The sequence below is a fragment of the Lentzea atacamensis genome, from assembly GCF_003269295.1.
Lineage (GTDB): Bacteria > Actinomycetota > Actinomycetes > Mycobacteriales > Pseudonocardiaceae > Lentzea > Lentzea atacamensis.
On the sequence record NZ_QLTT01000007.1, the window covers coordinates 333161 to 389893 of the forward strand.

57 protein-coding genes (2 of these 57 only partly in view) are annotated in these 56733 nt (G+C 68.0%); 33 read left to right on the plus strand and 24 right to left on the minus strand.

Translation table 11 applies throughout. The features are described from left to right. Positions 1–570: the 3' portion of a GbsR/MarR family transcriptional regulator gene (locus tag C8D87_RS30460; RefSeq protein WP_170166637.1), read on the plus strand. Its footprint begins 192 nt before the window's first position; only the last 570 of its 762 coding nucleotides appear in the window; its start codon lies beyond the left edge, outside the window; it ends in the stop codon at positions 568–570. On the opposite strand, the gene lexA is transcribed toward C8D87_RS30460, so the two are convergent. Further along, positions 545–1222 (minus strand): transcriptional repressor LexA, encoded by a 678-nt coding sequence (lexA, locus tag C8D87_RS30465; RefSeq protein WP_211337647.1) that lies wholly within the window; start codon positions 1220–1222, stop codon positions 545–547. The two genes, C8D87_RS30460 and lexA, sit on opposite strands and share 26 nt — an antisense overlap. 235 nt (positions 1223–1457) lie before the next feature. On the opposite strand from lexA, the gene C8D87_RS30470 reads away from it, so the two are divergent. From C8D87_RS30470 to C8D87_RS30480, 3 genes are all read left to right on the plus strand, one after another. After that, a complete protein-coding gene (locus C8D87_RS30470; protein ID WP_146771912.1) occupies positions 1458–1730 on the plus strand; it encodes a hypothetical protein in 273 nt (90 codons plus the stop codon). Positions 1731–2072: 342 nt separating this feature from the next. Further along, positions 2073–2270 (plus strand): hypothetical protein, encoded by a 198-nt coding sequence (locus tag C8D87_RS30475; RefSeq protein ID WP_146771913.1) that lies wholly within the window; start codon positions 2073–2075, stop codon positions 2268–2270. Between the two features lie 22 nt (positions 2271–2292). Beyond that, positions 2293–2700 carry a hypothetical protein gene (locus C8D87_RS30480; protein WP_112229255.1) on the plus strand — a complete coding sequence of 136 codons (408 nt, stop codon included), beginning with the start codon at positions 2293–2295 and terminating at the stop codon, positions 2698–2700. A gap of 34 nt (positions 2701–2734) precedes the next feature. On the opposite strand, the gene C8D87_RS30485 is transcribed toward C8D87_RS30480, so the two are convergent. Both C8D87_RS30485 and C8D87_RS30490 read right to left on the minus strand, forming a co-directional pair. Then, positions 2735–5779 (minus strand): AfsR/SARP family transcriptional regulator, encoded by a 3045-nt coding sequence (locus tag C8D87_RS30485; RefSeq protein ID WP_233442364.1) that lies wholly within the window; start codon positions 5777–5779, stop codon positions 2735–2737. After that, the gene (locus C8D87_RS30490; RefSeq protein ID WP_215732531.1) at positions 5752–6171 is read right to left on the minus strand and encodes a hypothetical protein; all 420 of its coding nucleotides are present in this window, start codon (positions 6169–6171) and stop codon (positions 5752–5754) included. The genes C8D87_RS30485 and C8D87_RS30490 overlap by 28 nt, the downstream gene beginning before the upstream one ends. Positions 6172–6477: 306 nt before the next feature. Here C8D87_RS30490 and nrdR point away from each other — a divergent pair, with 306 nt between their 5' ends. The 7 genes from nrdR to C8D87_RS30525 all read left to right on the plus strand — a co-directional run bounded on the left by nrdR (position 6478) and on the right by C8D87_RS30525 (position 15182). Beyond that, complete coding sequence (nrdR, locus tag C8D87_RS30495; protein WP_109640480.1) at positions 6478–6942, plus strand: transcriptional regulator NrdR; 465 nt, start codon at positions 6478–6480, stop codon at positions 6940–6942. A 62-nt stretch (positions 6943–7004) separates the two neighbouring features. After that, on the plus strand, positions 7005–9824 hold the full coding sequence (locus tag C8D87_RS30500) for a vitamin B12-dependent ribonucleotide reductase (protein WP_109640479.1): 2820 nt from the start codon (positions 7005–7007) through the stop codon (positions 9822–9824). A 63-nt stretch (positions 9825–9887) separates the two neighbouring features. Next, positions 9888–10418 (plus strand): hypothetical protein, encoded by a 531-nt coding sequence (locus C8D87_RS30505; RefSeq protein WP_112229257.1) that lies wholly within the window; start codon positions 9888–9890, stop codon positions 10416–10418. 13 nt (positions 10419–10431) lie between these two features. Next, positions 10432–10983, plus strand: coding sequence for a hypothetical protein (locus C8D87_RS30510; protein WP_112229258.1), 552 nt, complete (start codon positions 10432–10434; stop codon positions 10981–10983). A gap of 221 nt (positions 10984–11204) precedes the next feature. After that, positions 11205–11912, plus strand: coding sequence for an ADP-ribosylglycohydrolase family protein (locus C8D87_RS30515; RefSeq protein ID WP_233442365.1), 708 nt, complete (start codon positions 11205–11207; stop codon positions 11910–11912). A 77-nt stretch (positions 11913–11989) separates the two neighbouring features. Then, positions 11990–14497: a PEP/pyruvate-binding domain-containing protein gene (locus tag C8D87_RS30520; RefSeq protein ID WP_112229259.1), complete on the plus strand. Its 2508-nt coding sequence runs from the start codon at positions 11990–11992 to the stop codon at positions 14495–14497. Between the two features lie 28 nt (positions 14498–14525). After that, positions 14526–15182, plus strand: coding sequence for an EcsC family protein (locus C8D87_RS30525; protein WP_109640474.1), 657 nt, complete (start codon positions 14526–14528; stop codon positions 15180–15182). Here the strand turns inward: C8D87_RS30525 and C8D87_RS30530 are convergent. After that, entirely contained in the window at positions 15179–15937 is a 759-nt protein-coding gene (locus C8D87_RS30530; RefSeq protein ID WP_112229260.1) for a bestrophin-like domain, read from the minus strand. The two genes, C8D87_RS30525 and C8D87_RS30530, sit on opposite strands and share 4 nt — an antisense overlap. Positions 15938–16252: 315 nt before the next feature. On the opposite strand from C8D87_RS30530, the gene C8D87_RS30535 reads away from it, so the two are divergent. The 3 genes from C8D87_RS30535 to C8D87_RS30540 all read left to right on the plus strand — a co-directional run bounded on the left by C8D87_RS30535 (position 16253) and on the right by C8D87_RS30540 (position 18142). Beyond that, entirely contained in the window at positions 16253–17224 is a 972-nt protein-coding gene (locus tag C8D87_RS30535) for a DUF6923 family protein (protein WP_146771915.1), read from the plus strand. A 184-nt stretch (positions 17225–17408) separates the two neighbouring features. Beyond that, positions 17409–17570 carry a hypothetical protein gene (locus C8D87_RS46250; protein ID WP_170155226.1) on the plus strand — a complete coding sequence of 54 codons (162 nt, stop codon included), beginning with the start codon at positions 17409–17411 and terminating at the stop codon, positions 17568–17570. Positions 17571–17713: 143 nt separating this feature from the next. Further along, positions 17714–18142 carry a CBS domain-containing protein gene (locus tag C8D87_RS30540; protein WP_112229262.1) on the plus strand — a complete coding sequence of 143 codons (429 nt, stop codon included), beginning with the start codon at positions 17714–17716 and terminating at the stop codon, positions 18140–18142. A 501-nt stretch (positions 18143–18643) separates the two neighbouring features. On the opposite strand, the gene C8D87_RS30545 is transcribed toward C8D87_RS30540, so the two are convergent. After that, the gene (locus C8D87_RS30545) at positions 18644–19201 is read right to left on the minus strand and encodes an SRPBCC domain-containing protein (protein ID WP_112229263.1); all 558 of its coding nucleotides are present in this window, start codon (positions 19199–19201) and stop codon (positions 18644–18646) included. After that, positions 19185–19526 carry an ArsR/SmtB family transcription factor gene (locus C8D87_RS30550; protein WP_211337635.1) on the minus strand — a complete coding sequence of 114 codons (342 nt, stop codon included), beginning with the start codon at positions 19524–19526 and terminating at the stop codon, positions 19185–19187. The genes C8D87_RS30545 and C8D87_RS30550 overlap by 17 nt, the downstream gene beginning before the upstream one ends. A gap of 68 nt (positions 19527–19594) precedes the next feature. Between C8D87_RS30550 and C8D87_RS30555 the strand changes: the two genes are divergently transcribed. The 4 genes from C8D87_RS30555 (at position 19595) to C8D87_RS30570 (ending at position 22472) form a co-directional block, all read left to right on the plus strand. After that, on the plus strand, positions 19595–20023 hold the full coding sequence (locus tag C8D87_RS30555; protein ID WP_112229264.1) for a hypothetical protein: 429 nt from the start codon (positions 19595–19597) through the stop codon (positions 20021–20023). A 76-nt stretch (positions 20024–20099) separates the two neighbouring features. Continuing rightward, positions 20100–20870, plus strand: a complete 771-nt coding sequence (locus C8D87_RS30560; protein WP_112229265.1) for a Tat pathway signal sequence domain protein — start codon at positions 20100–20102, stop codon at positions 20868–20870. Continuing rightward, positions 20870–21835 carry a DUF3500 domain-containing protein gene (locus tag C8D87_RS30565; RefSeq protein ID WP_112229266.1) on the plus strand — a complete coding sequence of 322 codons (966 nt, stop codon included), beginning with the start codon at positions 20870–20872 and terminating at the stop codon, positions 21833–21835. The genes C8D87_RS30560 and C8D87_RS30565 overlap by 1 nt, the downstream gene beginning before the upstream one ends. Then, positions 21765–22472: an endonuclease V gene (locus tag C8D87_RS30570; protein ID WP_112229267.1), complete on the plus strand. Its 708-nt coding sequence runs from the start codon at positions 21765–21767 to the stop codon at positions 22470–22472. Before C8D87_RS30565 ends, C8D87_RS30570 begins: the two co-directional genes overlap by 71 nt. Here the strand turns inward: C8D87_RS30570 and lspA are convergent. The 4 genes from lspA to C8D87_RS30590 all read right to left on the minus strand — a co-directional run bounded on the left by lspA (position 22438) and on the right by C8D87_RS30590 (position 25604). Next, entirely contained in the window at positions 22438–22923 is a 486-nt protein-coding gene (gene lspA, locus C8D87_RS30575; protein WP_109640464.1) for a signal peptidase II, read from the minus strand. The two genes, C8D87_RS30570 and lspA, sit on opposite strands and share 35 nt — an antisense overlap. Before the next feature lie 321 nt (positions 22924–23244). Beyond that, positions 23245–23499, minus strand: coding sequence for a hypothetical protein (locus C8D87_RS30580; RefSeq protein WP_112229268.1), 255 nt, complete (start codon positions 23497–23499; stop codon positions 23245–23247). 60 nt (positions 23500–23559) lie between these two features. After that, on the minus strand, positions 23560–24855 hold the full coding sequence (locus C8D87_RS30585) for a 6-phospho-beta-glucosidase (protein WP_112229269.1): 1296 nt from the start codon (positions 24853–24855) through the stop codon (positions 23560–23562). Next, positions 24852–25604: a DeoR/GlpR family DNA-binding transcription regulator gene (locus C8D87_RS30590; RefSeq protein ID WP_112229349.1), complete on the minus strand. Its 753-nt coding sequence runs from the start codon at positions 25602–25604 to the stop codon at positions 24852–24854. The genes C8D87_RS30585 and C8D87_RS30590 overlap by 4 nt, the downstream gene beginning before the upstream one ends. Positions 25605–25783: 179 nt before the next feature. On the opposite strand from C8D87_RS30590, the gene C8D87_RS30595 reads away from it, so the two are divergent. Together C8D87_RS30595 and C8D87_RS30600 are read left to right on the plus strand one after the other, a co-directional pair. Continuing rightward, on the plus strand, positions 25784–26206 hold the full coding sequence (locus C8D87_RS30595; protein WP_215732532.1) for an ABC transporter permease subunit: 423 nt from the start codon (positions 25784–25786) through the stop codon (positions 26204–26206). A gap of 131 nt (positions 26207–26337) precedes the next feature. After that, a complete protein-coding gene (locus C8D87_RS30600) occupies positions 26338–28272 on the plus strand; it encodes an ATP-binding domain-containing protein (RefSeq protein ID WP_325049733.1) in 1935 nt (644 codons plus the stop codon). Here the strand turns inward: C8D87_RS30600 and cutA are convergent. Both cutA and add read right to left on the minus strand, forming a co-directional pair. Beyond that, positions 28255–28569 (minus strand): divalent-cation tolerance protein CutA, encoded by a 315-nt coding sequence (cutA, locus tag C8D87_RS30605; RefSeq protein WP_112229271.1) that lies wholly within the window; start codon positions 28567–28569, stop codon positions 28255–28257. The genes C8D87_RS30600 and cutA overlap by 18 nt on opposite strands. Further along, positions 28566–29567 carry an adenosine deaminase gene (gene add / locus C8D87_RS30610; protein ID WP_325049734.1) on the minus strand — a complete coding sequence of 334 codons (1002 nt, stop codon included), beginning with the start codon at positions 29565–29567 and terminating at the stop codon, positions 28566–28568. The genes cutA and add overlap by 4 nt, the downstream gene beginning before the upstream one ends. Before the next feature lie 107 nt (positions 29568–29674). Here add and C8D87_RS30615 point away from each other — a divergent pair, with 107 nt between their 5' ends. Together C8D87_RS30615 and C8D87_RS30620 are read left to right on the plus strand one after the other, a co-directional pair. Further along, positions 29675–31474 carry a Xaa-Pro dipeptidyl-peptidase gene (locus tag C8D87_RS30615; RefSeq protein WP_112229272.1) on the plus strand — a complete coding sequence of 600 codons (1800 nt, stop codon included), beginning with the start codon at positions 29675–29677 and terminating at the stop codon, positions 31472–31474. A 179-nt stretch (positions 31475–31653) separates the two neighbouring features. Next, entirely contained in the window at positions 31654–32697 is a 1044-nt protein-coding gene (locus C8D87_RS30620; RefSeq protein WP_112229273.1) for a DUF4192 domain-containing protein, read from the plus strand. Here C8D87_RS30620 and C8D87_RS30625 read toward each other — a convergent pair. The 4 genes from C8D87_RS30625 to C8D87_RS30640 are packed head-to-tail and all read right to left on the minus strand — an operon-like array spanning position 32667 to position 37540. Continuing rightward, entirely contained in the window at positions 32667–34670 is a 2004-nt protein-coding gene (locus tag C8D87_RS30625) for a S9 family peptidase (protein WP_112229274.1), read from the minus strand. The two genes, C8D87_RS30620 and C8D87_RS30625, sit on opposite strands and share 31 nt — an antisense overlap. 6 nt (positions 34671–34676) lie before the next feature. Next, positions 34677–35636, minus strand: a complete 960-nt coding sequence (gene galE / locus C8D87_RS30630) for a UDP-glucose 4-epimerase GalE (RefSeq protein ID WP_211337633.1) — start codon at positions 35634–35636, stop codon at positions 34677–34679. Between the two features lie 36 nt (positions 35637–35672). Next, positions 35673–36848: a galactokinase gene (galK, locus tag C8D87_RS30635; protein ID WP_112229275.1), complete on the minus strand. Its 1176-nt coding sequence runs from the start codon at positions 36846–36848 to the stop codon at positions 35673–35675. Further along, positions 36845–37540 carry a metal-dependent transcriptional regulator gene (locus C8D87_RS30640; RefSeq protein ID WP_109640455.1) on the minus strand — a complete coding sequence of 232 codons (696 nt, stop codon included), beginning with the start codon at positions 37538–37540 and terminating at the stop codon, positions 36845–36847. Before C8D87_RS30640 ends, galK begins: the two co-directional genes overlap by 4 nt. Before the next feature lie 78 nt (positions 37541–37618). Here C8D87_RS30640 and C8D87_RS30645 point away from each other — a divergent pair, with 78 nt between their 5' ends. Beyond that, a complete protein-coding gene (locus tag C8D87_RS30645) occupies positions 37619–38470 on the plus strand; it encodes a sulfurtransferase (RefSeq protein ID WP_112229276.1) in 852 nt (283 codons plus the stop codon). A gap of 37 nt (positions 38471–38507) precedes the next feature. Here C8D87_RS30645 and C8D87_RS45345 read toward each other — a convergent pair whose 3' ends face one another. Then, positions 38508–39107 carry a hypothetical protein gene (locus C8D87_RS45345; RefSeq protein WP_146771916.1) on the minus strand — a complete coding sequence of 200 codons (600 nt, stop codon included), beginning with the start codon at positions 39105–39107 and terminating at the stop codon, positions 38508–38510. Positions 39108–39251: 144 nt separating this feature from the next. Between C8D87_RS45345 and C8D87_RS30660 the strand changes: the two genes are divergently transcribed. The 8 genes from C8D87_RS30660 (at position 39252) to C8D87_RS30695 (ending at position 48942) form a co-directional block, all read left to right on the plus strand. Further along, the gene (locus C8D87_RS30660) at positions 39252–40424 is read left to right on the plus strand and encodes an acetoin utilization protein AcuC (protein ID WP_112229279.1); all 1173 of its coding nucleotides are present in this window, start codon (positions 39252–39254) and stop codon (positions 40422–40424) included. Between the two features lie 6 nt (positions 40425–40430). Continuing rightward, positions 40431–43055, plus strand: a complete 2625-nt coding sequence (locus C8D87_RS30665; RefSeq protein ID WP_112229280.1) for a bifunctional acetate--CoA ligase family protein/GNAT family N-acetyltransferase — start codon at positions 40431–40433, stop codon at positions 43053–43055. Positions 43056–43291: 236 nt separating this feature from the next. Then, entirely contained in the window at positions 43292–44035 is a 744-nt protein-coding gene (locus C8D87_RS30670) for a glutamate ABC transporter substrate-binding protein (RefSeq protein ID WP_233440099.1), read from the plus strand. Positions 44036–44066: 31 nt separating this feature from the next. Further along, entirely contained in the window at positions 44067–44834 is a 768-nt protein-coding gene (locus C8D87_RS30675) for a GntR family transcriptional regulator (protein ID WP_112229281.1), read from the plus strand. Between the two features lie 38 nt (positions 44835–44872). Further along, a complete protein-coding gene (locus C8D87_RS30680; RefSeq protein WP_112229282.1) occupies positions 44873–46576 on the plus strand; it encodes a P-loop NTPase family protein in 1704 nt (567 codons plus the stop codon). A 102-nt stretch (positions 46577–46678) separates the two neighbouring features. Then, positions 46679–47356, plus strand: a complete 678-nt coding sequence (locus C8D87_RS30685; RefSeq protein ID WP_112229283.1) for a hypothetical protein — start codon at positions 46679–46681, stop codon at positions 47354–47356. A gap of 51 nt (positions 47357–47407) precedes the next feature. Beyond that, positions 47408–48448 (plus strand): type 1 periplasmic-binding domain-containing protein, encoded by a 1041-nt coding sequence (locus C8D87_RS30690; RefSeq protein ID WP_146771917.1) that lies wholly within the window; start codon positions 47408–47410, stop codon positions 48446–48448. A 98-nt stretch (positions 48449–48546) separates the two neighbouring features. Beyond that, positions 48547–48942 carry a hypothetical protein gene (locus C8D87_RS30695; protein ID WP_233440098.1) on the plus strand — a complete coding sequence of 132 codons (396 nt, stop codon included), beginning with the start codon at positions 48547–48549 and terminating at the stop codon, positions 48940–48942. Positions 48943–49010: 68 nt separating this feature from the next. On the opposite strand, the gene C8D87_RS30700 is transcribed toward C8D87_RS30695, so the two are convergent. The 6 genes from C8D87_RS30700 to C8D87_RS30725 form a co-directional block, all read right to left on the minus strand. Continuing rightward, positions 49011–49511, minus strand: a complete 501-nt coding sequence (locus tag C8D87_RS30700) for a hypothetical protein (RefSeq protein WP_146771918.1) — start codon at positions 49509–49511, stop codon at positions 49011–49013. Beyond that, complete coding sequence (locus C8D87_RS30705; RefSeq protein ID WP_112229286.1) at positions 49504–50088, minus strand: hypothetical protein; 585 nt, start codon at positions 50086–50088, stop codon at positions 49504–49506. The genes C8D87_RS30700 and C8D87_RS30705 overlap by 8 nt, the downstream gene beginning before the upstream one ends. 65 nt (positions 50089–50153) lie before the next feature. Continuing rightward, positions 50154–51332: an RtcB family protein gene (locus tag C8D87_RS30710; RefSeq protein WP_112229287.1), complete on the minus strand. Its 1179-nt coding sequence runs from the start codon at positions 51330–51332 to the stop codon at positions 50154–50156. Between the two features lie 10 nt (positions 51333–51342). After that, positions 51343–52014 (minus strand): hypothetical protein, encoded by a 672-nt coding sequence (locus C8D87_RS30715; protein ID WP_215732533.1) that lies wholly within the window; start codon positions 52012–52014, stop codon positions 51343–51345. A gap of 49 nt (positions 52015–52063) precedes the next feature. Then, on the minus strand, positions 52064–52864 hold the full coding sequence (locus tag C8D87_RS30720; RefSeq protein WP_109640442.1) for an ABC transporter permease: 801 nt from the start codon (positions 52862–52864) through the stop codon (positions 52064–52066). After that, positions 52861–53817, minus strand: a complete 957-nt coding sequence (locus tag C8D87_RS30725; protein WP_112229289.1) for an ATP-binding cassette domain-containing protein — start codon at positions 53815–53817, stop codon at positions 52861–52863. Before C8D87_RS30725 ends, C8D87_RS30720 begins: the two co-directional genes overlap by 4 nt. 98 nt (positions 53818–53915) lie before the next feature. On the opposite strand from C8D87_RS30725, the gene C8D87_RS30730 reads away from it, so the two are divergent. Both C8D87_RS30730 and cpt read left to right on the plus strand, forming a co-directional pair. Then, a complete protein-coding gene (locus C8D87_RS30730) occupies positions 53916–55235 on the plus strand; it encodes an NAD(P)-binding domain-containing protein (protein ID WP_112229290.1) in 1320 nt (439 codons plus the stop codon). Positions 55236–55564: 329 nt separating this feature from the next. After that, positions 55565–56110, plus strand: coding sequence for a chloramphenicol phosphotransferase CPT (gene cpt, locus C8D87_RS30735; protein WP_233442367.1), 546 nt, complete (start codon positions 55565–55567; stop codon positions 56108–56110). Here cpt and C8D87_RS30740 read toward each other — a convergent pair. Next, positions 56107–56733: the 3' portion of a radical SAM/SPASM domain-containing protein gene (locus tag C8D87_RS30740; protein WP_325049735.1), read on the minus strand. The gene runs 63 nt beyond the window's last position; 627 of the gene's 690 nt are visible here — the last part of the coding sequence; its start codon lies off the right edge, out of view — the gene reads right to left on this strand; it ends in the stop codon at positions 56107–56109. The genes cpt and C8D87_RS30740 overlap by 4 nt on opposite strands.

Consider the following 56733-nt stretch of genomic DNA (forward strand, 5'->3'; position numbering starts at 1 on the left):
ATGCGTCGGATGCCCGCGGTGGACGATCTCGACGTCGACGACGAGGCGTACTCGTTCGGGCGCAGTCCCGGAGAGGTGCAGGAGTTCCACCTGAGGCTGGTCGCGTCGTTCGTACAGACGGGCATCCCGAAGACGGCGGCGCGGATCCTGGCCGAGATCTTCATGGTGGACAAGGGCAGCCTGTCGGCGACCGAGCTGGTGCTGCGGCTGTCGGTGAGTCCCGGCACGGTGTCGCGGTCGACGAGCTACCTGCAGGATCTCGGGCTGTTGCGCAGCGAGCGCGACGGCAAGCGCATGCGCTACTTCCTCGACGACGACATCTGGTACCGCGCGTGGCTGAGCAGCGCGGAACGCAACTCCGTGTGGGCGCACACCGCGCTGGAGGGTGCCGAGATCTTCGGTCTCGACACCCCCGTGGGCGCACGCCTCAAGGACATGGGGCAGTTCTTCTCGTTCGTCGTGGTGGACATGGAGTCCACCAGGAAAAAGTGGCTCGACTTCTTCGAGAAGAAGAAGCGAGCCCGCGAGAAGGCCCGGGACAGAGCTACGGGAGACGCCTCAGCACGGTGACGACCTTGCCGAGGATGGTGGCCTCGTCGCCGTTGATCGGCTGGTAGGCCGGGTTGTGCGGCATCAGCCACACGTGGCCGTCCTTGCGCTTGAACGTCTTCACGGTCGCCTCGCCGTCGATCATGGCGGCGACGATCTCGCCCTGGTCGGCGGTCGGCTGCTTGCGGATGACGACCCAGTCGCCGTCGGTGATGGCGGCGTCGATCATCGAGTCACCGACGACGCGCAGCAGGAACAGTTCGCCCTCGCCGACGATCTCGCGCGGCAGCGGGAACACGTCCTCGATCGACTCCTCCGCCAGGATCGGGCCACCGGCCGCGATCCGGCCGACCATCGGCACGTACGCGGGGGTCGGCTTGGACATCGGGTCGAGGCCCGGGTCGATCTCTGCGGGCAGCATCCCGACCGCGCGCGGGCGGTTCGGGTCGCGGCGCAGGAAGCCCTTCCGCTCCAGCGCGCGCAACTGGTACGCGACCGAGGAGGTCGACGTGAGGCCCACGGCCTCACCGATCTCCCGCACGCTCGGCGGGTAGCCGAAGCGGTCGACCCAGTCACGGATCACGTCGAGCACCTTGCGCTGACGCAGGGTCAGGCCGGCGTTTCCCGCGATCTCGCTCACCTCTGGCTCCACAAGAGCGGGGTCCGGGTCGATCGTCTTGCCTGCCACGGTCGCTGTCCTCCTCGCCGCCCCCAGTTCGAATGGGATTCCGGCATTCCGTCGATCTTCACGGTCGACGGTAGTCGTGTTTGCTGCACAGATCAAACACCTGTTCGAGGTATTTGGGCGCGTGTTGTGGCGTCCGGCGGGTCGGTCTGATAGAAATTCGCACGGACGTTCGATCGAACCCCTGTTCGATCATGGTGCTTGACCTGCGATGGAGGGCGTCATGGCGGTAATCGTCGAGAAGCGGTTGCGCGTTGTCGAGGACGCGGACGTCGTAGCGGGACGTCCACTCCGTTCGGGTCCTCGTGTCATGCCGCGGCGCCCGGCGACCAAACCGCGTCCGGTCGCGGTGCCCTCGTCACGTGACTCCAGCTCGTGCGACGTTCGGCCCAAGCGTGAGTCCGCGCTCGAACTCCTCGCCGTCGGCGTGCTGAGCGCGTTGACGATCATCGCCCTCGGCGTGCTCTACCTGCAGCAGGCCGGCGTCACCCCGTAAGACCGAAGCGAAACCGAAGCCTCTCGGAAGTGGCCCTGTCCACCATTCGGTGCGACAGACGAGACCATCCCCGGAGGCACCATGGCGAAGCACACCCACCACCGCGGTGACCGCCTGACGTTGCGGTGAGACCCGCGATCACCGGTGTGGTGAGCGCGAACAGCGCCGTTCCCGCGCAGGCCGCTCCCATCACCGGCGCTCAGCCCACGACCGGCATCGCGGTCGCCGTCATCACGCACGATCCACGTGAGGACGATGCGCCGCTGCCGGACTCCACGCGAGCCGCGCTCGCGATGGACCGCGTACTCGCCAATCCTGCCGAGTCGTCGGTGTCCTATGCGGGTGTGCGGCTGGAAGGTCATCTTCACGCACGTCACCGTCCGCTTGAGCGGCGAGTTGCTGCGCAACGCCACCGAAGGCCACCGCGACGGCGCGTGCACCGGCTCCAACACCAGCGGCAGCTGCTGGAACTACTTCGCCAACACCTCGCTCGTGGAGAAGGCGCACGCCGGAGTGCTCCGCGTGCTGGCTCCCCGATAGAAACACCGAGAGGGAAACAAGCATGAAGATGGGACGAGTCGTCGCGGCCGCGACGATCGCCGTCGGCACCCTGCTGTCGATGACACCGCCGGCCAGCGCCGCGAAGGACGTCGAGGTCTACAGCGACGACCCCGGCGCCAAGGGCGGCATGGCCTGGTTCCGAGCCTACGGTGAGCACTTCGCGGTGTGCGACCGGGACTACGACGACCTCGGCGTGCGCGGCCGCCTCACCTGGACGCACAACGGCGTCAAGCACGAGCGCAAGGTGTGGCACCACACGGGCCACCACCAGGACCCGCGGCTCAACTGCACCAAGTACCCGAACGACATCAACGTCCCCGAGGGCACCACGGTGTACCTGCAGGTGTGTCTGCAGAAGGAGAAGGGCGCTCCGCTCAAGTACTGCGACACCGACACGGGCGAGGCTTGAGAGCACGGTTGTGAGCGGGTGTCACCAACCCCGCTCACGACCGCGCGGTGAGGCCTTCCAGGGTGCGCGTCGCGCGTGCGACGCCGGTGACGTGCCCGGTGTCGCGCCAGATGTGCAGGGCCTCCCGCACCGCGTGTCCGGCCTGCGCGCCCCCACCGGAGGCGGACTCCACGGCGGCGACGGCGAGCAGCGCCTCCGCCTCCAGGAGCCGGAACCCGCCCGCTCGTGCCACGTCGAGGGCGGCGGTCGCGTGCGGCCGCGCCGCCGCCGGATCGGTTGCGGCCAGGACGTGGGCGAGCGCGGCGGACGCCTCCGCCTCCAGACCGCGCAGGCTGGACCGCGTCGCGATCTCCAATGCCCGCACCAGGTGTTCCCGCGCGGACGTCGCGCGGCCCAGCCCGATCAACGCCACCGCCTCGGCCTGCTGGTCGCCGTCCTGACGGGCGCACTCCAGCGCCTCGGCGGCGGTCCGGCGGGCCGTGTCGTGGTCGTCACGGGTGAGGTGGACGGCGCACAGCCCGCTGAGCGCGGTCGCCTCACCGAAGCGGGATCCCTGCTCGCGGAACGACTCCAGCGCGAGCAGCAGCGTGTGCTCGGCGTCGGCGACGTCGCCGAGCGCCAGCAGCACCGACCCGAGGTCCGCCAGGTTGGCGGCCTCCCAGAAAGCGAGAGAATCCTTGCGACACAACCGGACCGACTCGTCGAGGCACTCCCTGGCCTCGGCCAGCCTGCCGAGCTGCCGGTAGTGACAGCTCAATGAGTTCAGCGCGTGACTTTCCCCTGAAGAGTTCCCGAGTTCGCGGAACAGCTCGATCGCGCGGAGGCTGTGCTCGACCGCCTCGGCGAGCCTGCCCGTCCAGTCGAGCATCGACCCGAGGTTCGACACTGCCGTCGCCTCGCACTCGCGCCAGCCGCACGTGCGGCTGGCCCGCGCAGCCTCCTCGGTGTGCGCGACACCGTCGGTGTGCCGGCCCTCGCGGAAGGCGGCGCCGCCCATGGTCAGGCGCAGCAACGCTTCCGCGGCGTGCGCCCCGTGCCGCTGGGCCGCCGGCAACAGCACCGACGCGAGCTCCAGCCACTCGGCGCGCCTGCCGTGGTCGTGGAAGAACCGCCGCACCGCGTCGGCCAGGTACCAGACCTGCGGGCGCGGGCCGGTCACCGCGGCCCGCCGCAACGCGGCGACCAGGTTGGGCGCCTCGACGTCGAGCCACGCCACGGCTTCCGCACTGTTCGCGAACCGCACAGGGCTCTCGGCGGGTTCGTCGTCACGGGGGAGCGACACGACCCGCTTGCCCAGCTTCGTCACAGCCGCGTCGGCGGCGGCGAGGTAGCCGGCGAACAGCCTCTCCCACGCGGGCGTGGTCTCCTCGGTGTCCGAGCGCTCCTCGGCGTAGCGGCGGACCAGGTCGTGGAACCGGTAGCGGCCCGGCGCATGCGCCTCGACCAGGTTCGCGGCACTCAGGCCGCGCAGCAGCCGGGTCGCCACGCCGGCGTCGGTGCCGAGCAGCGCGGCCGCGTTGTGCGGTGTGAAGTCCGGTCCGGGTACGACCCCGAGCAACCGGAACAGCCGCTGCTGATCGGCCGGAAGTGCTTGGTAGGACACGGAGAACGCCGTGGCGACCGCGCTCTGCTCCGCGCCGTCGAAGGCGAGCAGAGGGTCGGCGCGCAGCTCCGCGACCGCTGACTCGATGCTCGTGCCGACGTTGGCCGCGGCGATGCGCAACGCGAGCGGGTGGTGCCCGCACACGTCGGCCAGTGCGGCCGCGGCAGCGGGTTCGGCGGCCACTCGGTCCGCGCCGAGCGCCGAGACGAGCAGCGCGTGCGAGTCGTGTTCCGGGAGCTGCGCCAGGGTGATCGTGCGAGCGCCGGTGCGGGCGACCAGGTCACCCAGCCGGTGTCTGCTGGTCACCAGCACGCGGCCGGACGACGGCAGGAGCGGCAGCACCTGAGCGGCGTCACGCGCGTTGTCCAGCACCACCAACGCTTTCCGATCCGCGAGCAACGAGCGGAACAGTCCACTTTGGTCGTCCGATTCGGACGGTGTGGCACCGAGCGCACGCAACAGCTGCGCCAAAGCGGCGGTCGGGCTGAGCGGTTCGTCGTCGGCGTCGAATCCGCGCAGGTTCACGTACAGCTGCCCGTCGGGGTAGCGGTCGCGAGCCGCGTGCGCCCACCGAACGGCGAGCGCGGTCTTCCCGACGCCGGCGGTGCCGGTGATCAGCCACACGCCGTCCTCGCCGTCCTCCAGCGCGGCAAGCTCCGCGGCACGGCCCGCGAAACCCCGTGTGGCCAGAGGGAGTTCGGCGGGCCGCACCTCGGTGAACGCCGGGACGGGCGCCTGTTCCTCGCCGCGCAGGACACGCAGCTGCGCGTCCCGCAACGCCTGTCCTGGTTCGATGCCGAGCTCGGACGTCAGCAGCTCGTGGCCCTGGGAGTACACCTCCAGCGCCTCGGCGGTCCGTCCGCACCGGTGCAGCGCGAGCATCAGCGCCGCGCGCAGCCGTTCGCGGTACGGGTGCTCGTCGACGAGCTTGCGCAGGCCGCCGGCCGCTTCCGCGTGGTGGCCCTCGGCGATCTGGAGCTCGTGCAGTTCCTCAACGATCGCGAGCCTTCGTTCGACCAGCGCCGGGCGTTCCAGCTCGGCCAGCTCGTCGCTCACGCCGTCGAGCGGCGTGCCCGTCCACAACGCGAGTGCCTCGCGCAGCCGTGCGATGGCGGCCTCACCGGTCAGCGTCCTGGCGTGGGCGACGGCGTCGTCGAACAGGTCGAGGTCGCGTTCGCCGGGCGCGACCTCGATCGAGTAGCCGGAAGCGCCGCGCGTGATCACGTCGGCGCCGAGCAGCTTGCGCAGGTCGGACACGTGCACCTGCAGGCGGCCGCGGGCGCTGCGCGGCGCCTGCTCACCCCAGGTCAGGTCGATCAGCCGGTCCTCCGGCACGACCCGGCCGGGGCTGAGCAGCAGTGCTGCCAGCACCGACGCCTGTTTCGGTCCGGCCGGGCGCACCGGCCCGGCCGGACCGAGGACCGTGACCGGTCCGAGCAGCAGATACCTCAGCGCAGGTCCTTCTCGGCCGTGCACTTCGCGCCGCTGCTGTCGGTGAACTTCACCTCGACCCAGGCACGCCCGGAGCGCGGCACCGACGAGCGGTTGACGGGCACCTCGGCGGCCTCGTCCGACTTCAGGCCGGTCCTCGACCGCGTGAGCACCGTGTTCTGCGTGGCGCCCACGCGGTGGTAGACCCGGACGTGCATCGCACCGGTGTCGGCGATGTACGGACCGGCCGCGCCCCGGCCCTTCCTCAGCCCGTACTCCGCGCCGAGGTCATACCAAAGCGTGAACCTGCCGCTGAAGTCTCCGTCCGTGCACCTGGCGGTCACCGACGCCGTGGCGGCGTGTGCCGCAGGTGTCGCTGCGCCGCTCGCGGCGAGCAACAGGGCCACCAGTGCTGCCCTCTTCACCCCAGCCCCCAAGATGATCTCCCTCTGATCGTTGCGCCACCCGAGTGACGCGCCACAGGAATATCACGCGAGCGCCGCCTCGGGGGTTGCGCGAGGGTCACGTGCCGACGCCGGTGCGTAGTAGCCGCAGTTCATCCCGGATTCCTCCATCCGAGTGTCGCCCGACACGCCGTGTCGAGTTGCAACCTCTTGCGTTGCGATCTAGGTTCTACCCCTACATCTAGTGGTTACACCGTTGTAAGTAGTCCACAGGTTGTGGGTAACTCCAACCTGTGCGGCTGCTGCGGCCGGTGCTGCGCCGGGGAGGGGTGAACAGGCGTGCGGTGTCCTTTTTGCCGTCATTCGGACTCGCGGGTGGTGGACTCCCGTGAGGTCGACGAGGGTCAGGTGATCCGTCGTCGTCGCTCCTGCAACAGCTGCAGCCGCAGGTTCACCACGGTCGAAGAAGCGGTTCTCGCCGTGGTCAAGCGCTCCGGGGTGACGGAGCCGTTCAGCCGCGACAAGGTTGTCGTCGGTGTGCGCAGGGCGTGCCAGGGCCGCCCGGTCGACGAGGACGCGTTCCAGCAGCTCGCCCAGCGAGTGGAAGAGTCGATCCGGTCGACGGGATGTGCGGAAATCCCGAGTCACGAGGTGGGCCTCGCCATTCTCGGCCCCCTGCGCGAGCTCGACGAAGTCGCTTATCTGCGCTTCGCGAGCGTCTACAGATCCTTCTCGTCCGTCGAGGACTTCGAGAAGGAAATTCTTGATCTTCGCACTGCACGCGCCGCCGAAGCCGGGCAGTGATCCGCGCGCAGCACAGCGCGCGCGTCCACAACTTCTAAGCACCAGCACGAGGGAGATCCACCGTGACCGAGACCGTCGGCGGCTCAGCCAAGAAGACAGCCGCACGGGCGGCTGCCAAGCCTGCCGCGCTGAAGGTCCAGCGCGTCTACACCACCGAAGGCCGCCACCCCTACGACGAGGTCACCTGGGAGCGCCGCGACGTCGTCATGACGAACTGGCGCGACGGCTCGGTGAACTTCGAGCAGCGCGGTGTCGAGTTCCCCGAGTTCTGGTCGGTGAACGCCACCAACATCGTCACCAGCAAGTACTTCCGCGGTGCCGTTGGTAGCGAGAAGCGCGAGCAGTCGCTGCGCCAGCTGATCGACCGCGTGGTGAAGACCTACGTGGGCGCGGGCAAGGAGCACGGCTACTTCGCCTCCGAGCAGGACGCGGAGATCTTCGAGCACGAGCTCACCTACATGCTTCTGCACCAGGTGTTCAGCTTCAACTCGCCGGTGTGGTTCAACGTCGGCACCAGCTCGCCGCAGCAGGTCAGCGCGTGCTTCATCCTCGCGGTCGACGACACCATGGAGTCGATCCTGAACTGGTACCGCGAGGAGGGCCTGATCTTCAAGGGCGGCTCCGGTGCCGGCCTGAACCTCTCGCGCATCCGTTCGTCGAAGGAGCTGCTGTCCTCCGGCGGCACCGCGTCCGGCCCGGTGTCGTTCATGCGCGGCGCCGACGCGTCCGCGGGCACCATCAAGTCCGGTGGCGCCACCCGTCGTGCCGCGAAGATGGTCGTGCTCGACGTCGACCACCCGGACGTCGTGGAGTTCATCGAGACCAAGGCGCGCGAAGAGGACAAGATCCGCGCGCTGCGTGACGCCGGGTTCGACATGGACCTCGGCGGCGCGGACATCGTGTCGGTGCAGTACCAGAACGCGAACAACTCGATCCGCGTGTCGGACGAGTTCATGCACGCCTACGAGAACGGTGGCGACTTCGGCCTGCGCGCGCGTCAGACCGGTGAGGTCATCGAGCGCGTCGACGCCAAGACGCTGTTCGGCAAGCTCGCGAAGGCCGCGTGGGAGTGCGCCGACCCCGGCATCCAGTACGACGACACGATCAACGACTGGCACACCTGCCCCGAGTCGGGCCGCATCACCGCGTCCAACCCGTGCTCGGAGTACATGCACCTCGACAACTCGAGCTGCAACCTCGCGTCGCTGAACCTGATGAAGTTCCTCGGTGACGACGGCAAGTTCGACGCCGTCACGTTCGCCAAGGCCGTCGAGCTGATCATCACCGCGATGGACATCTCGATCTGCTTCGCGGACTTCCCGACCGAGCCGATCGCGGACACCACCCGCAAGTTCCGCCAGCTCGGCATCGGCTACGCCAACCTCGGTGCGCTGCTGATGGCGACCGGCCACGCGTACGACTCCGAGGGTGGCCGCGCGCTCGCCGCGACCATCACCTCGCTGATGACCGGTGTTTCGTACCGCCGTTCCGCCGAGCTCGCGGGCATCGTCGGCCCGTACGAGGGCTACAAGCGCAACGAGACCGCGCACCAGCGGGTCATGCGCAAGCACGCCGCCGCGAACGACCTGATCCGCACGTACCACGCGAACGACTCGTCGGTGCACAAGGTCGCGACCGAGGCGTGGCAGCAGGCGCTGGCGATCGGCACGAAGAACGGCTGGCGCAACGCCCAGGCGTCCGTGCTGGCCCCGACCGGCACCATCGGCCTGATGATGGACTGCGACACCACCGGTATCGAGCCGGACCTGGCCCTGGTCAAGTTCAAGAAGCTCGTCGGCGGCGGCTCGATGCAGATCGTCAACCAGACGGTGCCGCGCGCGCTGAAGTCGCTGGGCTACCAGGAAGAGCAGATCGAGGCGATCGTCGAGTTCATCGGCGAGCACGGCCACGTCATCGACGCGCCGGGCCTGCGCCGCGAGCACTACGAGGTCTTCGACTGCGCGATGGGCGAGCGTTCCATCGCGCCGATGGGCCACGTGCGGATGATGGCGGCCACGCAGCCGTTCCTGTCCGGCGCCATCTCCAAGACGGTCAACATGCCGGAGACCGCCACGGTCGAGGACGTCGAGGAGATCTACTACCAGGGCTGGAAGCTCGGCCTGAAGGCGCTCGCGATCTACCGCGACAACTGCAAGGTCGGCCAGCCGCTGTCCGCGGGCAAGGGCGCGAAGGCCGGCGAGGAGAAGAAGTCCGAGACGGTCGTCGAGTACCGCCCGGTCCGCAAGCGCCTGCCGAAGAAGCGCCCGTCGCAGACCGTGTCGTTCACGGTCGGTGGCGCGGAGGGTTACCTGCACGCCGGTTCCTACCCGGACAACGGCCTCGGCGAGATCTTCGTCAAGCTGGGCAAGCAGGGTTCGACGCTGGCCGGCGTGATGGACGCGTTCTCGATGTCCATCTCGGTGGGTCTGCAGTACGGCATCCCGCTCGAGTTCTACGTTTCGAAGTTCCAGAACCTGCGCTTCGAGCCGGCGGGCATGACCGACGACCCGGACGTGCGGATCGCCACGTCGGTGCTGGACTACCTGTTCCGCCGCCTGGCGCTGGACTACCTGCCGTACGACAAGCGCGCGCAGCTCGGCATCTTCACGGCCGACGAGCGTTCCGCGCAGGTGGCCGGCGAGTACGGCGCGCCCACGTCGTCCGAAGTGGACATCGAGGGTCTGCGTGGATCGGTGGAGGCCGCTCCGGCTCAGGTCGAGTCCTCCGCCCCCAAGCAGGTCGGCAGCTCGACGGAGCTCCTGGAGCTGCACCTGGGCAAGGCGGCTGACGCGCCGCTGTGCATGACCTGTGGCACCAAGATGCGTCCGGCCGGGTCCTGCTACCTGTGCGAGGGCTGCGGCAGCACGTCCGGCTGCAGCTGATCTGATCGCGTGTTGAATGGGCGGCTCCGCGGGGCCGCCCATTCTCCTTTTCCGGGGTGCGCCATGGATTACGTGTTCGCCGGTTATCGGGTGGTGATCGCCGACGACGGCCTGGTGTCGATGAGCGAGTGCATGACGGACGTCGTCGGGGCCGACTCGTACAACTGGGAGATGTTCTTCACCGATCGCGCACTGGCCGAGCAGGCGTGCCCGAGTTCGGGGCAGCTGTTCGCGGTCGGGTTTCCCCGCGAGGACGTCCCGGCGCTGCTGGCGGACTTCGAGAAGTTCGAGCCGATCGGCGCGGCCGGCATGCCGGACCGGTTGCTCGCCGGGGAACCGATGCCCTGCGGCGACGTTCTCGGTTGTGAGCTCGTCGGCTGGGATTCAGGTCCTTCGGTGTGGCACACGTGGGCGTGTCTCGGCGGTCTGGTGGACGATGTCCGTGACGTGACAGGCGTGGTTCCCGGAGAGCACGGCCTGATCCAGGACGTGGAGCAGGCTCGGCTGGCGGCGCGGTGGCTCACCGCGTCGGAGCTCGGTGATCCCAAGGTCTTCCTGTGGGTGCCCGCGCTGCTCGTCAGACCCGCCGGGTGATAGAACAACCGGAATGCGCTCGTTCGACGACCTACGCGGCTACCTGCTCGGCCAGCTCAACGCCGCTGTCCGCCGCCCCGGCATGTACGGCGGCGAGCCGGTCATCCTCACCCTGCTCGACGCGCTGGCGTTCGCCGACGACCGCACTGACCGGTGGCAGGCCGAACTCGACGCCTTGGTGAACCGGGGAGCGGCCAACGCGGCGATGGTGAGCGGCGCCGTGCACGAGGCGCTGGGTCACCGCAGCGAGGACGTCATGGCGTCGGTGTACGCGGATCTCGCGCATCGGCAGGGCTGGCTGTCGCTGGACGCGGACAGCTGGATTCCCGGTGTGCTCGGCGAGTCGGACTGCGTGCTGGACGACGTGATCGCGGAGTACGGCGAGCCGCCGTTGTGGCTGGGCGGCACGAATCCCAAGTACTCGAAGACGCTCGGCTACCCGGACCGGTCGGGGTCGCTCGTGTTCTTCCACTTCATGCCGGAGCTGCGGTTGATGGCCACGCGGCGCGGTGACGGCGGGTTCCGCGACAGCTTCGTCTTCACACCCGCCGGGCACGCGCGCTGACCTTCGCGCGTCCTGAAATGCGTTGCGGGGCAAGATAAACTGACAGGTGATGCGCATCGTTCTGCATGCACGTGCGCGCCTGGACTCGCATACGACTCGCTGAACGGGCTCTCCGTCGGCGACGCTCTGGGCGCACAGTTCTTCATGGTCGGCCGCTCGATCTCCGACCTCGTGGCAGGCAAGCCGCCACGAGGGCCCTGGGAGTGGATTGACGACACCAAATGGCCTGCAACCTCGTCGCCGAGCTCCGCGATCACGGTGACATCGACAGGGACCGGCTCGCGGCGAGGTTCGCCCACCGCTGCGAGCCCTATCGCGGGTACGGCGCGGGCGCCTTCACCATCCTCCGCAAGATTCGCCAAGGCACGCCGTGGAAAGAGGCGGCCGGCAGCGCGTTCAACGGGCAGGGCTCGTGCGGCAACGGTGCTGCGATGCGGATCGCTCCGCTCGGCGCCTACTTCGTCAACGAGCCGGAAACCCTGACCGTGCAAGCCATCAGAGCCAGCGAGGTCACCCATCAACACCCGGAGGGCATCGCGGGCGGAGTGGCCGTGGCACACGCCGCGGCCATCGCGGCGAAGGCACGTCTGACCGGCACCGGGCGAGACCTGCTCGGCGGCGTGCTCGACCACCTCGAAGAAGGCTCCTTCGTGCGCAAGGGGATCGAGAAGGCGCGCAAGATCAGGACTGCGGAGGAAGCCGCGTACGTCCTCGGGAACGGCTCCCGCGTGACGGCCCAGGACACCGTGCCGTTCACGCTGTGGGTCGCGGCGCACCACCTCGACGACTACCGCAAAGCCGTCACGACCTGTGTGCAAGCCGGGGGAGACGTGGACACCACCGCCGCGATCGTCGGCGGCATCGTCGGCCGTCCGCCGCTGGAGTGGGTCGCGGAACGTGAGGAGCTCCCGGACTGGGTGCGCCGTTGACCAGGGCGTTCAACCCAGGTGAGTGATTTATTCATCACGTGTTGAGTTTTTGGCCGAACCCTCGTAGCCTCGGTGTCATGGACGCCTACTGCGTGGATTTCGGGGCCATCGACGGCACGATGCTCGCCGTCGTCGGAGGCAAGGCTGCGAACCTGGGGGAGCTCACCAGGGCGGGACTTCCGGTGCCGCAGGGCTTCTGCGTCACCACGGACGCCTATCGCGCCGTCGTCGCGGAGGCGGACGAGCTGGCGAGCACCACTCCGGAGAACGCCCGCAGGACGTTGCTCGAAACCGCGGTGCCGCAGGAGATCCGGGACGCGATCGTCGCCGAGTACCGCAAGCTCGGCGACAGCGTGCCGGTCGCCGTGCGGTCCAGTGCCACGGCGGAGGACCTGCCGTTCGCGAGCTTCGCGGGCCAGCAGGACACGTTCCTCAACGTCGTCGGCGAGGACGCGGTGGTCGACGCGGTGCGCCGCTGCTGGGCATCGCTGTGGACCGACCGCGCGGTCAGCTACCGCGAAACGAACGGCATCGACCACACCACGACGTATCTCGCCGTTGTGGTGCAACGAATGGTGCAGTCCGCGGTCTCCGGCGTGATGTTCACGGCGAACCCGGTGACCGGCAAGCGCGACCAGATCGTCATCGACGCGAGCCCCGGCCTCGGCGAGGCGGTGGTGTCGGGCGCGGTCAACCCGGACCACTTCGTCGTCGACGGTGCGGAGATCGTCGAGAGGCGCCTGGGCGACAAGAAGCTCCTCATCCGCTCACTGCCCGGCGGTGGCACCGAGCACGTCGACATCGGTGAGAACGAGGAGCCGTGCCTCACCGACGGCCAGATTCGCGCGCTCGCCGTCCTCGGCCGCAAGGTGCAGGCCCACTACGGCTCGCCGCAGGACACCGAGTGGGCGATCGACGCCGACGGCGAGCTGTACCTGACCCAGGCGCGGCCGATCACGACGCTGTTCCCGTTGCCGGACAACCCCGACGGCAACGCTCACGTCTACTTCTGCTTCAGTCTCGCGCAGGGCCTGGAACGTCCGATCACGCCGATGGGACGCGCAGCGTTCCGCGAGATCTCCAAGTCCGCCTTCGAGATCGTGATCGGCGATCCGAAGAGCAAGTCCTATGTGGAGAGCGGCGAACGGATTTTCTTCGACGTCACCAAGGTTCTGCACAGCCGAGTCGGCCGTGAGTTCATCACGCGCCTGCTCGGCGTGATGGAGGCGCGCTCCTCCGAAGTGCTGCGCAGCCTGTTCGACGACCCGCGGTTCGCGATCAGGAACTCGTCGCCGATGCCTGCTCTCAAGCGTGTGCTGCGGCTCGCACGCCGCTTCCACGCACCCGTGATCGTGATGAAGGCGCTGACCAATCCGGAGAAGGCCGCGCGGAACGCGTTGAAGATGGAGCGCGAGATCCTCGACAGGTCCGCGAACCTCTCCATCGAGCAGGCGCTGCAGCAGTGCACCGTCCCGGTGCTGCCCGGGCTGGCCCCGACCGCACTGGTCGGGTTCGCCCTGCTCGGGCTCGTCGGCAAGGTCGTGAAGACGAAGCCGGGCGAACTGCAGACCATCCTGCGCGGCCTGCCGAACAACATCACCACCGAGATGGACATGGCGATGTGGGACCTCGCCCAGGAGATCAGGCACGATCCCGTTGCGCTGCGGCAGTTCCAGAACGGCGAACGCCCCGCCGCCCTGGACCGGTTCCTCGCGAAGTGGGGTCATCGGGCCGTGGCGGAGATCGACCTCGGCCTGCCCAGGTGGTCCGACGACCCGGCGTACGTCATCGGCGTCGTGCGGAACTTCCTGCGCCTGGAGGACGAAAAGGCGCACCCGGACGCGGTGTTCGCCCGCGGCGCCGCCGAAGCCGAGGCGATGATCGAGACTCTGGCGCGCCGAGCCCGGGGGCGCGGCTGGTTCGTGCGCTTCGCGTTGCGGCGCACCAGGTTGCTCGCGGGCCTGCGCGAGTACCCGAAGTACCTGATCATCACCCTGTTCGGCGTGCTGCGCAAGCGCATCGCGCAGGCCGGTGACCAGCTCGTCGCGGACGGCCGCCTCGACAGCGCGGACGACGTGTTCTTCCTGAACTTCGAGGAAATGCGCACCACGGAAGGGGATCTGCGCTCGGTGGTCGCGTCGCGGCGTGAGGTCTACGACCGCGAGATGCGGCGTCGGCACATCCCGCGCGTGCTGCTGTCCGACGGCACTGAGCCGGAAGCGGTGCACCACGGTGTCGTGGCTGAGGGCGACCTCGTCGGCACACCGGCGTCGGCGGGCACGATCACCGGCATCGCGCGGGTCGTCATGGACCCGGTCGGCGCGCACCTCGAGCCCGGCGAGATCCTCGTGGCACCGTCGACGGATCCCGGTTGGACGCCGTTGTTCCTGACGGCGGGCGGCCTCGTGATGGAGATGGGTGGTGCGAACTCGCACGGCGCGGTCGTCGCCCGGGAGTACGGGATCCCTGCGGTGGTGGGCGTCCGGGAGGCCGTGACGCGGATCAAGACCGGCGAGCGGATCACCGTGGACGGCAGCACGGGCGCGGTCACCACACTCGCCGACGAACCGGTTGAGGTCTCGTAGTGCCAGCCGGACGCGTAATCTCGGGTTTGTGGCTGAGTCCAAGGGTGAGCTGAACAAAGTCCAGCAGGGCATCGCCGACTACCTGCTGCGCGCCGGTGTGGACGGGTTCGGCCCGTTCAAGAGTGCCCGCGACGCCGCGTCCGACGCCCTGGTCAAGAAGGGCAGCGAGGCCGACGCGATCAAGCACCTCATCCGCACCCACGTGGCGCTGGCCGGCGCGCAGGGCTTCATCACGAACCTCGGCGGCCTGATCACGCTGCCCATCTCGCTGCCGTCCAACGTCGCTGCTGCCTACGTGATCCAGACGCACCTCATCGCGTCCATCGCATCGTTGCGCGGCCACGACGTGGACAGCGAAGAGGTGCAGACGGCCATCCTGCTGTGCCTGCTCGGCAATGCCGGAACCGAGCTGTTCAAGAAAGTCGGCATCAAGCAGTTCACCAAGAAGGCCGCGTCGGCACTCATCACAAAATACGGTACAAAAAAGCTCGGCACGGTCGTGGTGAAGGGTGTTCCGATCCTCGGCGGCGTCATCGGCGGTGGCGTCGACGCTGCCTCGACCCGAGCGGTCGGCGCATTCGCCAATCGCTACTTCGCTCGCACGGACGTGTTGCCGGGGGTCGTCGACGGCGAGGTGCTGTCCGTGGAGATCGAAGAAGCGGACGGAACGGCCGATTCGCGCTAACTCAGCCGGTCGAGTGCGGCACTGAACGCATCCGGCTGGATGTGCACACCACCGCTGAACGGGTTCTGCATCTGGTAGATGGCGAACAACAGCAGAACCAGTGTCGAACTCAGCGTGATGGTGATGAGCAGCTGAGAGATGAGGTTCGGCCCGCCGAACAGGTACGGGAACAGCAGTGAGAGCGCGGTGCCGATCAGCAGCGCGAACCACACGACCGGGTTGACGCCGTTGCCCGCCGCGTCCAGCCGCTCCTGCCTGGCCTCGTAGACCCCCCACAGCTGGTTCGCGGCCTCGGCCTTGCGGTCCTCCTGCCAGCCGCCGTCCGGTGCGGCCGCCGCTATGGTCTCCCTGAGCTGGTTCAACGTGGTCCAGCCCTTGTTGTCCACGTCCTCGCCCTCGCGCATGCGCGGCCACTCCTCGTCGACGACGGTGGAGACGTAGGAGCGGATCAGCTGCTCCACTTTCGACTTGGCGGGTTCCGGCAGCGAGTCGGACGACCAGTCGATGGCGACGAGCGAGTTGGCCTCCCTCTGCACCTGTTCCTCCGCGTTGTTGGACGCGTCGAACAGGGAGATGAGGATGAAGGCGGCCAGAACGGCGTGCAGGCCCGCGACGATGCTGAACACCGAACCGCCGGCGCCGAGGTTCTTCTCGCCGACTTCCTCCGAGCCGAACCGACGTGTGATGACGACGATGATGGCGGACAGTGCGGCCGCACCGAGAACCCAGAGCAGGCCGGTGATGTAAATGCTCAATTCGGCTCCTTTCTGGTGTGGGATTAGACCACGGTCTACTGTGGCCGGTACAGCACGGTCTGGTTAACGAGTAATGGTCAGGTGGGAATGCGCGGCAACAGCAGAACAACCCGGTTGTCGTATTGGGCTGCTCCATTCCGGTGGGGGCGGAATATGTGTGCCTTGGGCGCCGTCTCGGCCCTTTTGGTGCTTTCCGCGCCGTTCACCAGCACCGTTGCTCATGCCGCACCGGCGAACTGTGACGCATTTCAAGTCCGTTCATCCCATCGAGGCACACTCTCGACGTTCACAAAACTCGACGTTTCCTCCGGTGGGGTGACGGAAGTAACTCGCTTGGACTACGCGATCAACGCACTGGGGTACTCAGCGGCGTTGGGCCGTTTGGTTGGTCTCACCTCCAAGGGGCACCACTGGTGGAAGAGTCCGTCACACATCGTGCTGATCGACACGCAGGGCGTGGTCAACGACCTCGGACCCGTCGACGCGCACTGGTTCCGTACCGACGACGTGTCTGCCGGCGCGGTCGTCGGCACCACGTTCTACGTGCGCGACAACGCCCGCCTGCACGCGATCGACATCAACCCGGACAGCGCTGCGTACCTCAAGATCGTGCGGACCGTCGTGCTGGACTGGCCCGCCGTCGCGCTCGACGACTTCACGGTCAACCCCGCGAACGGCCACCTGACCGGAGTGTCCGCGGCGGGCTGGGGTCCCGGCGAGGTCGTGTCGTTCGACCCGGTGTCCGGGCGGGTGCTGAGCAAGACGGAGATCCAGGACCTGCCCGGCAAGTCGACGTACGGCGCCGTGGTGATCGACGCCGCAGGCACTGTCTATGCCGTCAACAACGGCTACAGAGGTCGCAGCCGCGTCTACCGGATCACAGGCAGTGCCGCGGTGGAACTGTCGGCGGGCCCGCAGATGGGCATGATCGACGCGGCGGGCTGCCTGCCGAACCCGATGCCGCCCCGCATCGAACCACCCGCGCCGCGCCTCGAGGTTCCGCCGCCTCCTGCCCCCAAGTCGACCTCGGTCCCGACTCCGGCACCGACTCCGGCACCTGCTCCCGCTCCGGTCGTCCCGCCGCCTCCGGTGACGACCACGACCCCGCCACCCGTGTCGACGCAGCCGGTGCCGGTGCGGGCCGCGCGGAAGAAACCCGAGCCCCGCAAGGACCTTCCGGTGGAGGCCGAGACCACGCCGCTGACGAAGTCCCGCAAGTGGGCGATGGTCACGATCATCCTGGTGATGCTGGGCGCCTCCGCGGCCGCCGCTCGAGCCCGCGGATAAATCAGTTGGCGTGACGTGACGGCGTCGCTACCGTTGCGGCATGTTCTTCATCTGATGAAGCCCGCAGCGCTCTTGACGCTGCTGTCGCGACCTTGTTGTCGCCCAGGTGACCCTTCCGCGGGTCCTTCTCCACGGCCTTCTTCCGCCGTGTCCTTGCACGCCCTCTTCGTGAGGAGGCTTTCGCATGCCTGCCAACACCCCGCCCGAGCCGACCAACCGCGCCGCCCGCCGTGCGCAGAAGCGCGTCAAGCAGGACCAGAACACGCACTTCCAGCTGCCGCAGCAGCGTGTTCCGGTGGTCCACCCGCGCCAGTTCGCGACCCGTCGCCGCGGAGGATCCGCGTAGCCGACGCCGAACCAGGCGCGACACCGCAGGGGACGCATTCGTTCGAGTGCGTCCCCTGCTCTCTTCGTGGGCTTGATCTCCCGCTCTGTCCGAATCCGATCTAGCCTGTGGTGCTACCGGACCGACAGGATCGGAGGCGCCAGATGAGGATCGCTGACGTTTTGCGGGCCAAGGGATCGGCGGTCGCGACGATCGACCCGGACGTACCGGTCACGGAACTGCTGAGAGCGCTCGCCGAACACAACGTCGGCGCGATCGTCGTAGTCGGCTCGTCCGGCGTCGAGGGGATCGTGTCCGAGCGAGATGTCGTGCGCCGCCTGCACGAATCCGGCGCTGACCTGCTGTCTTCACCGGTGTCGGCGATCATGACCACCGACGTGTTCACTTGTTCGCCATCGGACACCGTAGACAGTCTGACGGTCGTCATGACCGAACGACGCTTCCGCCACGTGCCTGTTCTGTCCGACGGGCAGCTGGTCGGGATCGTCAGCATCGGTGACGTCGTGAAGAGCCGTATCGGACAGCTGGAGCAGTCGCAGGACCAGCTTCAGGCCTACATCGTCCAGGGCTGATCGCCAGCCTGCCTACGCTTGATCGGGTGAATCCTTCTTCGGACGGCCCGCGCTGGTAGAGGTTGCGCCAGGAGTTCACGCTTCGCTGCTTGCTCGTCGGCACCACGTCCACCGAGGCGCGCAACCGCGCGTTGTTCGCTTCGGTGGGCCTCGCCGACCGGCCTGCTCGCCGTCGGCCTCTGTCGAATTCCTCTGCTCGTTCAACGCTGTCGTCGTGGTGCCCGGTGGCGACGAACCCGCTTCTCGACCTGGTGGGAGTCCGATCGCCTGCTCGGCAACCTCCACCGCGCCTACCGCGAACTCGACGGCAAGCCTCTCGCCGAACGCTTCGAACTGCTTCGCGTCTGGCCCGACGTGCGGAGCTGCATGCCGGCCCGATCGCCTGCCACGCCTAGCGCCAACTAATATATCGGTCTATCAAACCGCTCTTGACCTGCTGCTTAGCAATGAGCCTTTGGACGACGAAGTCCAAAGACTCATTGCTAAAGCAGGATTCGCGTTTCAGCCGGTGCGGTTGACGTCGGGGTCGATGCCAGGCGGCTCGGGGACGTTCTCGGTCCTGGTGCCCGACGGCATCGCCCACATGAAGGCGCGCATCAACGCGTACTGGATCTTCAGGCCGGTACCGACGTCGCCGGACTCAACGACCTGCTTGAGTGCGGCGAGGATGCCCTTCCAGGTGGAGTCGACCTTGTCGAGTCGCTCGACGCCCTCGGGCCAGCCCGAGTTGCGCACTGTGACGCGCGTGCCGCCGTCGACCTCTTCGAGCTCCCACGAGACGACGGTCCACGGGTCGTCGCGCATGGTGAGCCGCTGGGTGTGGGAGAGGAGTCGTGGCGGGTCCACCTCGACGACGCGGCCGACGACGAACACTCGCTTGCCGTCGGTCGACCGGTAGTACAGCGGCGCGCCCGGCTCGAGCTTCGAGTCGAGGACGGCGTCCATCATGGCGCGCTGCTTGCCGTCGAGTTTGGTGATCTCGGCCCACACCTTCTCGATGGGTGCGGCGATCACGATGCTGTGCAACAGCTCGGTACCGGGTTCAGCCAACGTCCTCATCCTCTCCTCCGGCGCTCTCGACCGCGTGCTTCAGGCCGACCAGCGCCGCTGCCCAGTTCTCCTCGTAGTGCGCGACCCACCGCTGGTGGATCTGCTGGATGGGCACGGGATTCAGGTGATTGACCCGCTTCCGGCCCCGCGGCTCCACGAGCACCAGATCGGCCTCGCGGAGCACACCGAGGTGCTGCATGACGACGTGCCGGCTCGTCTCGAGCGCCTCCACCAACTCTCCCGTGGTGCGTGGACCGGAGCGCAGGACGTCGAGAATCGCGCGCCGCAACGGGTTCGCCAGGGCGCGCCAGACAGCGTCATCATCATGTGGCATCTTCATTACGTAATCTTTTTAGCACCTATGTCTGTCACAAGTCGAGGCCGGTCCTCGTCTGTACGGACATGAGCACTCTTCGCGCAGGTCTCGCGTTCCTTGCCCTGGTCGAGGGGATTGTCGGTGGCTGGTCGTTGATCGCCCCGAAGCACTTCTTCGACAACTTCCCGCTGCCGGCGAACCAGTGGGTGGCCTACTTCCCGCCGTTCAACGAGCACCTGCTCCGCGACTTCGGCGCGCTCAACCTGGCGTTGTGCGCGGTGCTCGTGTTCGCCGCGGCGACGCTGGAGCGGCGGCTCACCCAGGCGGCGCTGGTCGGCCACCTGTTGTTCGCTGTGCCGCACCTGGTCTTCCATCTGAACCACCTGTCGCACATGCCGTTCGCCGACCAGGTGGGCAACGTGGTCTCGCTGGTCGCCGTGGTGTTGGTCCCGTTGGCGCTGCTGCCGTTGACTCGCAAGATCGTCCCGACGATTGACTCACGAGTCAGTCGGTGATGTGATCACGCCCGCACCTGAAGTGGTGCAGACCTTTCCCTAAATCCGCCGCCATGGATGTTGGGGAGGAACGGGCGTGGAGATCACTCGGCGTTCGGCGTTGATCGGTGGGGCGGCGGCTGTTCCGCTGCTCATGGCAGGTTCCGGGCTCGCGCAGGCGGCCACCTGGAAGCTCAAGTGGAGCCCGCAGGCGAACAAGAACGGACTCGGCGCTTTCGAGGGTGTCGAGGACGACCGGGCCGGCTCGCATCCGGGCACGAAGCACATCTACGTGTCGGGCAACGACTACCGGTTCGACATGCACACCCGCGACCGGGACACGTCGACGGACCGGCAGCGCAACGAGGTCCGCGGCATGAAGGCGGGCGGTCAGAACATCGACATCGGCAACGGTGAGACGTGGAAGTGGACCTACTCCATGTTCATCCCGAGCTCGCTGAAGTCGACGACGTCGTTCACCCACATCATGCAGACGAAGATGCCTGGCCTCGGCTCCGCGCCCGTGACGGTCATGTCGCTGCGCCGCACCGGCGGCGTGCAGAAGATCGAGTTCAAGATCACCGAGGGCAATGTCCTCGTCGGGAACGTCGACCTCGAGCCGCTGCACAACAAGTGGATCGACACCGAGGTGGAGATCAAGGTCGGCAACGGCATTGGGCGCGTCCGCTGGGTGGTCCGCGACGGCGGCCGCACCGTGCTCGACGCGACGAAAGACAACGTCGACACCTGGCTCGACGATCGGTTGCGTCCGAAGTGGGGCATTTACCGCTCGCTCGGCGACACCTCGGGCTCACTGCAGAACTGCTACCTACTGCTTCGCAACATCAAGGCCTATAAGTTCGAATGATGCTGCTCGACGTCGCCGACGCCACGCGCCAATATATTAGTTTGCTCGACGGTGACCAGCGCGAACACGCGGTTCGCGCGGTCACCGACGACGACCTGAGACACCGCTGGGCGTATACGCCTGGTGCACGACCGGGCCTCGTGTTCGGCAGCCTCCGACGCGACCAGCGCAAGGCTGTACACGGAATGCTCGCGACCGTACTCAGTCCCCACGCCTACTCGCAGGCCGCAGCGGTGATGGCACTGGAGGACGTGCTCGACCACCGCGAGGGCGGGCACCGCGACAGGCACAGCGACGACTTCTGGACGGTGCTCTTCGGCACGCCCGGCGGCGACGAGCCGTGGGGATGGCGTGTCGAGGGGCACCACTTGTCCGTGAACGTCGTCGTCGCCGACGGCCGCGTCTCCGCGACACCGTTCTTCCTCGGCGCGAACCCTGCCCGCGTCACCTATCGCGGCCACGTCGTCGGCCAGCCACTACGCCTCGAAGAGGAACTGGCTCGAGAGCTGCTCGACCGCATGGGCCCGACCGCACGCCGCTTGGCCGTCGTATCGGACACCGCGCCGGACGACATCCGCAGCGGCAACTCCCCACGCGTCACCCCGTCCGAACCGGTCGGCGTCACACCGGCACAGCTCGGCAAGCCGGCGGGGGAACTGCTCGTCGACATCGTCCGCTTCTACCTCGACAGGCTCGCGTTCGAGCTCGCCGACGAGGAGTTTGCGCGCATCGACCCCGAACGCCTGCACTTCTCGTGGGAAGGCTCACTACGCCGAGGCGAGGGCCACTACTACCGAATCCAAGGCCCGGAGCTGCTCATCGAGTACGACAACACGGCCACCGAGGCCAACCACGTCCACACCGTCTGGCGTCGCTATTCGGGTGACTTCGGCGATGACCTCCTCGCCGCCCACTACGACACGTCACGGCACACTGTCGCCCGTGGAGTGGCCCAAAACGGTTGAAGACGCCGTCGCGTTGCAAGAACGCCTGCGTACCCAGGTGATCACCACCAGCGCGCCTGACCTGCGCATTGACACCGTAGCGGGCCTTGACGTCGGCTACCGTAGCAATGACACAGTTGCGGGCGTCTGCGTGGTGTTCGATGCGAAGACGCTGGTCATCCTGGACGAGGTCGTCGTCGAGAACACGACCGACTTCCCATATATTGCCGGGCTCTTCGCGTTCCGGGAGATGCCCGTGCTGCTACGTGCTCTCGATCGGGTGGCGGTGGCGCCGGACCTGTTGGTTGCGGACGGTCAGGGCCTCGCACACCCGCGCCGGTTCGGTCTGGCGTGCCACCTCGGCGTGCACACAGGTATCCCGAGCATCGGCGTCGCGAAGAACGCGATGGGCGAGTTCGAGCAGCCCGGTCACGCCCGCGGGTCGATGAGCGACCTCGTCATGGACGGCGAGGTCGTCGGCAGAGCCCTGCGGACGCAGGACGGCGTGAAGCCGGTGTTCGTGTCGGTCGGCCACAAGATCGACCTCGATCGGGCGTGCGCCGAGGTGCTGCGTCTCGCTCCGCGGTACCGGCTGCCCGAGACCACCCGCCGCGCGGACACACTCACTCGGCAGGCTGCTTCGCCGGCTGGAAGCTGAGCAGCACGAGGAGGATCGCGCCGCAGACCAGCGCGATGTCCGCGACGTTGCCGACGAACCAGCCGTTGTAGTCGATGAAGTCGACGACGTGCCCCCGCGCGAAACCCGGCGGCCGGAACAGCCGGTCGAGCAGGTGCGTCGTCGCGCCACCGAGCATCAACGCGAGCGCGGCGGCCCGCAGCTTGGTCTGCGGCTGCAGGCCGTACCGCGCGAGCATCACGACGGCGACGGCCGCGACGATCGTGAAGATCCACGTCGACCCCGCGCCGATCGAGAACGCGGCGCCGGGGTTGTAGAGGAGCCTGAACTGCAGGAACTCCCCGAGCACGGGAATGGGCGCGCGACCGGTCAGCGCGCTCTCGGCCCAGAACTTCGTGGCCTGGTCCAGCAGCAGCACGAGCACGGCGATGCCCATCACGAGCGGCACGCGGCGAGAGGTGGTGGTGTCCATTTGTGGACGAGCGTAGTTAAGAACGATGCCGCTTGGCATCAGGCCCCAGGATCAAGCGGTGGTCACGTCTGTGCGCTGAACGCCTCGACATCGTCGACATCCACCGCCACAAGGAACTCTTCCCCCAGCGTCGCGGCCCGCTCGTCGGTGTTGTAGTCAACGCAGATGCGCCAGCGTTCGTCTGTGCGTCGCGCCTATGTGTGGAAGCGGCCGTAGAACGTGCGCTCGTCGCCGTCAGCATGCTTGGACACGATCTGGAAGATGCCGCGCTCGCTCGCGACTTCCTTTGAAGCGATGCGCTCGACGACTGGAACGAGATGGTCACGCTGCTGCCGCGGTCCGCGAGCTCCGCGAACCACTTCTCGGTCTGGTTGGAGTAGCCGCGAACCCGAACACCTGCTTGGCCGGCCCGCCCGCGCCCGCGCGGATCAGCTCCGGCGCGTACAGGTCCAGGAACGCCGACACATCCATCCTCGAGTAGGCGAGCCGGAACGGGGGCCAGATGTCGTTGTTGAGCTGCCGCAACAGGTCGATGTCCGCGCGTCCGAAGCTAGCGCGGACACACCCGAACAGCACTCAGCGGCCCACTGTCGGCGCGAGGATCTGGAAACGCCGTGGGCGCGCTTCACCGACCGCTCATCGTGCACCGAATACATCAGACAGCAGTGGGTGACTGTCGACGATCTTGCGGGCGACGTTGACGGAGTCGACCAGCGGATGCAGCGCCAGTGCTTTCACCGCGTGTGCGCGCTCGCCGCTGATGGCTGCCTGGATGGTGGCGCGCTCGACGACCTTAAGAGCGGTGACGAGTCCGACGCCCTCGTCAGGAACCTGGCTGACCGCGACAGGCCGCGCGCCGTTGGCGTCGACGACGCTCGGCACCTCGACGATGGCGTCGGCATCCAGGCATGACAACGTCGTCTTGTTCGGTACGTTGAGGATCAAGGTGGTTCGTTTGTTTGACGCGATTGCGTGCATCAGGTCGAGTGCGACCCGCTCATAGCCCCCGCCGTCGAGGTCGTTGGTGTCGCGTTCGTCGTCGCGGGTCTCGGCCATGTATGACTGTTCGCGCTCGAGGCGCGTCCGATGCCAGCTCTCCAACGACGGCGCCGCGTAGAACTGTTTTTGCTGCTCCAGCAAGAACGCCCCGCGCGATGCGCCGGACTCCACCGCCTCGCGCGTGAAGTAGTAGTAGTGCAGGTACTCGTTGGGAATCGCACCCAGCGTCCGCAGCCACTCGGCTCCGAAGAGCTTGCCCTCTTCGAACGACTCGAGCCGCTCGGTATCGGCAAGCAGACCTGGCAACACGTCTCGCCCCTGCACGCGAACGCCCCGCAGCCAGCCGAGGTGGTTCAGTCCGGCGTAGTCGAGCCACGCGTCCTCAAGATCGGCACCGACCGCGCGTGCCACTCGCCTGCCGAGGCCGACGGGGGAGTCGCAGATGCCGATGACGCGGTTACCGAGGTGTGCCGACATCGCCTCGGTGACCATGCCGGCGGGGTTGGTGAAGTTGATGACCCACGCGTCCGGCGCGTGAACTGATATACGACGTGCGATGTCGAGCGCGACGGGCATGGTCCGCAGACCGTATGCAACGCCGCCCGCGCCGACCGTCTCCTGTCCGAGCACCCCGCAGCCCGCGGCGACGCTTTCGTCGGCCGCGCGCCCGTCGAGCCCGCCGACCCGGATCGCGGAGAACACGAAGTCCGCGCCGCGCAACGCTTCGTCGAGGTCCGTCGACGTCGTCACGGTCGGCGCATCCGATATATCAGTCGCCAGCTCGGCCAGCACGCCACCGACCGCGACGAGCCGGGCGGCGTCGAGATCGTGGAGCACGACCTCGGTGACGCGGCCGGGCGACCGATCGGCGAGCAGCGCGCGGTATACGAGTGGTACGCGGAATCCACCGCCGCCCAGGATGACCAGCCTCATGCCTGAACCACGTCCACTCCGGCCTCCTGCAATGCGATCCGCGTCGCCGGGTCGGCCGACGCGGTGGTGACGACGGCGTCGAGGTCGTCGGGTCCGCAAACGCGTGCGACGCCGACCCCGGGAAACTTCCCGCCGTCCGCGACGAGCACGACCTGGTCCTCCGCGGCCTTGATCATGGCCCGTTTGAGCGGCACTTCGACGAGTGTCGTATCCATGACGGCGCCGTCGCCCCGCACCCCGCTCGTGCCGAGGAACAGCCGGCCCGCGTGCACCTGCCGGAGGTTGTCCTCGGTGAGGAATCCGACCAGGGAGTGGTAGCGCCGACGCACCATGCCGCCGAGCAGGACGAGCTCGACGTCGGCGTCGTCGCGCAGCTCGTCGAACACGGCGAGGTTGCTCGTGATGACGGTGATCCGCTTGCCGTGGAGATGATGGGCGAGCCGGTGCATCGTCGTGCCGATGTCGAGCAGCACGGTCTCGCCGTCCTGGACCATCGCGGCGGCTGTGCGTGCCACGGAGTCTTTGTCTTCGGCGCGTTCAGTGGCGACCTGCGCGAACGGGTCGTCGTCGTCGAGCGTCATCGCTCCGCCGTACACACGGGTCAACTTGCCGTCGGCGTCGAGCTGCTCGAGGTCGCGGCGGATCGTCGCCTGACTGACGCCGAGCTTGTCGGCGAGCGAACGCACCTCGCTCGGACCGTCCGTGCGCAGTGTGCGCAGGATCAGCTCGCGTCTGCTCTGGGCAAGCATGCCGCCACCGTACAACCGAGGTCGCTCAGACTTGAGCAAACTCTTGCCAGCTCGTGCACACCAGGCGCACGCTTCCGCACGACCTTGGAAGGGGTCGGCAGCTTTCTGCGATCCCGCAGCTCGTGGTGATGGCGCAGTTCGGCTAGGTCGGGTCGCTGAAAGCGCTGATCGTGCCAGCGGTGATCAACGTGGTCGGCATCTTCTGGCTGCGTCAGCACATTTCAGGTGCGGTGCACGACGAATTGCCGGAGGCGGCGCGGCTCGACGGCTGTGGATTCTCCCGGCAGTACTGGCCCGTCGAACTGCCGGTGGTGCGTCCGGCGCTCGCGTTCCTCGGGATCTTCACGTTCATCAGCGTGTGGAACGACTGTCTGTGGCCGCTGGTCGACCCGGACCGGGTGGCGCTTCAGGTCGCGTTGGACCAGCTCAACCGCACGCACGACACCGACTACGGCAATGCTGATGGCGGGAACGGTGCTTGCGGTGATACCGCTGCTGGTCGTCTTCCTCGTCGGCGCGCGCAATTTCATCGCGGATCTGGCAACGGGTGCCGTGCGCGGTTGATCTGTGATACAAAGAATGGCTTTGTATTTTCGGAATGAATTTTCCGGGAAGACAGAATTATTGTATCACAGGGGGCAAGGTGTTGGCGAGCGAACAGGCACGGATCACCTCTCTGTATGAAAAGCTCGATCAGGAACGGAACAAAGCGGTCGCTGACCTTGCGGCCGCGTTGCGGGACAACCTCATCCAGAGGCTGGACCGCGAAGCCGCTGTCGGCGTGCTGACCAGGGAAGTCGCGAAGTACAGCGCGGCGGAGGAGGGGCTGGTCTTCGGTCGCATCGACTCGGAGAAGGGCGAACGCACTTACATCGGACGCGTCGGCTTGTTCGACGACGACTTCGAACCGCTGTTGCTGGACTGGCGTGCACCGGCAGCACGGCCGTTCTACACCGCGACCGCCGCGAACCCGGAAGGCCTGGTGCTGCGGCGCCACTTCCGCGTTCGAGACCGGGAGCTGCGCGATTTCCACGACGACGAACTGCTGACCGACACGACAGCATTGCTCGACGCCCTCAACGCGCCGCGGACCGCGACTATGCGCGACATCGTCGCGACCATCCAGGCCGAGCAGGACGAGATCATCCGCTACTCGGGCCCCGGCGTACTGGTGATCGAGGGCGGTCCGGGTACCGGCAAGACCGCCGTGGCCCTGCATCGGGTGGCATACCTGCTGTACACGCGTCGTGAACGCCTGTCGCGGCACGGTGTGCTGATCGTCGGCCCGCACACCGGCTTCCTCCGCTACGTCGGCGACGTCCTGCCGTCGCTGGGGGAGACCGACGTTGTGTTCGCGACGCCAGGCGAGTTCTACCCCGGTGTCTTCGCCGACGTCGAGGACACCCCGTCGTTGCAACGACTGAAAGGCGATATATCAGTTCTGGATCTGCTGGCAGTCGCCGTCGCCGACCGTCAGGAGCTTCCCGACGACCCCATCGAGATTGAGCTGGAGGACGTCGTCGTCCCGCTCGACGCGCACGTCGCCGCCGTCGCGCGAGAGAAGACGCGCTACTACGGACTACCGCACAACGCCGCCCGCAAGTACTTCTTCCTCGCGCTCGCCGAGGAACTCGTCGCGCCGGCGTTGCGGCTCATCGGCGTTGACTGGCCGGAGATCGAGGAGGACGTGCGCCACGAGTTGCGCCACAGCGCGGCGTTGCGCGACGCCGTCGACCGGTTGTGGCCACAGCTCACGCCGGAACAGCTGCTCGCCGACCTGTATGCGGGCCGGTGCTTCCGGATCGGCGTGCCGGAGCTGTACCGGGAGAACTCCGAAGCGTGGACGGTGTCCGATGTGCCGTTGCTCGATGAGCTCGCTGAACTGCTCGGGTCCGACGGCGCCGCGGAGCGCGCGGCAAAGCGTGAGGAGGAGGAACAGCTCGAATACGCACGCGGCGTCATGGACGTCCTGTCGATCGACGAACGCGCGGACGATGACGAGTACATCGTCACCGACTTCGTCAACGCAGACGTGCTGGCCGTCCGGCATGAGATGCGCGACCACCGCTCTCTCGCCGAACGAGCCGCCTCCGACCGCACGTGGACATACGGCCACGTCGTCGTCGACGAGGCGCAGGAACTGTCCGCAATGGACTGGCGCGTACTGCTGCGGCGGTGCCCCAACAGGTCCATGACCGTCGTGGGCGACCTGGCCCAGCGTCAGGCCGCGGGTGGTGTCCGGAGCTGGGGTTCGGTGTTCGAGCGGTTCACCTACCGGCGGCTGGAGGTCAACTACCGCACGCCCGGCGAGATCATGGCCGTCGCCACGCCTGTCCTGAAGCTCGTCGACCCCGATGCGTCGGCGCCCGTGTCGGTGCGCAAGACCGGCGTCCGCCCGTGGGCGCGCCGCGTGACTGATATATCGGCGGCCGTGCGCGACGAACTCGACGCGCACGCCGATGTGCGCGACGGCCGCACGATCGCTGTCATCGGCGGCGGTTGGATGTCGCCGCGTGCGTCGAAGGGGCTGGAGTTCGACGTCGTCATCGTCGTCGAACCGCAACACATGTCGCCCAGCGAGCTGTATGTGGCGCTGACGAGGGCGACACAACGACTCGGCGTCCTGCACACCGAGCCGTTGCCGCGCCACCTACGAAGTCTCCTCTGACACCCAAGCGAGGTAGTCATCGCTGCCTCCGATCACGGGGGTGACGACGACCTCGGGCACGTCATAGGTGTGATGCGCTTTGATGTGCTCGACGAGTTCGTCGGCGCGGATGGCGGACGTCTTCACGACGCACTGCCATTCCGCGTCGACGCGCACCTCGCCCTCCCACCGGTAGACGCTCCGAATCGGCACGATCTGCACGCACGCGCCGAGCCGTGCCTCGACGATGCCCTTCGCCAGCGACTCCGCGGCCTCTTCCGAGTCGACGGTCGTCGTCACCACGCACGCACTACTCATAGGGCGTCGATCTCCTTCAGCAACTGGTCCTTCAACTCGGCCGGCGCGAACGACGCCCGGACCGCCGCCCGTGCGAGGCCGGCGAGCTCGTCGCGGCCGAACCCGAACCGTTCATGACACACCAGGTACTCGCGGTCCAGGTCGGTGTGGAACATGCCGGGGTCGTCGGTGCTGATCGTCACCGGCACACCGGCCTCCACGAGCCGCGGCAAGTGGTGCTCGTCCAGCGACTTCACCGCGCCGGTGCGGATGTTGGACGTCGGGCACACCTCCACGACGATGCCCTCGCCGGCGAGATGCCGCAGCAGTTCCGGATCCTGCACCGCGCTCACGCCGTGCCCGATCCGTTCTGCCTGCAGATCGTGCACTGCGGCCCAAATCTCGCTGGGCGGCGTCGTCTCGCCAGCGTGCGGCACCATGTGCAGCCCCGCGTCGCGCGCCATCGCGAACGCCTCCCGGAACTTCGTCCGCGGCGAGTCCGACTCGAAGCCGCCCAGCCCGAACCCGACCAGTCCCTCCGGCCGGTACTCGGACGCGAACCGCGCACTCGTCATACCCCAGTCGCGGTCCCAGATACCGGGGACGTCGAAGATCCACTGCAGCGCTACGCCGTGCACGGCGAGTGCTTCCTTGCGGCCGGCGTCCAGCGCCTCGACGAGTTCGTCGGGTGCGATGCCCGCCCGCAGATGACTCGTCGCGCTGATCGTCAACTCTGCATATCGGATATTGGTTCGCGCGGCGTCACGTGCGTATCCGACGACGAGAGTGCGGACGTCCTCTCCCGTCGTGACGAGGTCGTTGACGACTCCATACACGTTGATGAAGTGCCGAAAGTCCGTGAACTCGTAGAACTTCCGCAGCGCGGCCTCGTCGGTCGGCACCGGCCCGTCGGGGTGGTTGCGGGCGAGTGCGAGGACGGTGTCGACGGAAGCCGCGCCCACGAGGTGGACATGAAGCTCGGCCTTCGGCAGCGTGTGGACGAAGTCGGAAATGTGCACGGCCCATGCTCTCAGGTCAAGAGCCGATCGACGGGTGACATGTCTTGCAGTCAAGGGGAAGGGTGCAGGGCGAATCCCAGTACCTGGCCTTGCATTGGGGGTGCCTCGTGAGGGGCGCACGAAGAGTCGCACTGCTGACAGCGGTACTTGTCCTGCCCTTCCTGCCGGCGACGGCCCAAGCCGCCGAAGGGCCTGTGTTCAAGGACGGTGAGGCGCAGCCCGTCTTCGACCCGAAGGACGTGGTGAAGGAAAGCCTCTGGGTCCGGGCGCCGGTCGACAGCGACCGCGACGGCAAGGACGACGAGGTCTACGCCGAGGTCGTCCGGCCGCGCGCGACCGAACGCGGCCTCAAGGTCCCGGTCGTCTACATGGTCAGCCCGTACTTCTCGGGCGGTAACGACGTCGCCAACCACAACGTCGACGTCGAGCTGTACGTGCCTGACAAGCGCAACGGCCGTTTGCTGAAGGCCTCCGCCGACGAACGCGTCACGGCCGCTCTTGGCCCGAACCCGATCACGTCGACCCGTTACGAGGCTTACTTCATCGCACGCGGGTACGCCGTCGTCTACGCCGAGTCGCTCGGCACCGGCAAATCGACGGGCTGCCCGACGACGGGCGACGTCAACGAGACGATCGGCGCGCGTGTCGTCGTCGACTGGCTCAACGGCCGTGCGTCGGCGCGTACTGCCACCGGTGATGCCATCAAGGCGACTTGGTCGACCGGCAAGACCGGCATGATGGGCGTCTCCTACAACGGAACATTGCCCAACGCCGTCGCCTCCACGGGTGTGCGCGGTCTGGAAGCCATCGTGCCGATCGCCGCGATTTCCAGCTGGTACGACTACTACCGCGCTGACGGCGCCGTGGTCGCCCCCGGCACGTTCCAGGGCGAGGACGCTGATGTGCTCGCCGAGTACGTCTACACGCGCGCGGACAAGGAGATCTGCAAGCCGATCATCGCTGAGATCGCCAAGGACCAGGACCGCATCACCGGCGACTACAGCGAGTTCTGGGACAAGCGGAACTACCTCAACGACGTCCGCAAGGTTCGTGCGGCCGTGCTGGCGGTGCACGGGCTCAACGACTGGAACGTCAAGATGACGCACGTCGAGCAGTGGTACTCGGCGTTGAAGAAGGTCGGCGTGCCGCACAAGATCTGGCTGCACCAGTCCGGCCACACCGACGCCGACACGCTGCGTTCGGTCGAGTGGCGGCGCACGTTGAACCGCTGGTTCACGCAGTACCTCTGGGGTCACCGCAACGGTGTCCACAAGGAGCCTCGCGCGACGCTGCAGCGCGAGGACAAGACGTGGGTCGACGAGAAGGACTGGCCGGCACCCGGCACGTCCGACGTGCGGCTGCGACTGACTCCGGGCGGATCTGCCAAGGGAGGTCTGGGGATTCGGCCCGGCCACGGCGTGGAGAAGCTGACCGACGACGCGACGAAGACGGCGGAGTCGTTGATCGACCAGGCGTCCTCGCCGAACCGGCTTTCCTACACCTCGGAGCCGGCGCAGAAGCCGTTCCGACTCTCGGGCAAGTCGACCGCGCACCTGCGGATCGCGTTCGACCGCCCCGCGGCCAACGTGACGACGCTGCTCGTCGACCGTGCCCCGGACGGCAAGTCGCACGTCATCACCCGTGGTTCGACCGACCCGCAGAACCGCGAGCGGCCGGACAAGACCTCGCCGATCAAGCCGGGCAAGTTCTACGACGTCAGCGTGCCGATCGTGCCGGACGACTACGTCCTGAAGGCCGGTCACCGGCTCGAGTTCGTGCTGATCTCCAGCGACTACGACTACACGCTGCGACCGAAGCCGGGTGCCGGCCTTTCGCTGGACCTCGCCCGGACCTCTGTCGAGCTGCCGGTCGTCGGCGGCTGGCGCGCCGTGTTCCAGACGTTCTGACGTGATGCCGCGCTTCGGTCCCCGATCGCTGGGACCGAAGCGCGGCAACCTACCACCCACCTCCGACAAAACCCCGCTCCCGAGCGCTCCAAGATCTCAACCTGTCCACACCCGCTGAGTTGTCCACAACTTCCCCGCCGGCCGGTCCCCCACCCCTCCCGGCCCGCCAATGTGGGCCCATGCCCACAACCCTCCCGAAACCGATCCGCGTCCGCGGCGCCGGCGACCTCTACGCCGCGATCCCGCACCTGATGGGATTCCACCCGGCGGACTCGCTCATCGTGCTGGTGCTGAAGGACCGCGTGATCAGCATGACCATGCGCGTCGATCTACCGCGCCCACGACATAGAGGAATGCTTGCGGCCCAACTGGAAGCGCCGCTGCTCGAACACCAGGCGACGGACGTGATCCTGGCGGTGGTGTGCCCTCCGACTGAGCACATGCCGGAGGAACTGCCGCACGAACCGTTGGTCAGCATGCTCAGACACAAACTGGGTGGCGTGGGCATCGAGGTCGTCGAAGCTGTGTGGCTGCCGTCCTGTCAGAAGGACGCCCCGTGGCTCTGCTACCTCGACATCGACTGTCACGGAACACTTCCGGATCCCGGTCTGTCCGCCGTGGCCGCCGCGTCAGCACACCAAGGCAACGTGACGTTCGAGTCGCGTGCTGCTTTGGCCGCAATCGCCGCGCTGGACCCAGTGGAGGCGTTGGAACGCAGGTCCGCGTTGCTCGACGACCTCATGACGAGCTCCGGCGAGCCTGATCCGGGTGTCGAACTGCAGAGGGTGCGCGATGCGATCGACGCGGTGGAGGAACGCAAAGGGCCGTTGCCGGACGCGGAGATCGTCGCACTGGCGAGAGCATTGGCGATCCCAGAGGTCCGGGACGCGAGCATGGCGTTCGCGGCGCAGGCGAGGTCCCGACTCGCTGAGCGACTGTGGCTCGAGCTCACCAGGTCGTGCCCGGCACCGGAGCGCGCTGAGCCCGCATGCCTGCTCGCGTTCTACGCCTACCAGCGCGGCGACGGCGGGATCGCGTCCATCGCGCTCGACGCGGCAGAGGAAGCCTGTCCCGGCCATTCGCTGGCCAAGCTCCTCCGCGCCGCGCTGAGCACCGCTCTCCCGCCGGAAGAGATGCGGGCGCTGTCCACCAAATACCTGGACAGCGCCCGCAGGTTGCTCGGCACCGGCGCTCAGAGCAGTTCCGGCCGCTCCCAGTCCTGATCCAGGACGTGCTCGGCCAGGAACGCCCACACCGTCTCGTACCAGACCCGAGAGTTTCCGGGGGTGAGGATCCAGTGGTTTTCGGTTGGGAAATACAAGTACTTCGCAGTGACCCCGTGTCGGACGAGGTCGAAGTACAGCCGATGCCCCTCGCCGATGGGAACCCGGTAGTCCTTGTCCCCGTGGATGACCAGGATCGGCGTCTTGATGTCGGCGACCCGCAGGTGCGGGGAGTTGGCCTGGATCCGCTCGGGCTGGGTGAGGGGGTCGCCCATCTCCCGCATCCAGAAGTAGGAGCTGTCGGTGCCACCGGAAAACGCGTCGAGGTGCCACAGGGACGCGTGAGTGACGATCGCGCGGAACCGGTCGGTCTGGGTGGCGATCCAGTTGGCCATGTAACCGCCGAACGAACCACCCATGGCCGCAGTCCGGGAAGCGTCGATGTCGGGCCGCTCGACCGCGACGTCCGTGATGGCCATGAGATCGGTGTAGGGCTCAGCGCCCCAGCGGCCCCAGCCGGCCTTGATGAAGTCCGGTCCGTACCCGGTGGACAGGGCGGGGTCGGGCAGCAGGATGGCGTACCCGCGGGCGGCCATCAGCCAGGGGTTCCAGCGCCAGGTCCAGCCGTTCCAGCTCATGACCGGCCCACCGTGGACCCACAGCACCAGTGGGGCGGGAGAGTCGGCGGAGGCGCCTTCCGGCAGCACGAGCCACGAGCGGACGGTCCTGCCGTCGGCGACGACCGTGGAGATCTCCGTGAGGGTGCCGGGCACCGAGGCGATGGCACCGGGCGCGCGCAGGCGTTCTGGATCCTGGTCGGTTCCGGTGGTGCCGAACCGCACGGGCTGTGGCGGGTGGTCGATCGAGTTGCGCAGTGCGTACAGCGTCTTGCTGTCCGGGCTCACGACCACGTCGCTGTAGTAACCCGAGACCGTCAGCTTCGTGATCACGCCGCTCGCGAGGTCCAGCCGCCACACCGGCTGGTGCCCGAGGTGGCTGGCGGTGAAGAAGACCGCGGACCCGTCCGGGCTCACCACAGGGCTGTCCGGTTCCTCCTGGAAGTGGGGCGCCAGTGGCGTGATCGAGCTGTCCGCCAGATCAATTCGCACCAGATCACGCCGGTACGGGGAGTCCGTCGTGGACTCGCGGAACCGGACCGCGATCACGGCGGTGCCGTCGGGGGTGAAGGCGGCGTCGAAGAAGGAGAAACCCTCCTCGCCGGCGATGACTCGCGGCGAGCCGCCGGCCGTCGCCACGAGCCGCAGTTCGGTCCGGCGGCCGTAGGAGGCGCTGACGTCGACGCCGTGTCCGTGGACGGCCCACTTCCCGTCGTGGCTCAATGCGATGTCCTGGTCGCTGAGCCGGCTTTCGGCGTCTTCGCTGAGGGTGGTGACCTTCTCGGCGGTGATGTCCGCGAGGGGAGCCGAGAACAGGCGCGGGTAGCTCGGGCCCAGATCGGCGTCCCAGTACCGGATCGGGTACGACTCGTGCAGGATCGCCGTCACGCCGGCGTCCTCGCGAGCCTTGCGCTTGGCGTTGTCCTGGTCTCCGAACTCCGTGAAGCGGTACGCCGACGACGTGAACAGCAGCGTCTCGCCCGCGGCACGGACCTGACCGACTCCGCCGCCCGGCCTCAGGACCTCGGCGGCCTCACCGCGGACCGGAAGCCGCCACAGCGCCTTCTGCTCCTTGGTCTCGCCCGGCTTCGCGAGAGGGTCCGGGCGCGCCGACAGGAACAGCAGCGACCCGTCCGGTGCGAAGACGGGGGAGGAGTCTCCCTTGGCGGAGCGGGTGAGCCTGACGGCGTCCCGCTCGCCGGTGGGATCGACTTCCCAGAGGGCGCCCTGCCACGTCTTGCCGTCAGGAGCGAGCGAGGAGACGACCGTGACGAGCCGCGTGCCGTCCGGGGACAGCGCGAGCGACGTGAGCCTCGGCGTGGCGTTGTAGCTCTCGAAGGAGGCGAAGTCGGTCATTCCGGCTCAGGCGTGCCGGGCGCGGGTGAACTCCCACGCGTCGCGGACGATGCCGGTGAGGTCGGCGCGCTCGGGCTTCCAGCCGAGTTCCGTGCGGGCCCGCTCGGCGGAGGCGACGAGGACGGCCGGGTCGCCGGCGCGCCGGGGGGCGACGACGGCGGGGATCGGGTGGCCGGTGACCTCGCGGCAGGTGTCGATGACCTGCTTGACCGAGAAGCCGGTGCCGTTGCCGAGGTTGTAGATCCGGTGTTCGCCGGCGGTGGCGTGATCGAGCGCGAGGAGGTGGGCGTCCGCGAGGTCCGTGACGTGGATGTAGTCGCGGACGCAGGTGCCGTCCTCGGTGGGCCAGTCCTCGCCGTAGATCGAGATGTGCTCCCGCTGTCCGAGAGCGACCTGGAGAACGAGCGGGATGAGGTGCGTCTCGGTCGCGTGCCGCTCGCCGATGCTGCCGTAGGCGCCGGCGACGTTGAAGTACCGCAGGCTCGTCGCCGCCAGGCCGTGCGCGGCGGCGTACGACGTGATCGCGTGATCGATGGCCAGCTTGGTGGCGCCGTAGGTGTTGGTGGGCGAGGTCGGCGCGGTCTCGGGGATCGGCACCTCCCGCGGCTCGCCGTACGTCGCGGCAGTCGAGGAGAAGACGAGCTTCGGCGTGCCGTGATCCTTCATCGCGTCGAGCAGACGAATCGCGGTGAGGACGTTGCCCGTCCAATACTTGCCGGGGTCCTGCATGGACTCGCCAACGAGGGACTTCGCCGCGAAGTGCAGAACGCCGTCGAACCCTTCCGCGAGGACGTCCCCGATCACCTCGGCGATGTCACCCCGGATGAAGCGCGCTCCCGCAGGGACGGCGTCCTCGTGCCCGGTCGAGAGGTCGTCGAGGACGACGACTTCGTGTCCGGCTTCGAGCAGCCGGGCAGCGCACACGCTGCCGACGTATCCGGCTCCGCCCGTGACGAGCAGCTTCACCACAGTCCTCGCATTCCTGGTCGAGATCGTTGTTCGCTACCGGTCCCTGCCCGCGCCCGCGGACGGAACCGCCGTGAAGAGCCTCGGCCGCGTGAGCGAGCGCGAGGCGAAGTCGGCGAGAACGGACCGCTCGACCTCGTCGTGCCGTTCGACGGGCACGAGGGCGATGGCCGAGCCGCCGAAACCGCCGCCGATCATCCTGGCACCGAGAGCCCCGGCCTCCATCGCGGCGTCGACGGCGACGTCGAGCTCCTGGCAGGAGACCCGGTAGTCGTCCCGCAGGCTCGCATGGGAGGCGGAGACGAGGGGACCGATGTCGGCGAGCTTGCCCGCGCGGAGCAGTTCGACGGTGCGCAAGACCCTGTCGTTCTCGGTCACGACGTGCCGCACCAGCGGACGCAGCTCTTCGGGCAGCCGGACGAGCGTGTCGTCGAGCTCGTCGACGTCGACGTCGCGCAGCGCGGGGACGCCCAGGAACTCGGCGGCGCGCTCGCAGCCTGCCCGCCGGGCGCCGTAGCCGCCGTCGACGTGGGAGTGGCTGGCTCGGGTGTCGACGACCAGCACCTCGAGCCCGCTGGCAGCCGCGTCGAACGGGATCTGCTCCGACTTGCCGGAGCGCACGTCGTAAAACAGGGCGTGCGCTTCGATGCAGCTCAGCGATGCCGTCTGATCGAGGATGCCGGTTGGCGCACCCACGAAGTCGTTCTCGGAGCGCTGCACCCAGCGCGCGATGTCGGGCCGCTCGGCGTCGACGCCGGCGAGGCCGAGCAGCGCGAGCGCGACGGCGCACTCCAGGGCGTGCGACGAGGAGAGTCCCGCCCCGGCGGGCACGTCGCCCGAGAGAACGAGGTCCGCCCCTCCGGTGACGCCGATCCCCTGCTCGCGCAGAGCCCAGGCGACGCCGCTGGGGTACGCGGCCCACCCCTTGACGGTGCCCGGGACTAGGTCGGCCACCACGGCCGGGGCCGCGTCCTGCACCCCGCCGTCGTCGCCGAGCGTGCTGACGGTCAGCACACCGTCCGCGCGGGGCGACGCCGCGACCGCGATGCGGTGGGGCAACGCGAACGGCAGCACGTAGCCGTCGTTGTAGTCGGTGTGCTCACCGATGAGGTTGACGCGGCCCGGTGCCGACCAGACCCCGTCGGGAGCGCGTCCGTGCAGGCGCTGGAACGCCTCGGCCGCCTTCTCCGCCGGTGTCGCCGCCTGGGTCACCGGGCGAGCACCAGGACGGCGTGGGCGACCGCCGGGTCGAGCTCCGCCACGTTGCCGTTGCCGCCGCGCACCTGGATGACCTTGGCGCCACCGAGCGCCTCGACCTCCACGGTGCCGCCCGGCACCACGCCGGCGGCCTTCAGCTCGGACATGAGGTCCGGGTCGAGCTGGACGTGCTCGGCGATCCGGCGCACCTCGACGCGGCCGCCGCCGCGGCGGGCCACCTCGTCCACGCGCACCAGGTCCGCCTCGGCGGGCGGGGCGGGCTCGCCGTCGCCCAGCTTGTCGAGGCCGGGGATCGGGTTGCCGTAGGGCGAGGTGGTGGGGTTGCCGAGCAGCTTGATGAGCTTGCGCTCGACCGCCTCGCTCATCACGTGCTCCCAGCGGCATGCCTCGCTGTGCACGTGCTCCCACTCGAGCCCGATGATGTCCACGAGGAGGCGCTCGGCGAGCCGGTGCTTGCGCATGACGGCGATCGCGAGGTTGCGGCCCTGCTCGGTGAGCTCGAGGTGGCGGTCCTCCGCCACGACGACCAAGCCGTCGCGCTCCATCCGGCCGACGGTCTGGCTCACCGTCGGTCCACTTTGGCCGAGACGCTCGGCGATGCGGGCGCGCAGTGGCACGACGCCCTCTTCTTCGAGCTCGTAGATCGTGCGGAGATACATCTCCGTGGTGTCGATGAGGTCGTTCACACCCGCTCCCCTTCGTATGGTGTCAATGGTAGTCGTGCCGGGGGACACAGGTGTCCGCGCGGGTGCAGGATGTGAGTCGTGCATCCCTTGATCACTCCTGAGGCCCTCGCCGACGCGCTGAGTGCGCGACCGGCCACCGTCGTGCTGGACGTCCGGTGGCGTCTCGGTGGGCCACCCGGACGCCAAGACTACGAGGTCAGCCACGTGCCCGGCGCGGTGTACGTGGATCTGGACACCGAGCTGTCCGCTCCTCCGGGGGTCGGCGGCAGGCATCCGCTGCCGGATCCGGAGCAGCTGCAGGCGGTCCTGCGCCGCGCAGGTGTGCGGAAGGACAGCCAGGTCGTGGCGTACGACGCGGGTGACGGCTCGGTCGCCGCGCGGGTGTGGTGGCTGCTGCGGTGGGCGGGCCACAGCGAGGTCGCGGTGCTGGACGGCGGGTTCGCCGCATGGGAAGCGGCCGGGCTGCCGGTGACGGCGGAGGAGCCGGCGCCACTGACGGGTGAGGCGGCCGGGGACGTGGTGGTGCGGCCAGGTCAGATGCCCGTGCTGGACGCGGAGGAGGCTGCGGCGCTCGCTCGGGAGGGCGTGCTGCTCGACGCGCGGGCCGCGGCGCGTTACCGCGGGGAGACGGAGCCTGTGGACCCCAAGGCCGGGCACATCCCCGGTGCGCTCAACGCGCCGATGACCGGGCATGTTGGGGCTGACGGGCGTTGGCTTGGTGCTGCGGAGCTGGCGGAGCGGTTCGCGGGCCTTGGTGCGTCGGGTGACGTGGCGGTGGGCGCCTACTGCGGGTCTGGTGTGACCGCCTCGTCCGTCGTGATGGCGCTGGAGGTTGCCGGAATCACATCGGCCGAGAAGCCGGCGGCGCTGTACGCCGGGTCGTGGTCCAACTGGTGTGCGTTGGACCGGGAGGTCGCAACTGGCGGCTGACGCCGGCTCGGCCGGTGGAGCGGCCTCGGGTGTGGTGTCAGGCGTTGGGGATGCGTTCGAAGCCCTGCGTGGCGAGTTTCAGGGCGGTGGCGCAGGTGTCCAGTTCCTCGATGGCCACCACGCTCACCGAGAAGGCTGGAGCGAGGGCGGCCGGGTCGTCGGTCAGCATGACGGTGACCTGGCAGTCCTCCTTCGAGGCGCTGACCTGCCAGGCGGTGTTGCCGCCGATTTCGATCTGCTTCTTCTCGCCCTCCTGGCCCGCCACGTCGGGGGCGATGACCATCTGGGTGATGAGGGTCGTGGGCCCGGTGGTGGCGTGGATGCAGCCGCCGTCCGTTGAGGACTTGCCGCCGGTCGCCGCTTCGATGTCCACGGCTTTGAGGACTCCGCAGGTTTCCAGACCGGCGGTTTTCTTCTTCGTGGTGATCTTGGTGTCGCCCTGTGGTTCCGGGGCGGTGGGGTCCGCGGGCTTCGAGGGCGAGGTGCTGGTGGGAGGCTTCTTCGAGGTTGCGGGCGGGGTGGCGGGGGCCGCGTTGGGGTCGGCCGCGGCTGAGCCCTTGACCTGTTGGCTGCAGCCTGTGACGGCGGCGAGGGGCAGGATCAGCGCTAGGAGGATGGCCGCTGGTCGCAGGTGCATGTCGCCTCTGCCCCCTGTTCGGTCGGATCGGTTCCGGGCGTTCGTGGCCGGGGTGCGACTGTAGGCGGCCTGAGGATGGTGGGCACGTGGGGCGACCGAGATGTGATCACCGGTTGAGCTGATCGGTGGGTAGGTTGCTGGACTATGGGTAAGCCAGCCGCTGTTGTCTGGGATCGGTCCTTCCTGGGGTATGACCTCGGTGGCGACCATCCGCTCAATCCCGTCCGGCTTGATCTGACCGTCCGGCTCGCCACGGCGCTCGGGGTGCTTCAGGGCGTCGAGTTGCGGGTGCCCGAGGCGGCCAGCGACGAGGAGATCGAGCTGGTGCATCGGCCTGGGTATTTGAGCGCCGTGCAGGCGGCGCCCACGGCCGGGTGGGATGTCGGGCACGGGCTGGGGACGCCGGACAACCCGGTCTTCGAGCGGATGCACGAGGCTTCGGCGTTGGTGGTCGGTGGGTCGTTGGTGGCGGCTCGGGCCATTGCGTCGGGTGAGGTGGATCGGGCGGTCAACATCGCCGGTGGGTTGCACCACGCGATGCCGGACAGTGCGGCTGGGTTTTGCGTCTACAACGACTGCGCGGTAGCCATCGAGTGGTTGTTGCGCAACGGGGTGGAGCGCATCGCGTATGTGGATGTCGATGTGCATCACGGGGACGGCGTGCAGACGGCGTTCTGGGACGACCCGCGGGTGTTGACGGTCTCGTTGCATCAGCATCCGATGAGCCTGTGGCCGGGGACCGGGTGGGCCGGTGAGGTCGGTGGCGCCGGGGCCGAGGGCAGTGCGGTCAACGTGCCGTTGCCGGCGGGGACGCGCGACGGTGTGTGGTTGCGGGCGTTTCACGCGACGGTGCCGGCGTTGCTCAAGGCGTTCAGGCCTCAGGTGCTGGTCACGCAGTGCGGTGTCGACACGCACCGGGAGGATCCGCTCGCGGACCTGGCGTTGAGCGTGGACGGGCATCGGGCGATCTACCAGGCGTTCCGGGACTTGGTGAACGAGCACGGGTTCAAGTGGCTGGCGCTCGGGGGCGGCGGGTACGAGCTGCTCAGGGTCGTGCCGCGGTCGTGGACGCACCTGCTGGCGACGGTGCTGGACCGCGATGTGGATCCGAACCGGCCGTTGCCCGCGGACTGGGTGGCGCATGCGACACGCATCGCACCTGACTGGCCGTTGCCTGCGTCGATGACTGATGAGTGCGACGCTGGGTACCAACCGTGGGGCGGGGACGCGGTGGAGCCGGTGGACAAGGCGATTCGCGACACCCGGCGCGCGGTGTTCCCGTTGCACGGACTTGATCCCGACGACCCCAGGGACTGAAAGCCAGTGGCCGCTGCCAGAGATCCGTTCGACTTCCCCCGGCACTGGGAGGCGGACGTCGTCCTCAGCGACGGCGGCACCGTCCACCTGCGACCGATCACGCCGGACGACGGCGAGAAGCTGCGGGAGTTCCACGGCAGGCTGTCCGAGCGGACGCGGTACTTCCGCTACTTCGGGCCCTACCCGCGAATCCCGCAGCGCGACCTCGAACGGTTCAGCACCGTCGACCACCACGACCGCGTGGCGCTCATCGCGTTGCTCGGTGACGACATCGTCGCGGTCGGGCGGTTCGACCGGCTGCACGGCGGGGAGAGCGCCGAGGTCGCGTTCGTCGTCGAGGACGGGCATCAGGGGCGTGGGCTGGGCAGCATCCTGCTCGAGCACCTCGCCGCGGCTGCCAGAGAAGTCGGGCTCACGCGGTTCGAGGCGGAGGTGCTGGCCGAGAACGGGCAGATGGTCCGGGTGTTCCGCGACGCCGGCTACCAGGTCAGCAGGGCGTTCGAGGAGGGCGTGCTGCATCTGGAGTTCGCGATCGACCCCACTGACGAGTCCGTCGCCGTCGCCAGGGCGCGCGAACAGGCCGCGGAGGCCCGCAGCGTGCACAACCTGCTGCACCCGAGATCGGTCGCGGTCATCGGCGCCTCCACCGACCCGACCAAGATCGGGCACGCGGTCCTCAAGAACCTCCTCGAAGCCGACTTCAACGGGCCCGTCTACCCGGTCAACGCCGAGCACCGCGCCGTCAGGGGTGTCCGGGCCTATCCGACCGTGCTCGACATCCCCGACGACGTCGACCTCGCCGTCGTCGCCGTCCCCGCGGCCAGCGTCGACGAGGTCATGGACGCGTGCCTCGCCAAAGGCGTGAAGGCGCTCGTCGTCGTGAGCTCGGGCTACGGCGAGACGGGGCCGGACGGTCTGTCGGCCGAGCGCAGGCTCGCGGCCGAGGCGAGAGCGCACGGCATGCGTGTCGTCGGTCCCAACGCGCTGGGCGTGCTCAACCTCGACCCCAAGGTCAGGCTCAACGCGAGCCTCGCCCCGAAGCTCCCGGCACGCGGCCGTGCGGGCTTCTTCTGCCAGTCAGGCGCCCTCGGCACGGCCATCCTCGCCAACGCCGCGGGCTGGGGCCTCGGCCTGTCCACGTTCGTCTCGGCGGGCAACCGCGCCGACGTCTCCGGCAACGACCTGCTGCAGTACTGGGAGACCGACCCCTCGACCGACGTCGTCCTGCTCTACCTGGAGTCGTTCGGCAACCCGCGCAAGTTCGCGAGGCTCGCGCGACGGCTCGGCCGCACGAAGCCCATTGTCGCGGTGAAGTCGGGACGGCACGCGGTCGTTCCCGGCCTCGCCGCCACCGGCGCGAAGGTCGACGAGGCGAGCGTCCAGGCGCTGTTCGAGCAGGCCGGCGTGATCAGGGTCGACTCGCTGGCCCAGCTGTTCGACACCGCGCTCCTGCTGGCCAATCAACCGCTGCCCAAGGGCAAGCGCGTCGCGGTCGTCGGCAACTCCACCGCCATCGGGCTGCTGGCCGCCGACACGCTGCTCGCCCAAGACCTCGAGCTCGCGGGCGAGCCCGTCGACGTCGGCGCCCAGGCGACGCCGGAGGAGTTCGCCAAGGCCGTCCAGGAAGCGGCCGTCCGTCCCGACACCGATGCCCTCGTCGTCGTGTTCGTGCCACCCATCGCCGTCCCCGGCACGGCCTATGCGCGTGCGCTCAGGGAAGCCGTGCACGGCACGAAACCGATCGTCTCCACGTTCCTCGCGGTCGAAGGAATTCCGGAGGAGCTGCGGGTTCCCGGGAAAGGTTCCATTCCCAGCTACGCCAGTCCGGAACGCGCCGTTCTCGCATTGGCCCGCGTCATCCGCTACGCCCGCTGGCGCGCCGCACCCCAGGGCAACTTCACTCGCCCGGACGGTATCGACAGCGAACGTGCACGGTCCATTGTGGACAACACTGAGACCGAAAGCCTGCTGGGTGACGACAAGGCCGTCGAGCTCCTGAACTGCTACGGCATCGACGTCGTCCCGTTCCGCATCGCCCACAGCGCCGAGGAGGCGGCAGCAGCCGCCGACGAGCTCGGCTACCCGGTCGCGATGAAGGCCACCAGCGAACGCCTCCGCCACCGCACCGACCTCGTCGGTGTACGGCTCGACATCGCGCAGCAGGAATCGGTCAAGGCCGCCTACCACGACCTCGCGGCGCTGAGCGGCAAACCGGGCGTGTACGTGCAACGCATGGCGCCCAAGGGAGTCAGTTGCGTTCTCGGCCTGCAGGACGATCCGAGCTTCGGCACGTTGGTCTGGTTCGGACTGTCGGGTCTCGTCAGCGATCTTCTGGGCGACCGCGCCTACCGGGCGGTACCCCTCACCGACACCGACGCCGCAGAACTCGTTGCCGCGCCGAAAGCCGCGCCGTTGCTCACCGGTTACCGCGGCGACGAACCCGCGGACCTGAAAGCACTTCAGGACCTGGTACTCCGTTTGGCGGCACTGGCGGAGGACCTCCCGGAAGTCCGCTCACTCAAACTCGAACCCGTTCTTGCTTCTGCCGCAGGGGCTTTCGTCAGCAGCGCGCGCATAGTCATCGGCCCACCTCCGTCCTTGCACGACGTCGGTCCGCGCCGCTTGCGCTGACTTGCCGACCGCAACGATTCCGTTGTCTCATTCGCGCAGAGGTATGGACATGCGTCGGATAGCCGCCTAGGTTTCCCGGCATCGCCGAGCAACGCTGCCAAGGTGCGTCGGCGCATGCCCGTGGAATCTCGCTGTAAGAGGGACGAATGACGCCGAGAGCGCTCCTCCGCCTGGTGGCGACAACATGTGCGGCTCTGCTTCTCCTCGCCTCGTGCGCGGGTGGCGACGAGTCCACGATGGTTGGAAAGGTCAGCGCGAACGACCGCATGGTCATCGCCGTGTCGTTCGACCAGCCGGGGATGGCGGTTCGCAGGCTCGACGGCAGCTACCGCGGTTTCGACGTCGACGTCGCGAAGTTCATCGCGAACGAGCTGGGCGTCAAGGAGCAGGACATCACCTGGAAGGAAGCGCAGCCCGGCAACCGGGAGACGCTGCTGACCAGCGGTGAGGCCGACATGGTCGTCTCCACCTACTCGATCACGGACAAGCGCAAGGAGATCGTCGACTTCGTCGGCCCGTACTTCGTCGCGGGCCAGGACCTGCTGGTGCGCATGAACGAGAGCCGCATCGAGGGCCCGAAGTCGCTCAACGCCAGCCTGCGCCTCTGCTCCACCGCGGGCTCAACGTCCGCCGCGTACGTGAAGGACCAGTTCGCCAAGGACGTGAACCTGGTCGAGTACGCGAAGTTCAGCGACTGCGTCACGGCGCTGCTGGCCAACAACGTCGACGCCGTCACCACCGACGACGTCCTGCTCGCGGGCTACGCCGCCCAGAACCCGGAGCTGCTGCGGGTCGTCGGTGACCCGTTCAGCAAGGAGGAGTACGGCGTCGGCCTGCGCCGCAACGACCCCACCAGCAAGGCGAAGGTCCAGGCAGCGTTGCAGAAGATGATCGACTCGGGCGCCTGGCGGGAGTCGCTGGAGGTCAACATCGGATCTTCCGGCTACAAGATCCCCGACCCGCCGAAGCTGGCCCCCTGATCGCACAGAAGGTGACGTATGCTCACGCCACGTGAACCGCGTCCCGCCGCACCGTGCTGATCGACCCGTTCGCGCGGGCATTCCCGAACACGGCCGAGTCCCGCGCTACTACGCGGTCAAGGCCGAGCTCTTCGACCTCGTCGAGACCCTCGGCGAAGGCACGGTCCTGCCGTCCGAACGCGAGCTCGCCGAACGGTTCTCCGTCTCGCGCGTCACGCTTCGCCAGGCCGTCAGCGAACTGGTGCTCGAAGGCAAGCTCATCCGCCGCCAGGGCAGCGGCACGTTCGTCGCGCCGCCGAAGCTCGTCCAGCCGTTGTCGCTGGTCAGCTACACCGAGGGCATGCGACGCCAGGGTGTCGAACCGACCCGCACGGTGATCACGCTCGAGGAGCTCAGCGCCGACGAGGGCCTCTCCCGCGACCTGATGCTCGAACCGGGCGACCCGGTCGTGCACCTCGAACGGGTCCTGCTCGCCGACGACGAGCGCATCGGCCTCGAGTCGACGTACCTGAGCAGCCGCCGCTTCCCCGACCTGATGGACAAGCTCGACCCCGCCGGATCGCTCTACGCCTGCCTCACCGAACGCCTCGGCGTGCGCTTCGCCGAGGCGGAGGAACGCGTCGAGACCGTGCTGGCCACACCGCGCGAGGCGCTGCTCATCGGCACGAACCCGGCGCTGCCGATGCTGCTGCTGCACCGCGTCTCCTACGACGTCGACGGCCACCCGATCGAACGCGCCCGGTCGCTGTACCGGGGCGATCGGTTCAGTTTCGTCGCGCGGCTGCACGCCGACCGTTAGGAACGGAACAGAATCGGTCTCCGAGGCGTCTGAGGATCATGGCGCTGGAATCGGAGATCGGGCTCGTCGGCAGGGACGGCATCACCGCCCTGGTGGAGTCGCTGGTGGAGCGCCGCCACAAACAGCCGCTCCCGGTGATCGTCGCGTTCGGTCCCGGTGGCAGCGGCAAGACGTCGCTGCTCGACCACGTCCGCCGGCGCTACCGCGACGCGCCCACCGCCAAGGTCGACCTCGACCGGGCGGGTTCCCGTTCCTGCAAGGACATCCTCGACGTCGCCGCCGAGCAGCTGAGGTCCTGCCAGCACGCCGAGTTCGGGCGGATGCGGCTGCCGCGCTACGACCTCGCCCGTCTCGCGCTGTACAACGAGCCCGCCGACGACCCGCACCACCGCGCGCGTGAGCTCGCCGCCAAGCAGATGACCCGGCTCGTCGCGGTCGCCGACGCCGCCGAGGTCGTCGAGATGCTGCCACCCGCGCAAGGCCTCGGGAAGGTGCTCAGGCCACTTCTGCTGCGGCTCATCGGACTCGCCGTCATCGCGCCGCGGTCGTTGCGCTGGCTGCTGGGCGGGCCGCGCGTCGCGAGTGCGTTGCGGTGGTTCGAGAACTACGTCGGGCACGAACTGAAGTCCGGTCAGCGGCTGAAGTTCGACGCCGCACTCGTGCACACGTGGAGCCTCAACCGTTCCGGCGACACGCTGGAGATCGACAGGCTGCTCGTCGCCGCGTTCCTCGCCGACATCACCGCCGCCTACCGGTTCCGCGGCTGCTACCGCAGGATGAACAGCCTGCTGCTGCTCGACGGCGCCGACCTGCTCGACGGCATCGACTCCTACCTGCCACCGCAACGGCCACGGCCCGCCGCCCGCGCCACCGACTTCCTGAGCCTGGTCGCCGAGCGGCGCGTCAAGGAGCCGCACGTGCCGCTGCTCGTGATCGCCACCAAGCAGTCCGCGCCGTCGTTACCCGACTCGGCACCATCGGTGTTCCTGCCGGTGCGCCTGGAGCCGTTCACGCTGGCGCAGACGCGGCAGTTCCTCGCCGAGTGGAACCGCACGCGCAACAGCACGGTCGAGTCCGAGGCGCTCGTCGAGGAGCTGCAGGAGGTCACGCACGGCCACCCGCTCGCGGTTCGGCTCGCCATCCAGCTCGTGCAGTTCGTGTTCGCGCGCGACCAGGTGCTGCCGTCGGTGCGCGCGGTGTTCGACGAACGGCTACCGGTCGACGAGACCACGACGTTCCAGGACGCCATGGTCGGCGACTACCTGCTTCTCCGCTTCTTCCAACGGATTCCCGGCGCGGAGGAGATGCCGGAACGCGAGGCAGCGCGCGAGATCTTCGCCCGCCTCGCCGCCCCGCGCCTGCTCGACCGGCACGTGATCCGCGCGCTGCTCCCGTCGACGTGGTCGGCGGAGAACATGCGTGCTCTGCTGGCACAGCTGAGCTTTGTGAGCCAGCAGGGCGACAACTTCGTGCTGCACCCGTTGTTGCGCGATCTGCTGGCGCGCCGGCTTCGCGAGGTTCCCGAGGACCAGCCGTTCTCGCACCGCAACGTCCATCGGCTGCTGAACGATCGCTACGACAGCCTCGGGCAACGCGAGGACGCGCTCTACCACGCGCTCGCGCTCGGCGAAGTCCACCTCGTCGCGCATCGCCTCCGCCCGCACGTCGACGAACGCAGTGACCGCTGGATCGCCGAGCTCGCCGCCATCGCCGAGGCCCCGATGCCGCCGGGCGAGGGCTAACCGGAGTTCGGCGAAGAACCGCGCACGTGGTGGGAACGCCTGCGCAGTGACATCAAGGGCAAGGACGCGAAACGCACCCTCCACCGCCGTTACGACCGCGCGGTGCGGCCGGAAACCGGGCTGCTGGAGGACGCCGTCATCGCGACCTGGGAACTGCGTTCGCTCAGCAGGATCGTGCGGCCGACGGTCGAGATGTACGACCAGGTGTTGCGCACCCACCAGGAACTCAGCGGCGCCGAGGAACGCCTGACCGCTTACCTCGCAACGAAACGCGCGCTCGAACACAACACGCCCGCATCACCACCGGCGCCGTTGCCGCGCTCGTCCGGCGTCGGCCGCTACCCGTATCCGCGGCGCTGGCCCGGTCGCAACGCGTTGCGGCGCGTGGCTGTCTACCTCGTCGTCGCGCTGCTCGTGTTGTACGGCGCGGCTTTCTACCTCCAGGACAGCAACAACTGCTTGTGCTACGGCGTCTACGAACCGGCGGAACTCGTGGCGGACCTCGCGGGCCAGCGCACCCGTCTGTCCAAAATGGACGGAGCGCAATGCGTCGGCCTGAGTGAGAAACCCGGCCGGTTCGCCTACGGTGACCCGGCGTCGCAGAACAACGACGACGCGGAGGTCGAGGAGCTTGCGAAGCTCATCGCCGAGGAGAACGCCCGCGCCGCGAAGGTGAAGGACCGCAGCGTGGTGACGATCGTCGTCGCCACGATGCTCAGCTCCAACGAGCGGGTGAAGCGCGACCTGTCCGCCGGAGTGAACGAGCTGCGCGGCGCGTAACTGGCGCAGCGCGACTGGAACCAGCTCGACGGTCTCGGCCGCAATCCGTTGGTGCGCCTCGTACTCGCGAACTTCGGCGGCGAGTCCAGGTACGCGGAGAGGGTCGCGGAGGAGATCCGCGCGTACGCCGGCCGAGATCGGTCGGTGGTCGCGGTGACCGGTCTCGGGCAGAGCCGCGGCACCACGTTGGCCGCGCTCGGTGTGCTGGGCCCGTCGAAGGATCACCCGGACGGCATCCCGATGGTCGGCTCGTCCCTGTCGTCGACGAGCTTCAGCCAGAAGCCGTACTTCTTCCGCATCGCCCCGGCCAACGATCGTCAGGCGCAGGTCGCCGCCAGCATGATCGAGCGCACCGAAGCGTTGCGGGGCCGTCCGTTGCACCTCCTGCGCAGCACAGGGGACGAGTACAGCTCGGATCTCGCGGAGGAGTTCCAGGACGTGCTCGCGCCGGAAGTGCACGACTACGACGAGACGGCGCACTCGGTCGCCGCGCAGCTCGGCAAGGTCGTGACGGACATCTGCAAGAAGACAACTAACCCGCTCATCCTCTACACGGGCCGCACCGCGGAGGTCGGCGGGCTGCTCACCGAGCTGAGCCACAGCAACTGCACCGACCCGGTGGTGTTCGGCGGCGACGACCTGACTCAGCTGGAGACGACGAACTTCACGGATCTGGAAGACGTCAAACGAATCGCCGACGGCAAGCTGTACTTCACGACGTTCGCGTGGCCACCTGGCCGTGAGCCGATTCCCCCGTCGACGCAACAGTTCTTCACCACTTACGAGGCGGCGCAAAAACGGCATGCGCGGAAGGCGTTCCTTTCGGGCCCCAACGGACACGTTCTGCTTGCTTATGATGCCGTCAGCGCGGTCGCCCGCTCGACTGGTGTTGGGGCGACACGAGAAGCCGTCTTCGGGAAGCTGCGCACTTTGAGTGACTTCCCCGGCGCGTCCGGGAGGCTGACGTTCGCCCGGCCCGGCGCGAGCGACCTGTCCGGTGCGGATCCGGCCGACAAGCTGGTCGTGGGCCAGATCGTCAAGCTGGACAACGGTTTCCTCGTGTCTCGATACGTGATGCACGAGGGTGCGTAACGGATCGGCGAAGTGACTACGGGTCACCGGACCTCTTTTGCGCGCAGGAAGATACCGCCCGTTCGCACTCGTTTCCCGCTCAAGTCGCGGAGGTACTGTTGACGGTACGAACTCTGGATGTCCGCAACGGTGCGGAGGAGCGGGGGTGTGCCGTGTCCTTCAAGGCGGAGTTCCTCGCTGAACTCGAGGACTGTCTGCGCGGCTACGGCGCGGTCCCGGTGAGCAATCCCGACGCACTCGCGTTGTTCATCGAGTTCGTGCGAGCTCTTCCGGAAAGCGACCAGAGGCTTCGCTGCCTCGAAGGTGTCGACCAGGGCTCCGGGTCGTTCTGGAACAACCCGGCGGTGTGGTGGGAGCAGGTGCCGCGGTTCGGCGCGGGGCTGCCGCGATGCGGATCGGCGGAGTGCCGCAAGTTGCTGGACGACATGCTCGACGAGGCCATCAGCGACGAGATCGACGTGCTGGAGATGGAAATCCGCGAGCTGCCCAGCTGATCGGGAAAGCCTGGAACATGCCTGCCGGCGCCGCCACCTGTTACGGCCGCGGCGCCGGGGCTACCAGTTCACTTCACGGCGACGAGCGACTTGAACAGTTCCCGATAACGGTGGAGAGCCAGTCGCAGGTCCTCTGTCTGTGGATCACCGTTCCCCTCGAGCTGCTTGGTGAGGGAGCGGTGACGGGCGGTGAGCTCGCCGATCGCCCGCGTCACGAGCTCGTCCGCCTTGCGCACGGCCGCTTTCGGGTCGTCGACGAACTCGTACTGCACGGCCTGCCACTCGTCTTCGAGCCGCCCGGCGGTCCGTTCCTGTTGCTGGTGTTGCGCGGCGGCAGGCTTTTCCTGCTGCTGGTGCTGCGAGGGAACCGGCTGCTGTTCCTGCCGGATGTCCTCGCGCTGCTCCTGTCGTTGCTCCTGCCGCGGATCCCGCGGATCCCGCGGATCCTGCGGGGTGTCCTGTCGCGGATCCTGGCGCAGGTCGTGTTCACCCTGCCGCTGCTGAGGATGCGGGGGCGCCGACGCGGGGTCGTTCGTCACCGGAGCCTTCCTCACGGGTGTCTCAGACATCCGTCTTCTCCTTCCGCGCGGCCTCACGGTCCTTGCCGGGAGCCGCACCGTGTTCGAGCAGGTCGGTGAACAGTTCGCGGTAGTGCACCATTGCGGTGCGCAGGTCCTCGGTACTCGCTTCGCCGATCTCCTGGCGTTCGGAGATGTCGTGCGCCTTGCGGTAGTGCTCAAGGGTCCGGGCGTGTTCCACCGACAGGACGCTCAGCTGCGCCTCGTAACCCTCGGTGGGATAGCCGCGCTCGGCCATCAGATCGGTGACCAACCGATCCGCTTCCGTGATCGCCTTTTCCGGCGAGTCCACGAACTTCGCCTGCACGCCTGCCCAGTGCCGCCGGTAACTCTCCTGTGCCGCAGGGGAAAGCGGCTTCAGGTCGAACTCGCTGTGCTGGCGTTCCCGTGCGGCGAGTTCCTTCTCCGCGGCCGTTCGGCTGTCGCTCTGCTCGACCGCGTGGTCGTACTCGGGGCCGAAGCGGTCGCGCAACCTCTTGCGCTGCATGGCGGGCCTCAGCACGAATGCGAGAACCACCAGCACCACGAGAACCGCGACCACAAGGCCGATGATGGCGCCCGTTGACATGGAAACCTCCAAGACAGGCAAAACTCTGCTGTCCGGAGGCTTCCCGTTGTCCCGGCGTAGAAACATCAACCCTTGATACAAACCACCTGCTTGAGCTTGGCGACCACCTCGACCAGGTCGGACTGGTTCGCCATGACGGTGTCGATGTCCTTGTAGGCGCCCGGAATCTCGTCCACCACACCGGCGTCCTTGCGGCACTCGACACCACTTGTCTGGGCGGCGAGATCCTGCTCGGTGAACGTCTTGCGGGCCTTGTTGCGCGACATCCTGCGGCCGGCGCCGTGCGAGGCCGACTCGAACGAGTCCGGGTTCCCGAGCCCGCGCACGATGTACGAGCCGGTGCCCATCGAGCCCGGGATGATGCCCAGCTCGCCACGTCCGGCATGGATCGCGCCCTTGCGGGTCACCAGCACTTCCTCACCGAAGTGGGTCTCCTCCGCGACGTAGTTGTGGTGGCAGGAGATCGGCTCCTCGAACCGGATGCGGGGGAACTCGGCGCGCAGCACGTCACAGACCAAACGCAGCATGACCGCGCGGTTACGCCGCGCGTAGTCCTGCGCCCAGTAGAGGTCGTGCCGGTACGCCGCCATCTCTGGCGTGCCCGCGAGGAACACGGCGAGGTCCGGGTCCGGCAGCTCGGCGTTGTGCGCGAGCGTGCGCGCCACCGAGATGTGGTGCTGCGCCAGCTCGTTGCCGATACCGCGCGACCCGGAGTGCAGCATGACCCACACGCGCTGGTCGGTGTCGAGGCAGACCTCGAGGAAGTGGTTGCCGCCGCCGAGCGTGCCCATCTGGTGCATCGCCTTGTCGGCGCGCGCCTTCACGGCAGGCGTCAGGTCGTCGAACTTCCTCCAGAACCCCGCCCAGTCGGACGCGTCCCTTTCGGTGAACGCCGTCGCCTTGTGCTGGGCGAAACCGACCGGGACCACGGCCTCCATGCGGGACCGCAGCCCGCGCAGTGTCTCCGGCAGGTCGCTGGCCGTGAGCGAGGTGCGCACGGTGGCCATGCCGCAGCCGATGTCCACGCCGACGGCCGCGGGGGAGACGGCGTCGCGCAACGCGATCACCGATCCCACCGTGGCACCCTTTCCGTAATGCACGTCCGGCATCACGGCGATGTGCTTGACGGCCCACGGCAGCGCGGAGATGTTCTGAAGCTGTCGCATGGCGAACTCCTCGACCTCGTCGGGCCGAGCCCACATGCGGATGTCCACGTTCTGGCCGCGGACCACGGTTGCTGCCATGACTACGAGGTTAGGCCGCGCTTTGCTTGATCCACAAAGGAGTTTCGGCGCTCACGAACTCCCACGTGCCTTTGCGCACCTTGGCCTTGCTCATGTCGCCGCCGATGTTCGTGACGAACGCGCGCACCGTCGGCAGGTCGTTGACGTCCGCGATCAGGATCGCCTTGTTCTGCAGCGTGACGCTGCCGCCGCCGAGCTTCTCGCGCGCGACCGCGTCCTTGAGGAGCCCTTCGCGGACCTGCCGCGCGGTGATGCCGCCGACCTCGACCTGGACGGCGTCGACCTTCGGCGAGTTCGCCGGCAGGAAGCGGAACGTCAGCACCGACTCCTGCCTGAACCGCTTGCTGATCGTCGAGGCGGTGTGGCGCAGGCTTTCCTCGTTGAGCGTGACGTCGAACTTGCGGGAGCGCTCGAACGTCGTCTGCTGCAGGCTGCTCGACCAGAACACGCCGTCGAGCAGCGTGGAGCGGGTGGTGACGCCGCCGTTCGCGAGCACGATGCCGCGGACCTCGCGGTCGAACTCGACCAGCCTGTCCCGCAGCCGCGGGTCGTCCGGATCCGTGATGATCGCGGTGTTGTTCGTCGCGAAGATCTCCGGGCACGGCAGCGGCGCTCCCGCCGCCGTGCCCGTGGAGATCGTGATCGCCAGTACCGACATGACTGCCACGAGAAGCTTTCGCATGTGACACAACGTATTGGTACTGGGGCGCGGGGCACACACCCGATTCCGCTCAGCGGGCCACAGCACGTTTGTACTGGTAGTTGGCCAGTGGAACGAAGATCAGCAGGAAGATCACCACCCAGCCGAGCGACGCGAGCACCGGGTGCTGCAGCGGCCACACGTCCGGCGGCGTCTGCAGGGGAGAGGTGTTGCCGAAGAGCTCACGGGCGGCCAGCGTCACGGCCGACACCGGGTTCCACTCGGCGATGTGGCGCAGCACCGAGGGCAGTCTCTCCGACTGCACGAACGTGTTCGCGATGTAGGTGATGGGGAACAGGAAGATGAAGCTCGCGTTGTTGAACACCTCGGGACTGCGCACCAGCAACCCGATCCACGCCATCGCCCACGAGAACGCGTAGGCGAACAGCAGCAGGATCCCGACGGCGGCCAGCGCCTCGAGCGGTGAGGAGTGGATCCGCCAGCCGACGATCAGCCCGGTGATCATCATGATGACGATGACCAGCGCGTTGTTGACCAGGTCGGACGTGGTGCGGCCGACCAGGACCGCTGAGCGGGCCATGGGCAGCGAGCGGAACCTGTCGATGATGCCCTTCGTGATGTCCTCGGCGAGACCGCTGCCGGTGATGGTGGCGCCGAACAGCACCGTCTGCGCGAAGATGCCGGCCATCAGGAACTCGCGGTAGTCCATGCCGGGGATCTCGATCGACCCGCCGAAGACGTAGGCGAACAGCAGAACGAACATGATCGGCGCCGCGGTGGAGAACACCAGCAGGTCCGGTACGCGCTTGATCTTGATGAGGTTGCGCTTGGCGACGACCGAACCGTCGGCGAGCGCCTGCAGCAGCTTCACTTCTCTTCCTCCCCTTCGGCGTGGTGGCCGGTCAGGGCCAGGAACACGTCGTCGAGCGTCGGGCGGCGCAGGCCGATGTCGAGGACCTTCACGGACTCGGCGTCCATGCGCCGGATCGCCTCCATCAGCACCGCGGACCCGCCCGCGACCGGCACGGTGAGGTGGTGCTGGCGTTCGTCGGACTCCATCGGGCCGACGGCGAGGTCGGTGAGCGCCGACATCGCCGTGGCGAGCTCGGCTGACGTGGCGACGGAAAGTTCCAGGCGTTCGCCGCCCACCTGGTCCTTCAGCTGGTCGGCGGTGCCTTCGGCGATCACCTTGCCGTGGTCGATGACGGCGATCTGGTCGGCGAGCCGATCGGCTTCCTCGAGGTACTGGGTGGTGAGCAGGAGGGTGGTGCCGCCTTTGACGAGCTCCTCGATCACGTCCCACATGCCGAGGCGGGACCGCGGGTCGAGGCCGGTCGTCGGCTCGTCGAGGAACAGCACGCTCGGTTTCGCGACGAGCGCGCCGGCGAGGTCGAGGCGGCGGCGCATACCGCCGGAATAGCCCTTCACCGGGCGGTCGGCGGCGTCCTCGAGGTCGAACCGTTCGAGCAGCTCGCGGGCTCGCTCGCGGCTTCTGGCGCGCCCGAGGTGGTAGAGGCGGCCGACCATGTCGAGGTTCTCGAACCCGGTGAGGTTGTCGTCGACCGCGGCGTACTGGCCGGAGAGGCCGATGCTCCTGCGGAGCTCGTCCGCCTGCTTGCGGACGTCGAGACCGGCGACGCGCGCCGACCCCTCGTCGGCTTCGAGCAGGGTGGTGAACACCCGCACCGCGGTCGTCTTGCCCGCGCCGTTGGGTCCGAGCAGACCCATGATGGTGCCTTCTGGGACTGTGAGGTCCAGGCCGTTGAGTGCGACGACCGACCCGTAGCGTTTGACCAGGCCTTCGGCCTCGATCGCGTCTGTCATGCGGGCATCATGGCCTCCAGGTCTGACAATTTCGTCCGGTTTAGGCCCGTGCACCGGGTGATTGACAGCCGGTTCGAACGTGAAAATACTTCAGGGTCATGGACCGCGTGTGTGTCATCGGGGCAGGCTCTTCCGGTATCGCCGCATGTCAGGTGCTCAGCGCCCGCGGCATCGAGTACGACTGCTACGAGACCGGATCCGAGGTCGGCGGCAACTGGCGCTACCTCAACGACAACGGCATGTCCTCCGCCTACCGGTCGCTCCACATCAACACCTCGCGGCAGATGATGGAGTTCAAGTCCTTCCCGATGCCCGCGCATCTGCCCGCCTACCCCTCGCACTTCCAGATCGCCGAGTACTTCGACGACTTCGTGAAGCACCACGGGTTCCGCGACCGCATTCAATTCCGGACCGAAGTCGTCTCGGTTTCTGTTGCTCCGGACGGCTATTCGGTCACCACCCGCGATCGCGATACGCGTTCCGAAGTCACGTCGTCGTACCGTTCGGTCATCGTGGCTAACGGGCACCACTGGTCGCCGCGGATGCCCGAACCGACGTTTCCCGGATCGTTCGACGGCGAGGAGCTGCACGCGCACTTCTACAAGACGCCAGAACGATTCGTGGACAAGAAAGTGCTGGTTCTCGGCATCGGCAATTCGGCGTGCGACATCGCGGTGGAGTCGTCGCGGGTTGCTTCGCGGACTTGTCTGGCGATGCGGCGTGGGGCGCACATCATGCCGAAGTACCTGTTCGGGATGCCGACGGATCACCTGACGACCTCGCCGCTCGCCCGGTTCGCGCCCGCTTGGCTGCAGGCGCTGACGCTTCGGGCGATGTTGCGGCTGGCTCGGGGGAAGCTCTCTTCCTACGGGCTGCCGGAGCCTTCGCACGGGATCCTGGCCGCGCATCCGACGGTGTCCGATGACCTGCTGACCCGGCTCGGGCACGGGGACATCACGGTGAAGCCGAACATCGCCCGGTTGGACGGGTCCGGAGTCGTGTTCTCCGATGGCAGCCGGGAGGACTTCGACGTCATCGTCTACTGCACCGGGTACAAGGTCGACTTCCCGTTCTTGGACTCCGGTGAGTTCTCGGCCGTGTCGTCCGCGGACAACGAGGTGTCGCTGTACCGGCGGGTCGTGGATCCGGGGCATCCCGGGCTGTACTTCCTCGGGTTGATCCAGCCGCTCGGGGCGATCATGCCGTTGGCTGAGGCTCAGGCCGAGTGGATCGCCGACCTCGTGTCCGGGCGGGCGGTGCTGCCGTCCGTGGCCGAGATGAAGGCGGAGATCACCGGTTACCGGGAGTCGTTGCGGAGCCGGTACGTGAAGTCGAAGCGGCACACGTTGGAGGTCGACTTCCTCGGGTATCTGCGGGAGCTGGCGCAGGAGCGGCGGGCCGGTGCTGCTCGTCGCTGACGGCTCGCTCGACTGATATATCGGCTGTCCACCGGCTCGTGCGTCCGCAGCTGCTCCGCCCCTTTGCAATGAGTCTTTTGACTTCGTCCGCAAACGTCTTTTGCATCCGGCGTGTGGCGCCAGCCGATATATCAGTCGGCGTGAGCGTCATGAGCTGCGGCTTAGCAATGGGTCTTTTGACGACGTCGTCAAAAGACCCATTGCTAAGGGGCGGTGGCTTGCCGGCCGCCAGGGGTGGAGGCGAGGGGGCGGTGTGGGTGGGGGCCGGTGGCGGTTGCGGAGGTGGAAATGGATCGAGGGGCGGGTGGCGGTCTGGGTACGGTCGGGCCGTGTCCACGAGCGTGCAGGTGATCGTTCTCAACGGCGGGTCCAGCTCCGGCAAGTCGGGGATCGCGCGGTGTCTGCAGGCCGTGTTGCCTGAGGCCTGGCTGGCGATCGGGGTCGACACGCTGATCGACGTGATGCCGCCGCGGTTGCAGCTCGGGGCCGAGGGGATCGGGTTCGCGGACGGCGGGGAGATCACCGTCGGGGCGGAGTTCCGGTTGCTCGAGGACGCGTGGATGGAAGGGGTGGCTGCGATGGTGCGTGCTGGGGCGCGGGTCATCGTGGACGACGTGTTCCTCGGCGGGATCGAGTCTCGGCAGCGGTGGGAGAAGGCGCTGGGCGGGCTCGACGTGCTCTGGGTCGGGGTGCGGTGCGATGCCGCTGTTGCCGCGGGGCGGGAGCTTGCGCGCGGCGATCGGGTTTCCGGGATGGCCGCGGTGCAGGCTGAGCTGGTGCATCGCGGGATGGACTACGACGTCGAGGTCGACACGACTCGTGCCGAGGCGATCGAGTGTGCCGAGGTGATCGCCGAGAGGGTCAAGATCGCCTAAATGCCGGGTGGGTCGTTGGGGGCGCACGATCCGCCGCCTTGGGGCCAGCACGACGGGCCGGCGATCACGTGCGAGGCGACTGCGGACAGTATTTCGGGTAGATCCGTGTGCAATATGTTGCCCAGTGAGATCCAACGGGCGAAGACACACGGCCAGACCTCGCCGGTGGGGGAGATCGCCACGGCGCCGTGGCCGCAGCGGCCGCACAGCTGCTCAGGGGCTGGGGAAGCGTTTGTGCCGCGGCCGATGCCGCGCAGGCGGTCGGTGCCGATGGTGGAGACGCCCAGCCCGGCGAGGTCGGCGCGTGCGGCGTGGGTGCGCTGTTGGCCGATGAAGTCGGACGAGCTGACGTCGATGACACCGGCACGCAGTGGGATGTCGCGGTTCAGGGCTTTGGTGATGTTGGCCCTGGTGCGGGCGTGGCTGCCGCGACGGCGGGTGATGGCCTCGTGCTGGGCGGCGGTGTCCGAGTAGTAGCTCGTGGCCAGGCGCACGCCGGGGCGGGAGAAGGTGTCCCACAGGCGCGGGCCGACGTGCACGAGATTGCTGAAGACCTCGACCGCCAGTCCGGCGTCCAGTGCATGGTCCACCAACTCGGGTAAATCGGGGTGCAATGTGGGTTC

What these genes read in the sequence shown, in the direction of transcription:
- C8D87_RS30730 (WP_112229290.1), top strand. Translation starts at nt 53,916, where the DNA reads ATGGACCGCGTGTGTGTCATCGGGGCAGGCTCTTCCGGTATCGCCGCA.
- C8D87_RS30470 (WP_146771912.1), top strand. Translation starts at nt 1,458, where the DNA reads ATGGCGGTAATCGTCGAGAAGCGGTTGCGCGTTGTCGAGGACGCGGAC.
- C8D87_RS30700 (WP_146771918.1), bottom strand. Translation starts at nt 49,511, where the DNA reads ATGTCTGAGACACCCGTGAGGAAGGCTCCGGTGACGAACGACCCCGCG.
- C8D87_RS30725 (WP_112229289.1), bottom strand. Translation starts at nt 53,817, where the DNA reads ATGACAGACGCGATCGAGGCCGAAGGCCTGGTCAAACGCTACGGGTCG.
- C8D87_RS30660 (WP_112229279.1), top strand. Translation starts at nt 39,252, where the DNA reads ATGGGTAAGCCAGCCGCTGTTGTCTGGGATCGGTCCTTCCTGGGGTAT.
- C8D87_RS30510 (WP_112229258.1), top strand. Translation starts at nt 10,432, where the DNA reads ATGCGCTCGTTCGACGACCTACGCGGCTACCTGCTCGGCCAGCTCAAC.
- C8D87_RS30710 (WP_112229287.1), bottom strand. Translation starts at nt 51,332, where the DNA reads ATGGCAGCAACCGTGGTCCGCGGCCAGAACGTGGACATCCGCATGTGG.
- C8D87_RS30565 (WP_112229266.1), top strand. Translation starts at nt 20,870, where the DNA reads ATGCTGCTCGACGTCGCCGACGCCACGCGCCAATATATTAGTTTGCTC.
- C8D87_RS30590 (WP_112229349.1), bottom strand. Translation starts at nt 25,604, where the DNA reads ATGCTTGCCCAGAGCAGACGCGAGCTGATCCTGCGCACACTGCGCACG.
- C8D87_RS30555 (WP_112229264.1), top strand. Translation starts at nt 19,595, where the DNA reads ATGAGCACTCTTCGCGCAGGTCTCGCGTTCCTTGCCCTGGTCGAGGGG.
- C8D87_RS30620 (WP_112229273.1), top strand. Translation starts at nt 31,654, where the DNA reads ATGCCCACAACCCTCCCGAAACCGATCCGCGTCCGCGGCGCCGGCGAC.
- C8D87_RS45345 (WP_146771916.1), bottom strand. Translation starts at nt 39,107, where the DNA reads ATGCACCTGCGACCAGCGGCCATCCTCCTAGCGCTGATCCTGCCCCTC.
- C8D87_RS30585 (WP_112229269.1), bottom strand. Translation starts at nt 24,855, where the DNA reads ATGAGGCTGGTCATCCTGGGCGGCGGTGGATTCCGCGTACCACTCGTA.
- C8D87_RS30515 (WP_233442365.1), top strand. Translation starts at nt 11,205, where the DNA reads ATGGCCTGCAACCTCGTCGCCGAGCTCCGCGATCACGGTGACATCGAC.
- lspA (WP_109640464.1), bottom strand. Translation starts at nt 22,923, where the DNA reads ATGGACACCACCACCTCTCGCCGCGTGCCGCTCGTGATGGGCATCGCC.
- C8D87_RS30540 (WP_112229262.1), top strand. Translation starts at nt 17,714, where the DNA reads ATGAGGATCGCTGACGTTTTGCGGGCCAAGGGATCGGCGGTCGCGACG.
- C8D87_RS30545 (WP_112229263.1), bottom strand. Translation starts at nt 19,201, where the DNA reads ATGAGGACGTTGGCTGAACCCGGTACCGAGCTGTTGCACAGCATCGTG.
- C8D87_RS30505 (WP_112229257.1), top strand. Translation starts at nt 9,888, where the DNA reads ATGGATTACGTGTTCGCCGGTTATCGGGTGGTGATCGCCGACGACGGC.
- C8D87_RS30550 (WP_211337635.1), bottom strand. Translation starts at nt 19,526, where the DNA reads ATGCCACATGATGATGACGCTGTCTGGCGCGCCCTGGCGAACCCGTTG.
- C8D87_RS30480 (WP_112229255.1), top strand. Translation starts at nt 2,293, where the DNA reads ATGAAGATGGGACGAGTCGTCGCGGCCGCGACGATCGCCGTCGGCACC.
- C8D87_RS46250 (WP_170155226.1), top strand. Translation starts at nt 17,409, where the DNA reads ATGCCTGCCAACACCCCGCCCGAGCCGACCAACCGCGCCGCCCGCCGT.
- C8D87_RS30520 (WP_112229259.1), top strand. Translation starts at nt 11,990, where the DNA reads ATGGACGCCTACTGCGTGGATTTCGGGGCCATCGACGGCACGATGCTC.
- C8D87_RS30705 (WP_112229286.1), bottom strand. Translation starts at nt 50,088, where the DNA reads ATGTCAACGGGCGCCATCATCGGCCTTGTGGTCGCGGTTCTCGTGGTG.
- C8D87_RS30715 (WP_215732533.1), bottom strand. Translation starts at nt 52,014, where the DNA reads ATGCGAAAGCTTCTCGTGGCAGTCATGTCGGTACTGGCGATCACGATC.
- C8D87_RS30570 (WP_112229267.1), top strand. Translation starts at nt 21,765, where the DNA reads ATGACCTCCTCGCCGCCCACTACGACACGTCACGGCACACTGTCGCCC.
- C8D87_RS30625 (WP_112229274.1), bottom strand. Translation starts at nt 34,670, where the DNA reads ATGACCGACTTCGCCTCCTTCGAGAGCTACAACGCCACGCCGAGGCTC.
- cutA (WP_112229271.1), bottom strand. Translation starts at nt 28,569, where the DNA reads ATGAGTAGTGCGTGCGTGGTGACGACGACCGTCGACTCGGAAGAGGCC.
- C8D87_RS30680 (WP_112229282.1), top strand. Translation starts at nt 44,873, where the DNA reads ATGGCGCTGGAATCGGAGATCGGGCTCGTCGGCAGGGACGGCATCACC.
- C8D87_RS30670 (WP_233440099.1), top strand. Translation starts at nt 43,292, where the DNA reads ATGGTTGGAAAGGTCAGCGCGAACGACCGCATGGTCATCGCCGTGTCG.